Origin of the sequence: Amycolatopsis sp. NPDC006125, assembly GCF_040614195.1 — a bacterium.
Classification (GTDB): Bacteria; Actinomycetota; Actinomycetes; order Mycobacteriales; family Pseudonocardiaceae; genus Amycolatopsis_E; species Amycolatopsis_E tucumanensis.
Window position 1 is genome coordinate 1 of the sequence record NZ_JBEXTZ010000052.1, and the last position, 56,468, is coordinate 56,468.

At 72.3% G+C, this 56,468-nt stretch carries 54 protein-coding genes (1 of these 54 running past the window's edge); 26 read left to right on the forward strand and 28 right to left on the reverse strand.

All coding sequences use genetic code 11. From position 1 onward, the window contains the following. Window positions 1-160 precede the first annotated feature (160 nt). Window positions 161-835 (forward strand): alpha/beta fold hydrolase, encoded by a 675-nt coding sequence (locus tag ABZ193_RS24910; RefSeq protein WP_237338053.1) that lies wholly within the window; start codon window positions 161-163, stop codon window positions 833-835. Between the two features lie 168 nt (window positions 836-1,003). Next, window positions 1,004-2,098: an LCP family protein gene (locus ABZ193_RS24915; RefSeq protein ID WP_237338054.1), complete on the forward strand. Its 1,095-nt coding sequence runs from the start codon at window positions 1,004-1,006 to the stop codon at window positions 2,096-2,098. On the opposite strand, the gene ABZ193_RS24920 is transcribed toward ABZ193_RS24915, so the two are convergent. Further along, window positions 2,095-2,844 (reverse strand): hypothetical protein, encoded by a 750-nt coding sequence (locus tag ABZ193_RS24920; protein WP_354711652.1) that lies wholly within the window; start codon window positions 2,842-2,844, stop codon window positions 2,095-2,097. The two genes, ABZ193_RS24915 and ABZ193_RS24920, sit on opposite strands and share 4 nt — an antisense overlap. Window positions 2,845-2,904: 60 nt before the next feature. Here ABZ193_RS24920 and ABZ193_RS24925 point away from each other — a divergent pair, with 60 nt between their 5' ends. The 3 genes from ABZ193_RS24925 to ABZ193_RS24935 all read left to right on the forward strand — a co-directional run bounded on the left by ABZ193_RS24925 (window position 2,905) and on the right by ABZ193_RS24935 (window position 6,370). Next, entirely contained in the window at window positions 2,905-3,495 is a 591-nt protein-coding gene (locus ABZ193_RS24925) for a GNAT family N-acetyltransferase (protein ID WP_354711653.1), read from the forward strand. Window positions 3,496-4,091: 596 nt separating this feature from the next. Next, on the forward strand, window positions 4,092-5,918 hold the full coding sequence (locus ABZ193_RS24930; RefSeq protein ID WP_354711654.1) for an EAL domain-containing protein: 1,827 nt from the start codon (window positions 4,092-4,094) through the stop codon (window positions 5,916-5,918). Beyond that, window positions 5,915-6,370, forward strand: a complete 456-nt coding sequence (locus tag ABZ193_RS24935) for a peroxiredoxin (protein WP_237338049.1) — start codon at window positions 5,915-5,917, stop codon at window positions 6,368-6,370. The genes ABZ193_RS24930 and ABZ193_RS24935 overlap by 4 nt, the downstream gene beginning before the upstream one ends. Before the next feature lie 508 nt (window positions 6,371-6,878). On the opposite strand, the gene ABZ193_RS24940 is transcribed toward ABZ193_RS24935, so the two are convergent. From ABZ193_RS24940 to ABZ193_RS24950, 3 genes are all read right to left on the reverse strand, one after another. After that, window positions 6,879-8,324 carry a cytochrome P450 gene (locus ABZ193_RS24940; protein WP_354711655.1) on the reverse strand — a complete coding sequence of 482 codons (1,446 nt, stop codon included), beginning with the start codon at window positions 8,322-8,324 and terminating at the stop codon, window positions 6,879-6,881. A gap of 84 nt (window positions 8,325-8,408) precedes the next feature. Further along, window positions 8,409-9,479, reverse strand: coding sequence for a ribonucleotide-diphosphate reductase subunit beta (locus ABZ193_RS24945; protein WP_237338047.1), 1,071 nt, complete (start codon window positions 9,477-9,479; stop codon window positions 8,409-8,411). Next, entirely contained in the window at window positions 9,476-12,274 is a 2,799-nt protein-coding gene (locus tag ABZ193_RS24950) for a ribonucleoside-diphosphate reductase subunit alpha (RefSeq protein ID WP_354711656.1), read from the reverse strand. The genes ABZ193_RS24945 and ABZ193_RS24950 overlap by 4 nt, the downstream gene beginning before the upstream one ends. Before the next feature lie 277 nt (window positions 12,275-12,551). On the opposite strand from ABZ193_RS24950, the gene ABZ193_RS24955 reads away from it, so the two are divergent. The 8 genes from ABZ193_RS24955 (at window position 12,552) to ABZ193_RS24990 (ending at window position 21,849) form a co-directional block, all read left to right on the forward strand. After that, window positions 12,552-13,334 (forward strand): TIGR03084 family metal-binding protein, encoded by a 783-nt coding sequence (locus ABZ193_RS24955; RefSeq protein WP_354711657.1) that lies wholly within the window; start codon window positions 12,552-12,554, stop codon window positions 13,332-13,334. Then, on the forward strand, window positions 13,331-15,025 hold the full coding sequence (locus ABZ193_RS24960) for an acyclic terpene utilization AtuA family protein (RefSeq protein ID WP_354711658.1): 1,695 nt from the start codon (window positions 13,331-13,333) through the stop codon (window positions 15,023-15,025). Before ABZ193_RS24955 ends, ABZ193_RS24960 begins: the two co-directional genes overlap by 4 nt. Then, window positions 15,022-16,170 carry an acyl-CoA dehydrogenase family protein gene (locus tag ABZ193_RS24965; protein ID WP_354711660.1) on the forward strand — a complete coding sequence of 383 codons (1,149 nt, stop codon included), beginning with the start codon at window positions 15,022-15,024 and terminating at the stop codon, window positions 16,168-16,170. Before ABZ193_RS24960 ends, ABZ193_RS24965 begins: the two co-directional genes overlap by 4 nt. Continuing rightward, window positions 16,167-17,765: a carboxyl transferase domain-containing protein gene (locus ABZ193_RS24970; protein ID WP_354711661.1), complete on the forward strand. Its 1,599-nt coding sequence runs from the start codon at window positions 16,167-16,169 to the stop codon at window positions 17,763-17,765. Before ABZ193_RS24965 ends, ABZ193_RS24970 begins: the two co-directional genes overlap by 4 nt. A gap of 5 nt (window positions 17,766-17,770) precedes the next feature. Beyond that, entirely contained in the window at window positions 17,771-19,717 is a 1,947-nt protein-coding gene (locus ABZ193_RS24975; RefSeq protein WP_354711662.1) for a biotin carboxylase N-terminal domain-containing protein, read from the forward strand. After that, window positions 19,714-20,871, forward strand: a complete 1,158-nt coding sequence (locus ABZ193_RS24980) for an acyl-CoA dehydrogenase family protein (protein WP_354711663.1) — start codon at window positions 19,714-19,716, stop codon at window positions 20,869-20,871. The genes ABZ193_RS24975 and ABZ193_RS24980 overlap by 4 nt, the downstream gene beginning before the upstream one ends. An 11-nt stretch (window positions 20,872-20,882) precedes the next feature. Continuing rightward, window positions 20,883-21,497 (forward strand): TetR/AcrR family transcriptional regulator, encoded by a 615-nt coding sequence (locus ABZ193_RS24985; protein ID WP_020416171.1) that lies wholly within the window; start codon window positions 20,883-20,885, stop codon window positions 21,495-21,497. A gap of 127 nt (window positions 21,498-21,624) precedes the next feature. Next, complete coding sequence (locus ABZ193_RS24990; protein ID WP_017982967.1) at window positions 21,625-21,849, forward strand: hypothetical protein; 225 nt, start codon at window positions 21,625-21,627, stop codon at window positions 21,847-21,849. A 99-nt stretch (window positions 21,850-21,948) separates the two neighbouring features. Here the strand turns inward: ABZ193_RS24990 and ABZ193_RS24995 are convergent, their stop codons facing one another. Continuing rightward, window positions 21,949-22,398, reverse strand: coding sequence for a MarR family transcriptional regulator (locus ABZ193_RS24995; protein ID WP_020416170.1), 450 nt, complete (start codon window positions 22,396-22,398; stop codon window positions 21,949-21,951). 107 nt (window positions 22,399-22,505) lie between these two features. Here ABZ193_RS24995 and ABZ193_RS25000 point away from each other — a divergent pair, with 107 nt between their 5' ends. Continuing rightward, complete coding sequence (locus ABZ193_RS25000) at window positions 22,506-23,153, forward strand: nitroreductase family protein (RefSeq protein ID WP_027935566.1); 648 nt, start codon at window positions 22,506-22,508, stop codon at window positions 23,151-23,153. A gap of 3 nt (window positions 23,154-23,156) precedes the next feature. On the opposite strand, the gene ABZ193_RS25005 is transcribed toward ABZ193_RS25000, so the two are convergent. The 5 genes from ABZ193_RS25005 to ABZ193_RS25025 form a co-directional block, all read right to left on the reverse strand. Then, window positions 23,157-24,527 carry a cytosine permease gene (locus tag ABZ193_RS25005; RefSeq protein ID WP_354711664.1) on the reverse strand — a complete coding sequence of 457 codons (1,371 nt, stop codon included), beginning with the start codon at window positions 24,525-24,527 and terminating at the stop codon, window positions 23,157-23,159. Between the two features lie 217 nt (window positions 24,528-24,744). Then, entirely contained in the window at window positions 24,745-25,704 is a 960-nt protein-coding gene (locus ABZ193_RS25010) for a 2-oxoglutarate and iron-dependent oxygenase domain-containing protein (protein ID WP_237338040.1), read from the reverse strand. Window positions 25,705-25,713: 9 nt separating this feature from the next. Next, window positions 25,714-26,172, reverse strand: coding sequence for a nucleoside deaminase (locus ABZ193_RS25015; protein WP_017982963.1), 459 nt, complete (start codon window positions 26,170-26,172; stop codon window positions 25,714-25,716). Window positions 26,173-26,181: 9 nt separating this feature from the next. Further along, window positions 26,182-27,291 carry an epoxide hydrolase family protein gene (locus tag ABZ193_RS25020; RefSeq protein ID WP_237338039.1) on the reverse strand — a complete coding sequence of 370 codons (1,110 nt, stop codon included), beginning with the start codon at window positions 27,289-27,291 and terminating at the stop codon, window positions 26,182-26,184. A gap of 87 nt (window positions 27,292-27,378) precedes the next feature. After that, window positions 27,379-27,990 carry a TetR/AcrR family transcriptional regulator gene (locus ABZ193_RS25025; protein WP_237338038.1) on the reverse strand — a complete coding sequence of 204 codons (612 nt, stop codon included), beginning with the start codon at window positions 27,988-27,990 and terminating at the stop codon, window positions 27,379-27,381. Between the two features lie 110 nt (window positions 27,991-28,100). On the opposite strand from ABZ193_RS25025, the gene ABZ193_RS25030 reads away from it, so the two are divergent. The 3 genes from ABZ193_RS25030 (at window position 28,101) to ABZ193_RS25040 (ending at window position 30,297) form a co-directional block, all read left to right on the forward strand. After that, complete coding sequence (locus ABZ193_RS25030) at window positions 28,101-28,856, forward strand: SDR family oxidoreductase (protein WP_237338037.1); 756 nt, start codon at window positions 28,101-28,103, stop codon at window positions 28,854-28,856. Next, window positions 28,853-29,638, forward strand: coding sequence for an SDR family oxidoreductase (locus ABZ193_RS25035; RefSeq protein WP_020416164.1), 786 nt, complete (start codon window positions 28,853-28,855; stop codon window positions 29,636-29,638). The genes ABZ193_RS25030 and ABZ193_RS25035 overlap by 4 nt, the downstream gene beginning before the upstream one ends. Window positions 29,639-29,721: 83 nt before the next feature. After that, window positions 29,722-30,297 carry a TetR/AcrR family transcriptional regulator gene (locus ABZ193_RS25040; protein ID WP_354711666.1) on the forward strand — a complete coding sequence of 192 codons (576 nt, stop codon included), beginning with the start codon at window positions 29,722-29,724 and terminating at the stop codon, window positions 30,295-30,297. 221 nt (window positions 30,298-30,518) lie between these two features. Here ABZ193_RS25040 and ABZ193_RS25045 read toward each other — a convergent pair whose 3' ends face one another. From ABZ193_RS25045 to ABZ193_RS25075, 7 genes are all read right to left on the reverse strand, one after another. Further along, window positions 30,519-31,619, reverse strand: a complete 1,101-nt coding sequence (locus tag ABZ193_RS25045) for an acyl-CoA dehydrogenase family protein (protein ID WP_020416162.1) — start codon at window positions 31,617-31,619, stop codon at window positions 30,519-30,521. Next, window positions 31,616-32,803, reverse strand: coding sequence for an acyl-CoA dehydrogenase family protein (locus ABZ193_RS25050; protein ID WP_020416161.1), 1,188 nt, complete (start codon window positions 32,801-32,803; stop codon window positions 31,616-31,618). Before ABZ193_RS25050 ends, ABZ193_RS25045 begins: the two co-directional genes overlap by 4 nt. Next, window positions 32,800-34,020 (reverse strand): acyl-CoA dehydrogenase family protein, encoded by a 1,221-nt coding sequence (locus ABZ193_RS25055; RefSeq protein ID WP_354711668.1) that lies wholly within the window; start codon window positions 34,018-34,020, stop codon window positions 32,800-32,802. Before ABZ193_RS25055 ends, ABZ193_RS25050 begins: the two co-directional genes overlap by 4 nt. A gap of 2 nt (window positions 34,021-34,022) precedes the next feature. Beyond that, window positions 34,023-35,042 carry a phosphotransferase family protein gene (locus tag ABZ193_RS25060; protein WP_354711669.1) on the reverse strand — a complete coding sequence of 340 codons (1,020 nt, stop codon included), beginning with the start codon at window positions 35,040-35,042 and terminating at the stop codon, window positions 34,023-34,025. An 84-nt stretch (window positions 35,043-35,126) separates the two neighbouring features. After that, on the reverse strand, window positions 35,127-35,579 hold the full coding sequence (locus tag ABZ193_RS25065) for a MaoC family dehydratase (protein ID WP_017982953.1): 453 nt from the start codon (window positions 35,577-35,579) through the stop codon (window positions 35,127-35,129). Between the two features lie 2 nt (window positions 35,580-35,581). Beyond that, window positions 35,582-36,343 carry a beta-ketoacyl-ACP reductase gene (locus tag ABZ193_RS25070; RefSeq protein WP_123685990.1) on the reverse strand — a complete coding sequence of 254 codons (762 nt, stop codon included), beginning with the start codon at window positions 36,341-36,343 and terminating at the stop codon, window positions 35,582-35,584. A gap of 74 nt (window positions 36,344-36,417) precedes the next feature. Beyond that, the gene (locus ABZ193_RS25075; RefSeq protein ID WP_237338032.1) at window positions 36,418-37,092 is read right to left on the reverse strand and encodes a DUF998 domain-containing protein; all 675 of its coding nucleotides are present in this window, start codon (window positions 37,090-37,092) and stop codon (window positions 36,418-36,420) included. 100 nt (window positions 37,093-37,192) lie between these two features. On the opposite strand from ABZ193_RS25075, the gene ABZ193_RS25080 reads away from it, so the two are divergent. Continuing rightward, on the forward strand, window positions 37,193-38,170 hold the full coding sequence (locus ABZ193_RS25080) for an aldo/keto reductase (RefSeq protein ID WP_027935563.1): 978 nt from the start codon (window positions 37,193-37,195) through the stop codon (window positions 38,168-38,170). Window positions 38,171-38,673: 503 nt separating this feature from the next. Here ABZ193_RS25080 and ABZ193_RS25085 read toward each other — a convergent pair. The 6 genes from ABZ193_RS25085 to ABZ193_RS25110 form a co-directional block, all read right to left on the reverse strand. Next, on the reverse strand, window positions 38,674-41,757 hold the full coding sequence (locus ABZ193_RS25085) for a carboxyl transferase domain-containing protein (RefSeq protein ID WP_354711671.1): 3,084 nt from the start codon (window positions 41,755-41,757) through the stop codon (window positions 38,674-38,676). 4 nt (window positions 41,758-41,761) lie between these two features. After that, window positions 41,762-43,033, reverse strand: a complete 1,272-nt coding sequence (locus tag ABZ193_RS25090) for a glycosyltransferase 87 family protein (RefSeq protein ID WP_354711672.1) — start codon at window positions 43,031-43,033, stop codon at window positions 41,762-41,764. Window positions 43,034-43,127: 94 nt separating this feature from the next. Beyond that, on the reverse strand, window positions 43,128-44,036 hold the full coding sequence (locus ABZ193_RS25095) for a DJ-1/PfpI family protein (RefSeq protein WP_237338028.1): 909 nt from the start codon (window positions 44,034-44,036) through the stop codon (window positions 43,128-43,130). A gap of 7 nt (window positions 44,037-44,043) precedes the next feature. Beyond that, window positions 44,044-44,637 (reverse strand): isochorismatase family protein, encoded by a 594-nt coding sequence (locus tag ABZ193_RS25100; protein ID WP_020416153.1) that lies wholly within the window; start codon window positions 44,635-44,637, stop codon window positions 44,044-44,046. A gap of 69 nt (window positions 44,638-44,706) precedes the next feature. Further along, entirely contained in the window at window positions 44,707-44,895 is a 189-nt protein-coding gene (locus ABZ193_RS25105; RefSeq protein ID WP_020416152.1) for a hypothetical protein, read from the reverse strand. Between the two features lie 61 nt (window positions 44,896-44,956). Next, window positions 44,957-45,748 (reverse strand): acyl-CoA thioesterase domain-containing protein, encoded by a 792-nt coding sequence (locus tag ABZ193_RS25110; RefSeq protein ID WP_237338027.1) that lies wholly within the window; start codon window positions 45,746-45,748, stop codon window positions 44,957-44,959. Window positions 45,749-45,855: 107 nt separating this feature from the next. Between ABZ193_RS25110 and ABZ193_RS25115 the strand changes: the two genes are divergently transcribed. From ABZ193_RS25115 to ABZ193_RS25125, 3 genes are all read left to right on the forward strand, one after another. Next, the gene (locus tag ABZ193_RS25115) at window positions 45,856-46,368 is read left to right on the forward strand and encodes a hypothetical protein (RefSeq protein WP_237338026.1); all 513 of its coding nucleotides are present in this window, start codon (window positions 45,856-45,858) and stop codon (window positions 46,366-46,368) included. 86 nt (window positions 46,369-46,454) lie between these two features. After that, entirely contained in the window at window positions 46,455-47,033 is a 579-nt protein-coding gene (locus tag ABZ193_RS25120) for a hypothetical protein (RefSeq protein ID WP_237338025.1), read from the forward strand. 91 nt (window positions 47,034-47,124) lie between these two features. Beyond that, the gene (locus ABZ193_RS25125) at window positions 47,125-47,571 is read left to right on the forward strand and encodes a DoxX family protein (protein ID WP_237338024.1); all 447 of its coding nucleotides are present in this window, start codon (window positions 47,125-47,127) and stop codon (window positions 47,569-47,571) included. Between the two features lies 1 nt (window position 47,572). On the opposite strand, the gene ABZ193_RS25130 is transcribed toward ABZ193_RS25125, so the two are convergent. The 5 genes from ABZ193_RS25130 to ABZ193_RS25150 all read right to left on the reverse strand — a co-directional run bounded on the left by ABZ193_RS25130 (window position 47,573) and on the right by ABZ193_RS25150 (window position 52,891). Then, on the reverse strand, window positions 47,573-48,439 hold the full coding sequence (locus ABZ193_RS25130) for a DMT family transporter (RefSeq protein ID WP_237338023.1): 867 nt from the start codon (window positions 48,437-48,439) through the stop codon (window positions 47,573-47,575). Between the two features lie 700 nt (window positions 48,440-49,139). Next, a complete protein-coding gene (locus ABZ193_RS25135; protein ID WP_354711673.1) occupies window positions 49,140-49,841 on the reverse strand; it encodes a DUF5684 domain-containing protein in 702 nt (233 codons plus the stop codon). Window positions 49,842-49,929: 88 nt separating this feature from the next. Beyond that, window positions 49,930-50,916, reverse strand: coding sequence for a PHP domain-containing protein (locus ABZ193_RS25140; RefSeq protein WP_237338021.1), 987 nt, complete (start codon window positions 50,914-50,916; stop codon window positions 49,930-49,932). A gap of 37 nt (window positions 50,917-50,953) precedes the next feature. After that, on the reverse strand, window positions 50,954-51,463 hold the full coding sequence (locus tag ABZ193_RS25145; protein WP_020416144.1) for a DinB family protein: 510 nt from the start codon (window positions 51,461-51,463) through the stop codon (window positions 50,954-50,956). Window positions 51,464-51,478: 15 nt separating this feature from the next. Next, window positions 51,479-52,891 carry a GAF domain-containing protein gene (locus ABZ193_RS25150; protein ID WP_237338020.1) on the reverse strand — a complete coding sequence of 471 codons (1,413 nt, stop codon included), beginning with the start codon at window positions 52,889-52,891 and terminating at the stop codon, window positions 51,479-51,481. Window positions 52,892-53,066: 175 nt separating this feature from the next. Here ABZ193_RS25150 and ABZ193_RS25155 point away from each other — a divergent pair, with 175 nt between their 5' ends. The 5 genes from ABZ193_RS25155 to ABZ193_RS25175 form a co-directional block, all read left to right on the forward strand. Beyond that, window positions 53,067-54,080, forward strand: a complete 1,014-nt coding sequence (locus ABZ193_RS25155) for an amidohydrolase family protein (RefSeq protein ID WP_237338019.1) — start codon at window positions 53,067-53,069, stop codon at window positions 54,078-54,080. Further along, a complete protein-coding gene (locus ABZ193_RS25160) occupies window positions 54,080-54,787 on the forward strand; it encodes an iron-sulfur cluster assembly protein (protein WP_027928816.1) in 708 nt (235 codons plus the stop codon). The genes ABZ193_RS25155 and ABZ193_RS25160 overlap by 1 nt, the downstream gene beginning before the upstream one ends. Then, complete coding sequence (locus ABZ193_RS25165) at window positions 54,784-55,809, forward strand: NAD(P)-dependent alcohol dehydrogenase (protein WP_354711674.1); 1,026 nt, start codon at window positions 54,784-54,786, stop codon at window positions 55,807-55,809. Before ABZ193_RS25160 ends, ABZ193_RS25165 begins: the two co-directional genes overlap by 4 nt. Window positions 55,810-55,867: 58 nt before the next feature. Further along, the gene (locus ABZ193_RS25170) at window positions 55,868-56,287 is read left to right on the forward strand and encodes a DUF5709 domain-containing protein (RefSeq protein WP_020416139.1); all 420 of its coding nucleotides are present in this window, start codon (window positions 55,868-55,870) and stop codon (window positions 56,285-56,287) included. Window positions 56,288-56,398: 111 nt separating this feature from the next. Then, on the forward strand, window positions 56,399-56,468 hold the 5' end (the start) of the coding sequence (locus ABZ193_RS25175; protein ID WP_354711675.1) for a DUF5709 domain-containing protein. Its footprint extends 113 nt past the window's final position; the window shows 70 of its 183 coding nt (coding positions 1-70); its start codon is at window positions 56,399-56,401; the stop codon falls past the right edge of the window.

Genomic DNA, 56,468 nt, shown 5'->3' on the forward strand with positions numbered 1-56,468 from the left:
CGCCGCCATCTGGCACAACCGCGCCACCGGCCAACCCACAACCCGATCCCTGATCGCCTACGACCACTAACCAAGATCGGAATTACTCATCTAGGCGGCGGACCACCCCGTGCGGGTGGTCGGCGGAAGAATCACCCCGGGCGTGGTGTTGGCTCCTGGTGTGAGTGATCCGGTGCTGACGACCTGGCGCGCCCGCGGGCCGGTGCGGGCGGTCGTGCTCGTCCTGCACGGGGGCGCCGAGAACGGCCTCAACGTGGTGCGGCCGTGGGGGCTGGCCTACCTGCGGATGGTGCCGTTGGCGCGGCAGATCCTGAGGGCGGGGGCGCCGCACGGGGTGGAGGTGCGGCTGCTGCGCAACCGCGTCCGGGGCTGGAACGACCCCGACCTGCACCCGGTGGCCGACGCGCGGTGGGCGCTGCGGCGGATCCGGGCCGAGCGGCCGGACGTGCCGGTGTTCCTCGCCGGGCACTCGATGGGCGGCCGGGTCGCGCTGCGGATCGCCGACGAGCCGGAAGTCCGGTCGGTGCTGGCGCTGGCGCCGTGGACCCCGATCGGCGAGCCGGTGGAACCGGTGACCGGCAAGACGGTCGTGATCGCCCACGGCACGCGCGACCGCATCACCCGGCCCGCGGAGTCCTTCGCCTACGCCGAGCGCGCCCAGGCAGTCGCCGAGCGTGTGGTGCGGATCGAGGTCATGTCCGAAGGGCACGCCATGCTGTACCGGCCGGGGGTGTGGAACCGGCTGGCCCGCGAGTTCGCCCTGGACGCCGCCGGTGTGGCCCCGCTCACGGTCTGGTCGGTGCGTCCCGACCAGCGGCTTCGCCTGCCCGGGTAGCGTTGCGCAACCCTTTCGGGGTGCTGCACGTCCTGATTCGAGACGTTTGAGGTTCACTAGGGGCGTCCTAGGGCCGGTCGATCGGGGAACGGTGATGGCGTGACGAACCAGGGCGGCTACCCGCCGCGCGTACCACCGCGCGGCCCGCGACAGCACCAGCCCGCGCAGATGATGCCGTTGCCCGGCCGCGAGGGCGCCTACCGCCAGCCGCCGCCGCGCCGCCCCGGACCGCCGCCCACGCGGGCCATGCCGTCCCGCGGCGACGTCCCGCCGCCCCCGCCGCCTGCCGCGCGCCGTCCGCGCCGCCGCCGGTTCGGCCCTGGCAAGGTGCTGCTGACGCTGCTGTCGGTGTTCGTGCTGTTCCTCGCCGGCGTGTGGGTGTACCTGGAGTTCTCGATCAACCGGGTCGCCGCGCTGGAGGACTACGAGGGCCGCCCCGCCGCCGGCGCGGGCACCAACTGGCTCATCGTCGGCTCGGACAGCCGCGAAGGCCTCACCGCCGAGGACGAGCAACGGCTGGTCACCGGCGACGTCAAGGCCGCAGGCGGCGGTCAGCGCACCGACACGATGATGATCGCGCACCTGCCGGACAACGACACCAAGCCGACGCTGGTCAGCCTGCCGCGCGACTCCGAAGTCGCCATCCCCGGCCACGGGACCAGCAAGATCAACGCGGCGTTCTCGATCGGCGGCGCGCCGCTGCTGGTCAAGACCGTCGAGCAGGCCACCGGGCTGCGCATCGACCACTACGCCGAGATCGGGTTCGGCGGGTTCGCCAACATCGTCGACGCGATCGGCGGCGTGGACATGTGCGTCGACAAGGAGATGCACGACACCGTCACCGGCATCACGATCCCGGCCGGCTGCCAGGAACTCGACGGCGCGCACGCGCTCGGGTTCGTGCGCATGCGGCACAGCGACGCGACCCCGCGGTCGGACCTGGACCGGGTGGAGAACCAGCGCAAGTTCATCGGCGCGCTGGTCAGCCAGATCTCCAGCCCCGGCACGCTGCTCAACCCGTTCGACGTGTTCCCGCTGCTGGGCGCCGCGCCGGACGCGCTGACCATGGACGAGGGCGACCACCTGCACAACCTGGTGGCTCTGGCGTGGGCGATGCGGGGCATCTCCTCGGACGGCGTGTTGTCCACGACGGTGCCGGTCACGTCCGGCTCGGCGGAGCACTGGGACAAGACGAAGTCGAAGCAGCTGTGGGAAGCGCTCCGCAACGACACGGTGGTGCCCGACAGCGCGATCATGACCTAGTCGCGCAGGAAGCCGCCGGGATCGGCCTTTCCGGCGGCCGACAGGCTCACCAGGATGTCGCTCAGCGTGAAGGTGCGCTCCAGTGCCTCGTGCAGGATCTTCAGCTGGGCCCGGATCTCCGCCAGCTGCTCGCGGGGCCGGTGCTCGGCCAGGTAGCGGGCGATCTCGGCGCGCGCCCGCGGCGTCAGCGGGTCCCGCAGGTCCAGCGCGCCGGGCGACTCAAGCGCTCCGGGCGACTCCATCGCGCCTTCCGGCCGGGAGAGCAAACCCGCCAGCCGCCCGACGGGATCGGTGACCGGGTCCGGGCCGGGGAAGAGCCCGAGTGCGCGCGGATCGGGCAGCGCCGGGCCGGCGAGGACCATCCGCAGGTGGTCGATGCGGCTGAACTTCTCCCACATCCCGTTCTTGAGCCGTCCGTACGCCTGCGGGTCGAGGGCGGCGAGGCAGCCGCCGAGACGGGTCATCTCGGAGTTCAGGCCACGCAGGTCCGACGCCTGCTGCCGGGCGGCGGCGTGCAGGCGGCGCACCCAGGAGGTCTGCGCGCGGACGTCCTCCTCGCTCATCGTGGCGGTGTTTTCCAGGAACCCCAGCAGGTAGTCGCCGTTGTCGGCGATCCGGTGCGCGCGCAGGTAGAGCACGAACAGTTCGGCGCCGAGCGCGTTCAGCTTGGCGTCCTTGCGGGCGGTCAGCGCCTTGGGCGTGATCGCGAGGACGGCGTCCAGGATCGCCCGGAAGAACTCCAGCATGCGTCGTGCATACCGGAAAAGTCCCGTGCGGGCCACGGCCGCGGCGGGGATGATCGGGGGATGCAGATCCCTGCGGAGACCCTCTCGGACGGGGTGATCCTGCTGCGCCGGTGGTGGGCCGGCGACGCCGAGCTCCTGCACCGCCTGGTCAACGAGTCCCTGGACCACCTCGCGCCGTGGATGCCGTGGGCGGTGGACGGCTACACCGAGCGCGACGCGCGGGAGTTCCTGACGCTCACCCGGGAAAGCTGGCTCGCCGCGGAGACCTTCGACTACGCGATCGTCGCGCCGGACGGGGCGGTCGCCGGCAGCTGCGGGCTGATGGCGCGCATCGGCCGCGGCGGGCTCGAAGTGGGCTACTGGCTGGCCAAGGCCTACACCGGCCGGGGCTGGGCCACCCGCGCGGCGCGCCTGCTGACCGACGAGGCGTTCCGGGTGGGCGCCAACCGCGTGGAGATCGTGCACGACGTCGCCAACCACCGCAGCGGCGCCGTCCCCGCCCGGCTCGGCTTCACCCGGCTCGACGAGCGCCCCACCCGGCTCCCCGGCGGGACGGCCGCCACCGGGCGGGTCGCGGTGTGGCGGAAGACCGCGCCCGGGGGATCGTCGCTGGGTGGTGCTTCGCGTGGGGCGGGGTGGGTGTGGGGTTGATCGCCGCGGGGTGGGTTGCCCTGTGGGGGAAGGCTGCGCCCGGGGGCGGTGTCGCGCGCGCGGCCGGGTGGCTGGTGGGCTGACTGCCGCGGGGTGGGGCATGGTGTGGCGGAAGGCTGCGCCCGGGGGCGTCGCTGGGCGGCGGCCGTGCGGGGGCGGGGTGGATGCGGGACTGCCGCGGGGTGCGGAAGGCTGCGCGGGGCCGAGCGCCGTGGAGCGGTTTGCGGTGTGGCGGCGGGCTGCGCCGGGGGATCGTCGCTGGGCGCCACCCGCGCGGCGCCGGGGTGGATGCGGCGCTGATCGCCACAGGGAGTTGCCTTGCCTGCGGCCGGGCGTCGCGGACGGTGGAGCAGAACCGGAGACCGCGGCGGGACGCGGTAGCCGAAAAACCACGAGCAGTGACGACATCTACACTGATCATCACACGTTCGGCCGGTAGACAAGTCTGTCCGGGCGTGATGGCGTGGCATGACTTCGGGGCGGATCCGGCCCGGAGTGGGCTTGTCGGCGCCCGGACCGGGCCTGACCAGGCCCTTGTCGTTCTCCGGAAGAGGTGGAGCGTGTCGGAACCTGGTGCCGCACCAGGGTTGGCGGACGTGGCCCGGCGCTGGGCCGCGCGGTTGGCTGACACGGACGGAGTATCGCTTCCCCCGGAAGAGCTCGAGCAGCTCCTGCACGACTTCGCGCGCACCGCGGTCGCCGAGGCCGAAGCGGCCCGCGACGCCGCCATGCGCCGCTTCACCACGCTCTACAGCAGCGCTCCCGTCGGCATCGCGATGGCCGACCCGGACGGCGTGATCGTCGAGGTCAACAAGGAGCTCGGCAAGTTCCTCGGGCACAAGCCGGACCGCCTGCGCGGCCGCCGCCTCGCCGAGCTGGGCTTCGACAACCGCGACTGCGAGAAGCTGGCCACCGGCCTGGCCGAGCTCGCCGAAACCGACCTGGACGAGTTCACCGACCGCGTCCGCCTCGCCCACGCCGACGACGCGGGCGTGTGGGCCGACATCGTCCTGACCCGCCTGCCCGGCGACCGGCCCGGCACCCTCTTCCCGGTGCTGATGGCCTCCGACGCCAACGAGGTCCACACGCTGCAGGAAACGCTGCGGCACCAGAGCATCCACGACTCGCTCACCGGCCTGTCCAACGCCTCCCGCTTCCGCACGCTGCTGGAGTCCGCGCTCAGCCCGTCCGCACGCGGTCAGGTCGCGTTGATCTACCTGGACCTCGACGGGTTCAAGGTGGTCAACGACGGGCTCGGCGCTGGTGTCGGCGACGCGGTGCTTCGCGGCGTGGCCACCAAGCTGAACGAAGCCTTCGCAGGCGAAGACGCGCTGGTGGCGCGGCTGTCCGGGGACGGGTTCGCGGTGCTGCTGCGCGGCGAGCTGACCACGTCGGGAGTGATCAGCCTCGTCGAGACCGCGCTGGAGGACCTCGCCGAGCCGATCTACATCGGCGAGCACGGCGTCGGGGTGAGCGCGAGCGCCGGGATCGTGGTGCGCGACGTGCGCGACGGTGGTGTCGAGGACATCGAGCGCGCGGCGGAGATCGCGTTGCACCGCGCCAAGGAGGCCGGCAAGGCGCAGTGGATGCTGTTCGACCCGGAGCTCGACGCGCGCGACCGCGCCCGCTACCGGCTGGGCGCGGAGATCGCCGGCGCGCTGGAGAACGGGCAGTTCGAGCTGATCTACCAGCCCACCGTGAAGCTGGCCAAGCCCGACGAGATCGCCGCGGTCAACGCCGGGTTGCGCTGGCACCACCCGGAGCTGGGTGAGCTGCCCGCCGAGGAGTTCTTCCCGCTGGCCGAGACGACCGGCATGACGATCCCGCTCGGCAAGTGGCTGCTGACCGAGTCGCTGCGGGCGACCGCGCGCTGGCGCGAACGCTACGGCGACGCCGCGCCGGACGTGTGTATCCGCCTGCCGAACAGGCTGGCGATCGAGCCGGACCTGGTGGCGCTGGTCAAGGAACAGCTGGACCGCAACGAGCTGCCGGCCAGGGCGCTGCGGTTGTGCACCGACAGCTCGTCGATCCTGGACCCGCGCGGCGAGGTGCTCGACTCGCTCACCGTGCTGGCCGACCTCGGCGCGAAGCTGGTGCTGACCGTGCAGGGCTCGGCCGATCTGGAGCTGATCCCGCAGCACCAGCTGTCGGTGCAGCACGTGATCCTGTCCGGGCCGGTCGTCGACGCGCTCGCCGACGGTGAGCCGGAGGTCGCGGCGCGGCACCTGGACCAGCTGGTGGCGCGGGCGCGTGAGCTGAAGCTGCGGATCGGCGCGGAGGGCGTGCGCAGCCACGAGCAGGCCGAGCGGCTGCGGCGGCACGGCGTGATCGCGGCCCGCGGGCCGTTCGTGGCGGACACCGCGACCGGCGACGAGGTCGACCAGCTCATCGAGCAGCACACCGACGCGGCGGTGAGCGGGTGAAGCCGGGGGACGTCGTCCCGGACTTCACGCTGCCGGACGAGCGCGGCGAGCCACGGTCGCTGAGCGGTTTCCTGGAGTCGGGGCCGGTGGTGCTGTTCTTCTACCCGGCGGCGATGACGCCGGGCTGCACCGCGGAGAGCTGCCACTTCCGGGACCTGGCGAAGGAGTTCGCCGAGGTCGGCGCGCAGCGGGTGGGGATCAGCCCGGACCCGGTGGCGCGGCAGCAGGAGTTCAGCGCGCGGCACGGCTTCGACTACCCGCTCCTGTCGGACGCCGAGGGCGAGGTCGCGACGCGGTTCGGCGTGCGGCGCTCGTTCGGCCCGCTGCTGACGAAGCGGCACACGTTCGTCATCGACACCGACCGGCGCCTGCTGGAAGTCGTCAAGAGCGAACTGAGGATGGCCGTGCACGCCGACAAGGCGCTGGAAGTGCTGCGGGCGCGCAGCCGCTAGCGGCGGCGGGCCGCGGGGCGGCCGCCGAGGACGGCGCGGCGGTGCGCGCGTGCGGCGGTGGTCCGGGAGGTCGCGGGGCGGCCGCCAAGGGCAGCGGCGGTGGACTGGCAGGCCGCCGGTGTGACCGCTGACCGCGGTCCCGCGCGGTTGTTCCGGGGGCGCCGCGTCGGCGCGACAGCCGGTTGGCGGCCGTGGCAAGGGTGCGCGGCTGCGGTCGGGAGGGCGGCCGCGCCGCGACTGCGGCGGTGGCCCCGGGCGGACCGTGGGGCAGCCGACGAGGGCGGCGCGGTGCCGGTGGCGCGGCAGGATGCCGGAGCGATCTTTGTGACCGCTGACCGCGGTCCCGCGCAGTTGTTTCGGGGCGCCGCGCCAGCGCGACAGTCGGTCGGCGGCCGCCGCAAGGGCGCGCAGCCGCTAGCGGCCCGCGCGCCCCGCGCTCACCGCAGCCGCTGACCACGGCCGCGCGCCCAGCGCTCACCGCAGCCGCTAGCGGCGGCGCGCCCCGCGCTCACCGCAGCCGTTGCAGCCGGACCGTCAACCCGTCCACCGGCACGGGCAGCGACACGTAGTCCCACTTGATGCGGTATCCCTCGGGCACCGACCAGCGGTACGTGCGCAGCATTTCGTGCATCAGGAGCTTCACCTCGTTGTTCCCGAAGTGCATCCCGATGCACTTGTGCGCCCCGCCGCCGAAGGGCATCCACGCGAACCGGTGCGACTTGTCCTCCCGCCTGCCCTCCGCGAACCGCTCGGGGTCGAACGCCCGCGGGTTCGTCCAGTGGTCCGGCGAGTAGTGGTTGGTGTTCGGCGAGACGCTGCACATCGTGCCTGCCGGGATGTAGTGGCCCAGCACCTCCGTGTCCTTCACCGTCTTGCGCGGCAGCGACGGCACCGGCGCCGTCAGCCGCAGCGCCTCCTTGATCACCAGGTCCAGCGTGGTCAGCTTCTCCAGTGCCGCGAGGTCCGGCAGTTCGTCACCCAGCGCCAGCGACTCCTCGCGCGCCCGTTCCTGCCACGAAGGGTGCTTCGCCAGGTGGTAGGCGACCGCGGAACTGGTGATCGTCGCCGTGTCGTGGGCCGCCATCATCAGGAAGATCATGTGGTTCACCACGTCGTCGTCGGTGAACTCGGCCCCGTCGTCGCCGCGCGCGTGACACAGCGCCGAGAACAGGTCCGCGCCCTCGCCGCGCCGCTTCGACGGCAGCTTCTCCGCGAAGTACCGCTCCAGCACCCGCCGCCCGTGCAGGCCCGCCGCCCACCGGCCGCCCGGCACCGGCACCCGCACCAGCGCCGTCGCCGCCCGGACCGTGCCCACGAACGCCCGGTTGATCGCGTCGGCGTCGGCGCCCGGCGGCATGTCCATGAACACCCGCGACGCGACGTCCAGCGTGAGCCGCTTCAGCAGCCAGTACAGCCGTGGCCGGTCGGCGCCAGCCCACGCCGCCACACCGGAGCGCAGGACCGGCGCCGCCTGCCGCATGTAGCCGGCGAGCTTGTGCCGCGTGAACGCCTCCTGCATGATCCGCCGGTGCAGGTGGTGCTCCTCGAAGTCCAGCAGCATCAGCCCGCGGTGGAAGAACCGCTCGATGAAGAACTGCCAGCCCTCCTGCGAGAACGCCTTGTCCTTGTTGACCAGCGCGGTCTGGGTGGCGTCCGGGCCGGCCAGCACGACGATCCGCTGCCCGAACGCCCCCATCCACGACACCGGCCCGTACTTCTCGAACCGGTGCAGGGCGAAGTCCAGCCCGAACCGCATCGACTCGATGGCGTGCCCGACGATCGGCGCCCCCGCGTCACCCACGATCGGGGACAGCCCGCTGCCCGCGGGTGGCGTGGCGAGCTCCCGCACCGGCCACCGCTGGTCCATCAGGCGGCGGTCGACGGCCCGGGGGAGGGGGATGGCGGTCAGGGGTGGAACACGTTCCCGGAACGCCCTGACGACGGCACTGGTCACGATCGCGCCTCCTTGCGACAACACGTGTGATCACACCGTCCCGCACCACCCCCCGCCCCGGCAAGGGTGAAATTTAGCGAGCGCTCAGTCCCAGGCGAGCGACCCGCCCGTCTGGTACTCGGTCACCCGCGTCTCGAAGAAGTTCTTCTCCTTCCGCAGGTCCATCGCCTCCGACATCCACGGGAACGGGTTCTCGTTCTCGCCGAAGATCGGGGCCAGCCCGAGCTGCTGGGCGCGCCGGTCGGTGATGAAGCGCAGGTACTGCTCGCACAGCGCCGCCGAGAGCCCGAGCATCCCGCGCGGCATCGTGTCCCGCGCGTAGGCGACCTCCAGCTCGCACGCCTCGGTGAGCATCTGCCGCACCTCGGCCTGGAACTCCGGCGACCACAGGTGCGGGTTCTCGATCTTGATCTGGTTGATGCAGTCGATGCCGAAGTTCAGGTGGATCGACTCGTCGCGCAGGATGTACTGGAACTGCTCGGCGATCCCCACCATTTTGTTGCGCCGCCCCAGCGACAGGATCTGCGCGAACCCGGTGTAGAACCACATGCCCTCGAACACCACGTAGAACGCCACCAGGTCACGCAGGAAGTCCTGGTCGGCGGCCGCCGTGCCGGTGGCGAAGTCCGGGTTCTCCAGGTTCCGGGTGTACTTCAGCGCCCACGCGTCCTTGTCGGTGATCGACGGGACCTCGCGGTAGGCGTTGAACAGCTCGCCCTCGTCCAGGCCCAGGCTCTCGCAGATGTACTGGAAGGTGTGCGTGTGCACGGCCTCCTCGAACGCCTGGCGCAGCAGGTACTGGCGGCACTCCGGGTTGGTGATCTGCCGGTACACCGCCAGCACCAGGTTGTTCGCCACCAGCGACTCGGCCGTGGCGAAGAACCCGAGGTTGCGCTTGACCATGCGCCGCTCGTCCTCGGTCAGCCCGTCCGGCGACTTCCACAGCGCGATGTCGGCCTGCATCGCCACCTCGGTGGGCATCCAGTGGTTCGTGCAGCCGGCCAGGTACTTCTCCCACGCCCAGTGGTACTTCAGCGGCAGCAACTGGTTGACGTCGGCGCGGGCGTTGATCATCGCCTTGTCGTCGACGCTGACCCGGTCCGCGCCGCGGCTGATCGCGCCCAGCCCGGTCTGGCCGGTTTCGGTGGTGTTCACTGGCAGGCCTCGCAGTCGGGGTCGTCGATCCGGCACGCGGCGAACTCGGGCTCCGGCACGGCAGCAGGCACGGCAGCCGGGACCGCGGCGGGCACGGCGTTGAGCTTGCCGTCCGTGCCGCGCAGGGTGCTCTTCTCCACGCTCGTGGCGGCCTTGGCGCGCAGGTAGTAGGTCGTCTTCAGGCCCTTGTGCCACGCGTACCGGTACAGCTCGTCGAGCTTGCGGCCGCTCGGCGCGGCGATGTAGAGGTTGAGCGACTGGGCCTGGTCGATCCACTTCTGCCGGCGCGACGCCGCGTCCACCAGCCAGCGGCTGTCGATCTCGAACGCGGTCGCGTAGAGCCGCTTCAGGTCCGCGGGCACCCGGTCGATCTGCGCCAGGCTGCCGTCGAAGTACTTCAGGTCGGCCACCATCGCCTCGTCCCACAGCCCGCGCTCCTTCAGCGCCGCGACCAGGTGCGGGTTGACCACGGTGAAGTCGCCGGACATGTTCGACTTGACGTAGAGGTTCTGGAACAGCGGCTCGATCGACTGCCCGACCCCGCAGATGTTGGAGATCGTCGCGGTCGGCGCGATCGCCATCACGTTGGAGTTGCGCATCCCGCCGCGCACCACCTCGCGCAGCGCGTCCCAGTCCAGAGTGGACGACGAGTCGACCTCCAGCGCGTCACCCTGGCGCGCCTCGGCCAGCAGCCGCAGCGAGTCCAGCGGCAGCACGCCCTGGCTCCACAGCGAGCCCTCGAACGTCTCGTAGGCGCCCCGCTCCCGGGCGAGCTGCGCGGACGCCGCGATCGCGTGGTAGCTCAGGTGCTCCATGCTGCGGTCGGCGAACTCCACCGCCTCCGGGCTGTCCACCGGCAGGCCGAGCGTGAACAACGCGTCCTGGTAGCCCATCAGCCCCAGCCCGACCGGGCGGTGCCGCAGGTTGGACCGGCGCGCCTCCGGGATCGTGTAGAAGTTGATGTCCACGACGTTGTCCAGCATCCGCACCGCGGTGCGCACGGTGCGCTCCAGCTTCGCGGTGTCCAGGCCGCCGTCGGTGACGTGGCGGGCCAGGTTGACCGAGCCGAGGTTGCACACCGCCACCTCGTCGGCGCTGGTGTTCAGCGTGATCTCGGTGCACAGGTTGGACGAGTGCACCACGCCCGCGTGCTGCTGCGGCGAGCGCAGGTTGCACGGGTCCTTGAAGGTGATCCACGGGTGCCCGGTCTCGAACAGCATGGTCAGCATCCGCCGCCACAGCTCGACCGCCCGCACCCGGCGGAACACGCGGATCTCGCCGCGGTCGGCCGCGGCCTCGTACTCGCGGTAGCGCTGGGCGAACGCGTTGCCGTAGAGGTCGTGCAGGTCCGGGGTCTCGTCGGGGGAGAACAGCGTCCACTGCGCGTCGGCCTCGACGCGGCGCAGGAACTCGTCGGGCACCCAGTTGGCGGTGTTCATGTCGTGGGTGCGGCGCCGGTCGTCGCCGGTGTTCTTGCGCAGGTCGAGGAACTCCTCGACGTCGATGTGCCAGGTCTCCAGGTACGCGCACGCCGCGCCCTTGCGCTTGCCGCCCTGGTTGACCGCGACCGCCGTGTCGTTGGCGATCTTCAGGAACGGCACCACGCCCTGGGACGTGCCGTTGGTGCCCTTGATGTGGGCGCCCAGGCCGCGCACCGGCGTCCAGTCGTTGCCCAGCCCGCCGGAGTACTTCGCCAGCAGCGCGTTGTTCTTGTAGGACTGGAAGATCGCGTCCAGGCTGTCCTCGACCGTGGTCAGGAAGCACGACGACAGCTGTGCCCGGGTGGTGCCGGAGTTGAACAGCGTCGGCGTGGAGGCCATGAAGTCGAAGCTGGACAGCAGGTCGTAGAACTCCACGGCGCGGGCCTCGCGGTCGTCCTCGCGCAGGGCCAGCCCCATCGCCACCCGCAGGAAGAACGCCTGCGGCAGCTCGAACCGGGTGCCCTGCTCATGCAGGAAGTACCGGTCGTAGAGGGTCTGCAGGCCGAGGAAGCCGAAGTCCAGGTCGCGCTCCGGGCGGATCGCGGCGGTGACCTTGTCCAGGTCGAAGCGGGCCAGTTCCGGGTCCACCAGCTCCAGCTCGATCGCGTGGCGCAGGTAGTCGCGGAAGTAGGCGGGGTAGTCCAGCTCGGCCTGCGACGCCTGGCGCGGCTCGCCCGCGAGGTGGCTCAGCGCCTCGCCGCGCAGCTTGTCCAGCAGCAGGCGGGCGGTGACGGCGGAGTAGTTCGGCTCCCGCTCGACCAGCGTGCGGGCGGCCATGATCAGCGCCAGGGCCAGCTCGTCGGCGCCGATCCCGTCGTAGAGGTTGCGCTCGGCCTCGGCCAGCACCGGCTCGGCCGCGACGTCCGCGATCCCGGCGACGGCCTCGCCGACGACGCGGGCGATGCGCTCGCGGTCCAGCGGGCGCAGCTCGCCGTCCGGGTGCGTGACCCGGATCGCCGCTGGTGGCGGCGTGGTTTCGCGGGCCTTGGCGTGCTCCTCGCGGTAGAGCACGTAGGCGCGGGCGACCTTGTGGTGGCCACCGCGCATCAGCGCCAGCTCCACCAGGTCCTGGATCTGCTCCAGGTGCACGGCGTCACCGGTGGCGTGGCGGCGCAGCGAGGCCTCGACCTGCGCGGTCAGCTCGGCCACGACGTGGTGGATCCGCGACGACGCGGCGGCCCCGTCGCCCTCGGCCGCGAGGAAGGCCTTGGTCAGCGCGACGGAGATCCGGCTCGCGTCGAACGGCGACGCCTCGCCGTCCCGGCGGATCACCCGCAGCGTGGCTGCCGGCGCCGGGGAGGTTTCCACAGACATGCATCACTCCGTTTTCGGGCGCGTTTCATCGGCACACCGGCCTGGGTGCCGGCGTGCTGGGGGTGGGCACGACTCGTACCGGACGGGCCCGCGCTCGCTTCCCCAGCCGTCGGACCCTGCCGGTGATCGAAGACTACATCTTGGGGTCGCTCTGTCCAGTCACCCCAAGATGCGGGCGTGTCGGCGTGGCGTGCTAGCCAAAACAATCAAGCGCGCTTGATTTTTCCGCGGGGTGGTGCCAGGCTCGGCGCGAGACGTGCGCGAGGAGGCGGATGGCGTGGCGGACCCCGGACCGATCCTGCGGGACCTGGCCGACGAGAGCCGGGAGCTCGACGACCTGGTGAGCGAGGCGAGGTGGTCGACCCCGACCCCGGCGAAGGGCTGGACGATCGCGCACCAGATCGCGCACCTGGCGTGGACCGACGCCAAGTCGCTGATCGCGGTGCGCACGCCGGACGAGTTCCCGGCCGAAGTGCAGCGGGCGCTGGCCGCGGGCGACGACTTCGTCGATCAGGGCGCGCGGGAACTGGCCGCGAAACCACGTGACGAACTGCTGGCGATGTGGCGGTCCGGGCGCGAAGAACTGGCCCGCGAACTGGCGCGCGTGCCGGACGGGCAGAAGCTGCCGTGGTACGGGCCGTCGATGAGCGCCGCGTCCATGGCGACCGCGCGGCTGATGGAGACCTGGGCGCACGCGCAGGACGTGTACGACGCGATCGGCCTGCGCCGCGAGCCCACACGGCGGCTGTGGCAGATCGCGCGATTCGGCGTGCGCACCCGGAACTTCGCGTTCTCGGTGCACGGACTCGCGCCGCCCGCCGAGGAGTTCCGCGTCGAGCTGTCCGGTGTGGACGGTGAAGAGTGGACGTTCGGCCCGGCGGACGCGGCGCAGCGCGTCACCGGGTCCGCGCTCGGGTTCTGCCTCGTCGTCACGCAGCGGCGGCACCCGGCCGACACCGACGTCGTCGCCATCGGTCCGGACGCCGAGAAGTGGCTGGAGATCGCGCAGGCCTTCGCCGGGCCGCCCGGCGCGGGCCGGAAGGCAGGGCAGTTCGCATGAGCGACGTGCTGCGCATCGGCAACGCCTCCGGGTTCTACGGCGACCGGTTCTCCGCCGTGCGCGAGATGCTCACCGGCGGCCCGCTGGACGTGCTGACCGGGGACTACCTCGCCGAGCTGACCATGCTGATCCTCGGCCGCGACCGGCTCAAGGACCCCGGCCGCGGCTACGCCAAGACCTTCCTGCGCCAGATGGCGGACAACCTCGCGCTGGCCAAGGAAAACGGCGTCAAGATCGTCACCAACGCGGGCGGCCTCAACCCGGCCGGACTGGCCGCTGCGATCCGCGAGCTGGCCGGGCAGCTGGGCCTGGACATCGCCGTGGCCCACGTCGAGGGCGACGACATGCTGTCCAGAGTGGACGAGCTGGGGCTCGGCAAACCGCTGACCGCCAACGCCTATCTCGGCGCGTGGGGCATCGCCGCGTGCCTGGAGCGCGGCGCGGACGTGGTCGTCACCGGCCGCGTCACCGACGCCTCGCTGGTCGTCGGCCCGGCCGCCGCGCACTTCGGGTGGGCGCGCGACGACTACGACGCACTCGCCGGGGCGGTCGCCGCCGGGCACGTCATCGAGTGCGGCGCCCAGGCCACCGGCGGCAACTACGCGTTCTTCACCGAACACGACACCGGCACCCCCGGCTTCCCGATCGCCGAGATCGCCGCCGACGGTTCCAGCGTGATCACCAAGCACCCGGGCACCGGGGGCGCGGTGACCGCGGGCACCGTCACCGCCCAGCTGCTGTACGAGATCGCCGGCGCCCGCTACGCCGGGCCGGACGTCACCGCGCGGTTCGACACGCTGACCCTGACCGAGGACGGCCCGGACCGGGTGCGCATCTCCGGCACCCGCGGCGAGGCGCCGCCGCCGACGCTCAAGGTCTGCCTGAACACCCTCGGCGGCTTCCGCAACGAGACCACGTTCGTGCTGACCGGACTGGACATCGAGGCCAAGGCGGCGCTGGTGCGCGACCAGCTCGAAGGCGCGCTGAAGGACCGGCCGCCCGCCGAGATCCGCTGGACGCTGGCCCGCACCGACCACGAGGACGCCGACACCGAGCAGCGCGCCAGCGCATTGCTGCACTGCGCGGTCAAGGACGCCGACCCGAAGGTGGCCGGGCGCGCGTTCAGCGGCGCGGCGATCGAACTGGCCCTGGCCAGCTACCCCGGCTTCCACGTCACCGCGCCGCCCTCGGACGCCTCGCCCTACGGCGTCTACACCGCCGCCTTCGTGGCCGCCGCCGAGGTGCCGCACGTGGCCGTGCTGCCGGACGGATCCCGGGTGGACATCGCACCCGCCACCGACACCCTGCCGCTGTCCGAAGTGGACGAGCCCGAGCTACCCGAACCACTGCCGGACGGGCCGGCCCGGCGCGTGCCGCTGGGCACGATCCTCGGCGCCCGCAGCGGCGACAAGGGCGGCGACGCCAACCTCGGCGTGTGGGCGCGCTCGGACGACGCGTGGCGCTGGCTCGCGCACCACCTGACCGTCGAGGAGTTCCAGCGGCTGCTGCCGGAGACCGCGGACCTCACCGTCCGCCGGCACGCGCTGCCCAACCTGCGTGCGCTCAACTTCGTCGTCGAAGGACTGCTCGGCCAGGGCGTCGCGGCGCAGGCCCGGTTCGACCCGCAGGCCAAGGCGCTCGGCGAGTGGCTGCGTGCCCGCCACGCCGACATCCCGGAGGTGCTGCTGTGACCGACCCGTTCGCCACGCCCGAGCGGACCGCGCTGCGCAAGACCGTGCGCCGGTTCGTGGAGGCCGAGGTGCTGCCGCACCTGGACGAGTGGGAGCGCGCCGGCGAGCTGCCGCGCGACCTGCACCGCAAGGCAGGCGAGATCGGCCTGCTCGGGGTGTCGTTCCCGGAGAGCGCGGGCGGCGGTGGCGGCGACTTCCTGGACGCCATGACGGTCACCGAGGAAATCCTCTACGCGGGCGGCTCGGGCGGGCTGATCGCGTCGCTGTTCACCAACGGCATCGCGCTGCCGCACATCGTCACCGCGGGCGATCCCGAGCAGATCGAACGCTGGGTGCGGCCGACCATCGAGGGCCGCCTCATCGGGTCGCTGGCGATCACCGAGCCCGACGGCGGGTCCGACGTCGCCGGCATCCGTACCACCGCTCGCCGGGAGGGCGACCACTACGTCGTCAACGGAGCCAAGACCTACATCACCTCCGGCACCCGCGCCGACTTCGTGACCACCGCGGTGCGCACCGGCGGCCCGGGCGCCCACGGCGTGTCGCTGCTGGTGATCGAGCGGGACACGCCGGGGTTCACGGTCAGCCGCAAGCTGGAGAAGATGGGCTGGCACTGCTCGGACACCGCGGAGTTGTCCTTCGCGGACGCCCGGGTGCCCGCGAAGAACCTGGTCGGTGAGGAGAACACCGGGTTCATCCAGATCGCGACCCACTTCGTCACCGAGCGGCTCTCACTCGCGGTGCAGGGCTACGCGACCGCCCAGCGCGCACTCGACCTCACGCTGGAGTGGTGCCGGCTGCGGGAGACGTTCGGACGTCCGCTGATCTCCCGGCAGCTGGTGCAGCACAAGCTCGTGGACATGGCCCGGCGGATCGACCTCGCCCGCGTCTACACGCGGCACGTCGCGCAGCGGTTCGTCGCCGGGGAAGAGGTCATCGCGGAGGCCTGCTTCGCGAAGAACACCGCGGTCGAGACGGCCGAGTGGGTGGTCAACGAGGCGGTCCAGCTGCACGGCGGCCTCGGCTACCTGCGGGAATCCGAAGTGGAACGGCACTACCGCGATGTCCGCATCCTCGGCATCGGCGGCGGCACCAACGAGATCCTGGCGGGTCTCGCGGCGAAACGATTGGGGTACACGGCTTGAGCGTGATCCGGTCCGGAGTGGACACAGGGAGCGCGGAGTTCGCGGCCAACCGGGAGGCGATGGCGGCCAAGCTCGCCGAACTCGAGGCCGAGCACGCGAAGGCGATCGCGGGCGGCGGCGAGAAGTACGTGGCGCGCCACCGCAAGCGCGGCAAGCTGCTCGCGCGCGAGCGGATCGAGCTGCTGATCGACGAGGACTCCCCGTTCCTCGAACTGTCACCGCTGGCCGCCTGGGGCACCGACTACACCGTGGGTGGCAGCGTGGTCAGCGGCATCGGCGTCGTGGAGGGCGTCGAGTGCATGATCGTCGCCAACGACCCGACCGTGAAGGGCGGCGCGAGCAACCCCGCCACGCTGAAGAAGAGCCTGCGGGCGGCCGAGATCGCGGCGGAGAACCGGCTGCCGACGATCAACCTGGTCGAGTCCGGCGGCGCGGACCTGCCCACCCAGAAGGAGATCTTCATCCCGGGCGGCCGCACCTTCCGCAACCTGACGAACTCCTCGGCCGAGCGCATCCCGACGATCGCGCTGGTGTTCGGCAACTCCACCGCGGGCGGCGCCTACCTGCCCGGCATGTCCGACTACGTGGTGATGGTGAAGGAACGCGCGAAGGTGTTCCTCGGCGGCCCGCCGCTGGTCAAGATGGCGACGGGGGAGGAGTCCGACGACGAGTCGCTGGGCGGCGCGGAGATGCACGCGCGCACCTCGGGCCTGGCCGACTACCTCGCGCACGACGAGCAGGACGCGATCCGCATCGGCCGCAGCATCGTCAAGCGGCTCAACTGGCACAAGCAGGGGCCGTCCCCGAAACCGGACTACGACGAGCCGCTGCTGGACGCCGAGGACCTGCTCGGCATCGTGCCCGCGGACCTGAAGGTTCCGTTCGACCCGCGCGAGGTGATCGCCCGCGTCGTCGACGGCTCCGACTTCGACGAGTTCAAACCGCTCTACGGCACCAGCCTCGTCACCGGATGGGCGAGCCTGCACGGCTACCCCATCGGGATCCTCGCCAACGCCCAGGGCGTGCTGTTCAGCGAGGAGTCGCAGAAGGCCACCCAGTTCATCCAGCTCGCCAACCAGACCGACACGCCACTGCTGTTCCTGCACAACACCACCGGCTACATGGTCGGCAAGGAGTACGAGCAGGGCGGCATCATCAAGCACGGCGCGATGATGATCAACGCGGTGTCCAACTCGAAGGTCCCGCACCTGTCCGTGCTGATGGGCGCGTCCTACGGCGCCGGGCACTACGGCATGTGCGGGCGGGCGTACGGGCCGCGGTTCCTGTTCGCCTGGCCCAGCGCGAAGTCCGCGGTGATGGGGCCGGCGCAGCTGGCCGGGGTGCTGTCGATCGTGGCCCGCCAGGCCGCGGCCGGGCGCGGCCAGCCCTACGACGAGGACGCCGACGCCGCGATGCGCGCGATGGTCGAGCAGCAGATCGAGGCCGAGTCGCTGCCGATGTTCCTGTCCGGCATGCTCTACGACGACGGCATCATCGACCCGCGGGACACCCGCACCGTGCTCGGGCTGTGCCTGTCCGCCATCCACAATGGACCGATCAGGGGCGCCGAGGGCTTCGGCGTCTTCCGGATGTGAGTGACGTGATCGACAACGTTCTGGTCGCCAACCGCGGGGAGATCGCCCGCCGCGTGTTCCGCACCTGCTCGGCGCTGGGGATCGCCCGGACGGCCGTGTTCTCCGACGCCGACGCCGCCTCACCGCACGTCGCCGAGGCGGACGCGGCGGTCCGGCTGCCCGGCAACACACCTTCGGAGACCTACCTGCGCGCGGACCTGCTGGTCGAGGCCGCGCGCTCGGCGGGCGCGGACGCCGTCCACCCCGGCTACGGGTTCCTGTCCGAGAACGCCGCGTTCGCGCGGGCGGTGATCGACGCCGGGCTGACCTGGATCGGCCCACCGCCGTCCGCGATCGAGACCATGGGCTCCAAAGTGGAGTCCAAGCGCCTGATGGACGCCGCCGGGGTCCCGGTGCTGTCCGAACTGGACCCGTCCGCGGTCACCGAGGACGATCTTCCCGTGCTGGTCAAGGCATCCGCCGGTGGCGGCGGACGCGGGATGCGCGTCGTGCGGTCGCTGGGCGAGCTGGCCGAGGCGGTGGCGAGCGCGAGCGCGGAAGCCGCGTCGGCGTTCGGCGACCCGACGGTGTTCTGCGAGCGGTACCTGGAGACCGGGCGGCACATCGAGGTGCAGGTGCTCGCCGACACCCACGGCACGGTGTGGGCGCTGGGGGAGCGGGAGTGCTCGATCCAGCGGCGGCACCAGAAGGTCGTCGAGGAGGCGCCTTCCCCGCTGGTCGACGACGCCATGCGGGCCGAGCTGTTCGACGCCGCGCGCAAAGCCGCGAAGGCGATCGACTACGTCGGCGCGGGCACCGTCGAGTTCCTCGCCACAGACGACGGGCGGTTCTACTTCCTGGAGATGAACACCCGCCTGCAGGTCGAGCACCCGGTCACCGAATGCGTCACCGGCCTGGACCTGGTGGCGCTGCAGATCCGGATCGCCGAGGGCGAGCGGCTGCCCGCCGAGCCGCCCGCGTCGCGGGGGCACGCGATCGAGGTGCGGCTGTACGCCGAAGACCCGGCCGCCGGGTGGCAGCCGCAGAGCGGCACGCTGCACCGGTTCGAGATCCCGGGCGTGGACACCGAGTTCGCCCTCGGCGGCGAGGCCGGGTTGCGGCTGGACGCGGGCGTGGTGGACGGCTCGGTGGTGGGCGTGCACTACGACCCGATGCTCGCCAAGGTGATCGCGTGGGCGCCGACGCGTGCCGAAGCGGCCCGGCGGCTGGCGCGGGCACTGTCCGGTGCCCGGATCCACGGGTTGCGCACCAACCGCGACCTGCTGGTCAACGTGCTGCGGCGCGAGGAGTTCCTGGCCGGCAAGACCGACACCGCTTTCCTGGACCGGCACGGGCTGGACGTCCTGTCCCGGCCCGCCGCGGACGCCGCCGGCGTGCGGTGGTCGGCGACCGCGGCGGCGCTGGCCGAGGCTGCCGCCAACCGGGCGTCGGCGCGAACCCTCGGCAGGCTGCCCGCCGGGTGGCGCAACGTCGCCTCCGCCCCGCTGCGCAAGCGCTACCTCGCCGGGGACACCGAGGTCGAGGTCGCCTACCGCCCCGGGCTGCGGCTGGACGACGCGGAGGTCGTCGAGGCCACCACGGACCGGGTGGTTCTCGACGTCGACGGCGTCCGGCGCGTGTTCCGCGTCGGCCGGTACCCCGGGCTGGTGTGCGTCGACTCCGCGCTCGGGGCCGTCGACCTCGCCCCGGTGCCGCGGTTCACCGACCCGGAGGCCGCGCTGGCCGCGGGGTCGCTGGTCGCGCCGATGCCGGGCACCGTGCTGCGGATCGCCGCCGCGGTCGGGGACACCGTCGCCGCCGGCGACCCCCTGATGTGGCTGGAAGCCATGAAGATGGAACACCGGATCACCGCGCCGGCCGACGGCGAGGTCACCGACCTGCCCGTATCGGTGGGGCAGCAGGTCGAACCCGGGACCGTTCTCGCCGTCGTCACGCCGAAGGAGCAAGCATGAGTTTCGTCGAGTCCGAAGAGCGGATCGCGCTGCGCAAGGCGGTCGGCGACCTGGCCCGCGCCTACGGGCACGAGTACTACGTGAAGGTCGCGCGCAGCGGTGGCCACACCAGCGATCTGTGGAACGAGGCCGGGCGGCTGGGCTACCTCGGTGTGTCGGTGCCCGAGGAGTACGGCGGCGGTGGCGCCGGGATCGGCGACCTCGCCGCGGTGTGCGAGGAGTTCTGCGCCGCGGGCACGCCGATGCTGCTGATGGTGGTGTCCCCGGCGATCTGCGCCACCGTGATCGCCCGATACGGCACCGACGAGCAGAAGCGTTCCTGGCTGCCGCGGTTCGCCACCGGCGAGGTGCGGATGTCCTTCGCCATCACCGAACCCGACGCCGGGTCCAATTCGCACCGTCTCAAGACGACGGCCCGGCGGGACGGCGCCGACTGGATCCTCAACGGGCGCAAAGTGTTCATCTCCGGCGTCGACGAGGCCGACGCGGTGCTCGTCGTCGGCCGCACCGAGGACGCCAAGACCGGCAAGCTCAAGCCCGCCCTGTTCATCGTGCCCACCGGCACGCCCGGGTTCGAGTACAAGCAGATCGAGATGGACCTCGTCTCGGCCGACAAGCAGTTCGGCCTGTTCCTCGACGACGTCCGGCTGCCCGCCGAGGCGCTCGTCGGGTCCGAGGACGCGGCGCTGGCGCAGCTGTTCGCCGGGCTCAACCCGGAGCGGATCATGGGCGCGTCGTTCTCCATCGGCATCGCCCGGTACGCGCTGGACAAGGGTGTGGCGTACGCGAAGGAGCGCAGCGTGTGGGGCGCGCCGATCGGCACCCACCAGGGCATCGCGCACCCGCTGGCGCAGGTCAAGATCGAGCTCGAGCTGGCCAAGCTGATGACCCAGAAGGCCGCCGCGCTGTACGACTCGGGCGACGACTTCGGGGCGGGCGAGGCCGCGAACATGGCCAAGTACGCCGGCGCCGAGGTCGCGATCAAGGCGGTCGACCAGGCGATCCAGACCCACGGCGGCAACGGCATGGCGTCCGAATACGGGCTGGGTACGCTGCTCGGGGCCGTCCGCGTCGGCCGGATCGCCCCGGTCAGCCGCGAGATGGTCCTCAACTTCGTCGCCCAGCACTCCCTCGGCTTGCCGAAGTCGTACTAGGAGGAAGATCCGTGCCGGAGCCCCGCCAGGAGCGCAGCCGGACCACTCGTCGCAAGCTCATCGAGGCAGCCGTGGACTGCATCGGCGAGGTCGGGTGGGCCGGCACCACCGTCGCGCTCATCGCGCAGCGCGCCGGGGTCTCGCGCGGGGCCGCCCAGCACCACTTCCCGACGCGGGAGGACCTGGTCACGGCCGCGGTCGAGTACGTCGGCGAGGTGCAGATCGCCGAGATGCGCCGCGGCGCCGAGGGGCTGCCGTCCGGGCGGTCCCGCATCGAACCGGTCGTCGACATGCTGCTCAACCTCTACACCGGCCCCATGTTCCGCGCCGCGCTGCACCTGTGGGTGGCGGCGTCCAGCGACGAGTCGTTGCGGACGGTGCTGGTGCCGTTGCAGGCCAAGGTCGGCCGGGAGGCGCACCGGCTCGCGGTCGACCTGCTCGGGGTGGACGAGGCGCAGCCGGGGGTGCGGGAGCTGGTGCAGTCGACCCTGGACCTGGCACGCGGGCTGGGCCTGGCGAACCTCCTCGCCGACGACACCTCCCGGCGGCGCCGGATCATCCGCCAATGGGCCCGGGTCCTCGGCCCAGCCCTGCCCGAGCCGGAAGTCACCGCGGTGGGTGGTTGACGGCGTGTCGCGGGACCGGTCGTTAACACTAATGGACCAGTGTGCGATAACAGAGGCAACAGCAGGTGACGACGCAAGGGGGTAGATCCCGGTGTCCGGTACAGGTGAAGAGTTGTCCCATCGGGCGATGGCGATGCTGCGAGCGGTGGCCCAGGGCCGCGCCGTGATGTCGTCGAGCGTCGAACCGGACCTTTTCATCGACGGAGTCGCCTGCTGCGACCAGATGGCCGCGCACGCCCTCGCCCACGGCGGCTACATCCGCCCGGACGGCGACGGGGAGCGCTTGGTGCCCGCGGTGCTCACCGAGGCAGGCCGGGCCGTGCTGGCGCCCGCCGTCGGCCACGTCGCCTGACCCGAGCCACGAGTGAGCGCCGCCGGGGCGCCTTGGTGCGCTCCGGCGGCTCAGCACCGTCGCCGTTCAGCGCCCAGTCGTGCGTGATCGGCGCGGTGGTCAATCCGCGGTCAGCAGCTTCCCGAGCAGCGCCGCGAGCTGATCGCGTTCCCGCGCGGACAACGCCGCGAACGTCCGGTCCAGGAACCCGGGCGTCGCCGCCTCGGCCTGCTCCAGCGCCTCGCGCCCGGCGGGGGTGATCGTCACCGCGTACGCCCGCCGGTCCCGCGGATCCCGCTCCCGCCGGACGTAGCCGGCCTTCTCCAGGTCGTCGGCGATGCCGACCATCACGCTGCGGTCGATCCGCAGCTCCTCGCTCAGCACCTGCTGCGAACACGGCCCCGCCGCCGCGAGCATCTTCAGCACCAGGTGCTGCCCGACCCCCAGCCCCTGCTCGCCCGCGGCCTTCTCCGCCGCCCGGGCAACCGACGCCGACGCCCGGCACAGCGCGATGTCGAGCCGTTCCGCCGCGAGCCGCGGGAAGTAGGACTCCTCTGATCTGGCCGCCACGACGCGGAGACTACCACGAATCGTCTGCTCGCCAATTGTTTGACAGCAGATCAATCGCAACCGTATGGTCGCAAACAATCTGCTTACAGATGATCTGGGAGACGCCGATGACGCTCGATCTGACCGCCGACGAGGTCCTGTCCACCACTCGCGCCGTGCGCAAGCGCCTCGACTTCACCCGGCCCGTGCCGCGGCGCCTCATCGAGGAGTGCGTCGACCTCGCCACCCAGGCCCCGACCGGACGCAACCGCCAGCGCTGGCACTTCCTGGTCGTCACCGGGAAGGCCGAGCGCGCCGCGGTGGCCGGCATCTTCCGGCGCGCGGTCCAGCTGGCGAGCGGGCGGCCGCTCACCGACAAGGATCTGCGCCGCATGACTGCCCATCCCGGGTCGATGCGGCGCATCGGCGAGGGCGCCCAGTACCTCTACGACAACATCCACCGGGTGCCGGCCTTCGTGATCCCGGCCGTCGAGGGCCGCACCGACCACGCGCCGGTGCTGGACCAGGCGATGACGTGGGGCTCGATCCTGCCCGCCGTCTGGAGCTTCATGCTCGCCGCGCGCAACCGCGGCCTCGGAACGGTCTGGACCACCGCGCACGCGCCGCTGGAGAAGGAACTCGCCGCCACCCTCGGCGTGCCGCACGACGAGGTCATGCTGGCCGCGCTCGTGCCGCTCGCCTTCACCCTCGGCACCGAATTCCGGCCCGCGCCGCGCATCGACCGGCGCGAGGTCCTGCACTGGGACCGCTGGTGAGCCTCAGCTCCGCGCCCAGCGGCGCCCCACCACCGCGTACAACGCGGCCGCCAGCGCGAACCCGACGAAGCACGTCACGTCGCCCACCTCCGGCACCGCCCGCGGCACCGGGCCGGCGTACAGCGTCTGGTTCGCGAACAAGCCGATCGACGCCACCGCCGCCACCAGGAACGACACCAGCCCCTGCCAGCCCCACCGCCCGGTGTCCGGCAGCAGGCCCGCCAGCCCGCCCTGCCCGCGCCGCATCAGCTGGTCGGCGAACACCACGCCCAGCCACGGGCTCACCCAGTACGCGATCACCAGCAGGAAGTGCTCGTAGGCCGTCCCCGCGTCGGCGAGCCCGAGCCACGCCAGCACGAACCCGACGACCCCGAACGCGACCGCCACCACCGCCCGCCGCCACGCGAGCGGCAGCTCCACGCCCAGCGTGAGGAACGCGAGCGCTCCGGAGTAGACGTTCAGCGCGTTCGCGGCCACCGCTCCGAGCGCGATCGCCAGCAACGTCAGCGCGGACAACCACCCCGGCATGTGCCCGGTGAACGCCGCCGTCGGGCTGCCGTCCCCGCCGCCCAGCGTGGCCGACGCCGCACCCGTCGCCATCAGCACTGTCGTCGACACGAACAGGCCGCCGCCCGCGGCCCAGCCGACCGCCCGGCCGCTCACCGACTCCGGCAGGTACCGCGTGTAGTCCGCCGCGTAGGGGTTCCAGCCCGCGGTGTACCCGAACGCCGCCCCGACCGTCAGCAGGAACCCGCCCAGCCCGCCGGTCCCGCCGACCGCGCCCGGCGACGCCTGCGCGAACGTGACCACCGCCCCGATCGCGAACACCACCGCCAGCACCCCGAAGATCCAGCGCTCGTAGGCCTGCACCAGGTTGTGCCCGAAGAACGCGATCCCGATCTGCAGCACCACCACGATCACCAGGCACAGCAGCACCGGCATCCCGGTCAGCGTGTTCAGCGCGAACGCCCCGCTGACGCTGTTGACCGCGAACCAGCCGATCCCCGCCGTCACCGACATCAACGCGGCAGGCACCGCGTTGCCGCGGTAGCCGAACGCCAGGCGACTCAACACCATCTGCGGCACCCCGAACCGCGGCCCGCGCGCCGACAGCACGCCGTGCGACACCGCGCCCACCCCGTTGCCGATCGCCACCGCGATCACCGCCTGCGCGAAGCTCAGCCCGAACGCCGACACCGCCAGCACACCGACGAAGATCGTGGCGAACTCCAGGTTGGGCGAGGCCCAGGTCCAGAACAGCTGCCGCGGCCTGCCGTGCCGCTCCGCCGCGGGCACCGGCTCGACACCGCCCGGTTCGACCGCGACGACTTTTTCGCCGTATTCGCCCGTTTTTCGCCCTGTCGTGGTCGCCATGGCAGCACCGTAGGCAGTCGATGTTGCGTCCGTGTTGCACCATCGGGTGAACGGCGGAACTATCCCGGACCGCCCGGCGACCAGGACGGCGAACCACCTCCGAACGGAAGGGACACCACCATGGAGACGCCGGGTAACTGCAACTGCGGCAACTGCTGTGACTGCGGCGGGGAGTACGGCCGCAACTGACGTCGTGGCGCCCCCTGGCCCGCCCGGGTCAGGGGGCCACGGTGATCGCGTCGAGCTTGCCGCGCAGGTACTCCGACGCCACGACCTCCGGGTACGCCGTGCGCCCCAGCGGCGGCGCGAGCGAGGTGATCCGCGCGTCGTGGTCGGTCTCGTAGAAGAAGATGAGCGACACGAGGTCCTCGTCCGGCGCGTCCGCCGACGGCGGCAGCACCCGGTGCCGCGTCGAGCGCCACCGGTCGCCCGTCCAGCGGGCCATCAGGTCCCCGATGTTCACCGTGAACGCCGCCGGGTCGAACGGCGCGTCCACCCACTCGCCGTCACTGGTGCAGACCTGCAGCCCGCCGACCCCGGCCTGGCGGTCCAGCACCGTCACCGTGCCGAAGTCGGTGTGCGGCCCGATCCGGAACTGCCCCGGCTCCGGCGCGCCGACCCGGTTCAGCGCCGGGTACCAGTTGATGTTGAACGTGTACGTCGGGTGCCCGGTGTGCCGGGTGAAGTGGTCCGCGGGCAGGCCGAGCGCCGCCGCGAACACCGTCAGCAGCTCGTCCGACAGCTGCCGCATCCGCGCCATGTACTCGCGTGACGCGGCCGCGAACTCCGGGACCTCCGACGGCCACACGTTGGGCTGGAACCAGAACTCGTCGACCTCCGGCACCCCGACCGCGGCGTCCGCGCCGACCGAGTAGGACTCCTTGAGGTCCGGCGGGGTCTCGGTGCCCTCGGCGTAGCCGTTGGCCTCCACGCCGGGCGGCAGCCAGCCGCGCCCGCCGACCGTCACCGCGTACCGCCGCTTCACCTCGGCGGGCAGCGCGAAGAACTCCCGCGCCCGCGACCGCACCCGCGCGCGCAGCTCGTCCGGCACGCCGTGCCCGGTGATCAGCAGGAAGCCGGACTCCCGCAGGGCGCGGTCCACCTCGGCGGCCACCCGTTCGCGGCCGGTGCCGTCGAACCAGGACGTCAGGTCGATCAGCGGAACGGACGGTGACATGGCAGCTCCTCAGGAGGTTTCGACCCCGATGTCCTCGAACCACAGATCCGGGCGCTCTTCGATGAACTCCGTCATCAGCGTGACGCACGCGGGGTCGTCGAGGATCGTGATGCCGACACCCAGCCCGGCCAGCCAGTCGTGGCCACCGGAGAAGGTGCGGGCTTCGCCGATCACCACGTGGGAGATGCTGAACTGCCGCACCAGGCCGCTGCAATACCAGCAGGGGGAGAGTGTGGTGACCATCACGGTGTCGCGGTAGTGCGGGCGCCTGCCCGCGTTGCGGAAGGCCGCGGTCTCGGCGTGCATCGACGGGTCGTCGTCCTGGACCCGCCGGTTGTGGCCCCGGCCGAGCAGCTCACCGTCCACAGTGAACAACGCCGCGCCGATCGGCACGCCGCCCTCGGACTTGCCGAGCAGGGCCTCTTCGCGGGCGACGGCGAGCAGCCGGCCGGGATCGGGTTTCAGCATGCGCCCACTCTAGAGCGAAGCGAAGAACGCCAGGACGTCTTCGGCGAACAGGTCGGGTTCCTCCATCGCCGCGAAGTGCCCGCCGCGGTCGAACTCCGTCCAGCGCACGATGTTGTGGTCGCGCTCGGCGAGGCGGCGCACGGGGAGCACGATGTCGTGCGGGAACACCGCCACGCCCATCGGCACGTCCACCCCGGGCTGCTTGCCCCAGCTGCGGGCCGATTCGCGGTACAGGCGCGCCGACGACCCGGCCGTGCCGGTCAGCCAGTAGATCATCACGTTGGTCAGCATCAGGTCCCGGTCGACGGCGTCCTCCGGGGTGCCGTCCGAATCGGTCCACTCCTGGAACCGCTCGACGATCCAGGCGAGCTGGCCGACGGGGGAGTCGTGCAACGCGTAGGCCAGGGTCTGCGGGCGCGTCGACTGCAGTTTCATGTAGCCGGACAGCTCGCGCTGGTAGCGCTCGAGCCGTCCCAGCCGCTCCTTGTCGGCCAGGGACAGCTCGTCCAGCTCGGCGGGGTTGCCGGAGGGGGCGGTGCCGAGCATGTTGACGTGCACCCCGGCGACGTGGGCGGCGTCGTCGATCCCCAGCTGGCGCGAGATCGCCGAGCCCCAGTCGCCGCCCTGCGCGCCGTAGCGGTCGTAGCCGAGGCGGCGCATCAGCTCGGCGAAGGCGCGGGCGATCCGCGGCACGTCCCAGCCGGTGTCGGTGGTCGGGCCGGAGAAGCCGTAGCCGGGGATGGCCGGGATGACCAGGTGGTGCCGCGCCGACAGCGCCTCGATCACCGGCAGGAACTCCACCACCGAGCCGGGCCAGCCGTGCGTGAGGATCAGCGGCAGCGCGTCGTCGTCGGCCGCGCGGACGTGCAGGAAGTAGATGCGCTGGCCGTCGATCTCGGTGGTGAACTGGCCGAGCTCGTTGAGCCGCTTCTCGTGCGCGCGCCAGTCGTAGCTCGTGCGCCAGTACCGGGTCAGCTCCTGGACGTAGCCGAGCGGGATGCCGTAACTCCAGCCCACGCCCGGCAGCTCGTCCGGCCAGCGGGTCAGGTCGATGCGCGCGTGCAGGTCGTCGAGCTGGGACTGCGGGACGTCGAGGTGGAACGGCCGGATTTCGCTCATGTCGTGACGGTAGCGCCGATCACGCGGGAACGAGGTTACCGACCGCTTAGTATGTGAGGTACCGTGGCCGTCGTGGCACCGTCGCTGTCAGGGCTGAGCGCCGAGCATGCGCAGGGTGAGATCCGCGTACTCGCGGCCGAGCGCCTTGGGCGTCTTGCCGGTGCGCTCGCTGTACCAGCGCGCCACGTCGACGCCGAGCGACAGGACCGCTCGCGCGGCGGTCTTGACGTCGGCGACCACGAACTGCCCCTGCGCGACGCCGTCCTCGATGACGCCCCGCACCAGGTGCTCGATGCGGCGCCGCAGGTCGGCCACCACCTGGTACTCCTGCTCGGGCAGCGCCTGCAGCTCGTACTGCACGACGCGCGCCACGGTGTGCCGCCGCGCGTGCCAGGCCACGAAGTCGGCGACGATGCGGCGCATCCGCTCCCTCGGCTCGTCGGTGCGCTTGGCGACGTCCTCGACGAGGTCGAGCGTCTGCTGGTGGCCGCTCTTGCTGATGGCGAACAGCAGCGCGGCCTTCGACGGGAAGTGCACGTACAGCGCCGCGGGGCTCATGCCGGCCGCGCTGGCGATGTCGCGTGTCGTGGTCGCGTGGTAGCCGCGGCGGGCGAAGGACTCGACACCGGCCAGCATCAGCCGCCGTGCCGCGTCCGGCTGCACCTCCGGCCAGAGTTCGGCGGACAGCGAGATCGTCATGGCGGAATCCTCCCAGTAGGGAACCGCCTGGCGGGAGACTTGACACGGCGGTCCGGCCGTTCCCATTGTAAGCGAGCGCTTAGTCAAGGTGGACAGGAGACAGGAGCCCGATGGTGAACTCGTTCAAGGACCGCGTCGCGATCGTCACCGGGGCGAGCCGGGGCATCGGCCTCGGCATCGCCCGCGAGCTGGTGCAGCGCGGCGCGCGGGTGTGCATCACCGCCCGCAAGCCCGAACCGCTCGCCGACGCGGTGAACGAGCTGGGCGGGCCGGGCGTGGCGATCGCGGTGCCCGGCAAGGCCGACGACGCGGCGCACCAGGAGGAGGCGGTCGCGAAGACGGTCGAGACCTTCGGGCGGCTGGACATGCTGGTCAACAACACCGGCATCAACCCGGTCTACGGCCCGGTGCTCGACATCGACCCCACGGCCGCCGCGAAGATCCTCGCCGTCAACGTGCTCGCGCCGCTGGCCTGGCTGCGGCACGCGCGCGACGCGTGGATGGGCGAGCACGGCGGTTCGGTCGTCAACGTCGCCTCCATCGCCGGGCTGCGTGCCTCGCCCGGGATCGGCATGTACGGCGTGAGCAAGGCGGCCGTGATCCGGCTGACCCAGGAACTGGCGGTGGAGCTGGGGCCGAAGATCCGGGTCAACGCGGTCGCCCCGGCCGTGGTGAAGACGAAGTTCGCCACCGCGCTGTACGAAGGCCGCGAGGAGGAGGTGTCCGCGGCGTACCCGATGAAGCGGCTGGGCGTGCCGGAGGACATCGCGGGCGCGGTGGCCTTCCTGCTGTCCGACGAGGCCGGGTGGATCACCGGGCAGACCGTGGTCCTCGACGGCGGCGTGACCCTGGGAGGCGGGCTGTGAGCTTCGAACTGGCGGGCGCCGGGGTCGTCATCACCGGCGGTGGCGGCGGGATCGGGGCGGCGCTGGCGCGCCGGTTCGCCGCGGCGGGCGCGCGGATCGTGGTGGCGGACCTGGACGGCCCGGCCGCCGAGGCGGTGGCCGCGGAGGTCGGCGGGATAGCGGTCGCCGGCGACGCGGCCGGGGTCGACGGGGTGGCGGCGCTGATCGAGCGGGCGTCCGACGAGCTGGGCGCGATCGACCTGTTCTGCGCCAACGCCGGGATCGCCCCGCACGGCGGGCCCGAGGTGCCCGAGGAGGTGTGGGCGCGGGCGTGGGACGTCAACGTGATGGCCCACGTCCGGGCGGCTCACCTGCTGTTGCCCGGGTGGCTGGAGCGCGGGCGGGGCCGGTTCCTCGCGACGGTGTCCGCGGCCGGGCTGCTGACCAGCCTGGGGTCCGCGCCGTACTCGGTCACCAAGCACGGCGCGCTGGCGTTCGCCGAGTGGCTGTCGGCGACGTACCGGCACCGCGGCGTCACGGTCCAGGCGATCTGCCCGCAGGGGGTGCGGACGAACATGCTCGCCGCGACGGGTGTCGGCGGGCAGCTGATCATGGGCGCCTCGGCGATCGAGCCGGACCAGGTGGCCGACACGGTGATGGAGGCCTTCGCGGACGACCGGTTCCTGATCCTGCCGCACCCCGAGGTCGCCGAGTACTACGCCACCCGCGCGACGCAGACGGACCGGTGGCTGGGCGGGATGAACAAGCTGCAGCGCAAGGTGGAGTCCGCGCTGGGGGAGTGACCGCCGGCGCCGGTCGCGCATCGCCCGGGGATGTGCGACCGGGGCCGCGGATATGCTGTGCCGGGTCGAGGAAGGACGTGCGGATGACCGAGGAGCCGGTGCCGGCGAGGCTGCTGTCGGCGGCGACGCGGTTGTTCGCCGAGCGGGGGTTCGACCGCACGTCGGTGCAGGAGATCGTGGCCGCGGCCGGCGTCACCAAGGGCGCGATGTACCACTACTTCGGCTCGAAGGACGACCTGCTGCACGAGATCTACGGCCGCGTCCTGCGGTTGCAGACCGAGCAGCTGGAGAAGGTCGCGGCCAGCGGTGAGCCGGTGAGCGCACGCCTGCACGCGGCTGCTGCGGATGTCGTGGTGAGCAGCATCGACAACCTCGACGACACGACGATCTTCTTCCAGTCCATGCACCAGCTCAGCCCCGACAAGCGCAAAGCGGTGCGCGCCGACCGGAGGCGCTACCACGTGCTGTTCCGGTCGCTGATCGAAGAGGGCCAGCGCGAGGGCGTGTTCCGGACGGACAAACCGGCGGACATCGTGGTGGACTTCTTCTTCGGCTCGGTGCACCACCTGGCGGTCTGGTACCGCAGCGACGGGCGGCTGAGTGCGCAGGAGGTCGGCGCCCACTACGCCGACCTGCTGGTCGATTCGCTGCGGCCCTGATCGGGGTTCGTGGGCGAGGTGCGGTGGCCGGGGTGGGCTGCGGCCCCTGGGAGTTGGCGGTTGCGCGGGCGCGAGATGAGCGCAGTCGCTCGTAACCGGGCAACCGGGCTTGTCGCCCGAGCAACCGGGCTCCCCGCGAACTGGCACCAGACAAAAAACGGGGACCGGCGCCACCCGGCACCGGCCCCCGCAAACCCGCAAGCCCACAAACCCCAGGCAACTCACGCAGGCGGCAGATTCACCAACCCCGCCAACGCAGCCCGGTGCCGCCCCGGCGTGCCGAGCGCCAGCTCGCTGCTCTTGGCGCGCTTGAGGTACAGGTGAGCCGGATGCTCCCAGGTCATTCCGATACCACCGTGCAGCTGCACCGACTCCTCGGCGGCGTGCAGCGCGACCGCCGAACACGTCGACTGCGCCACCGCCACCGCGACCGGCACATCGGCATCACCCGTAGCCAGCGTGTCCGCGGCATAGCGCGCCGTCGCGCGGGCGGACACGATCTCCAGGTACAGGTCCGCCAACCGGTGCTTCAGCGCCTGGAACGAACCCACCGGCCGACCGAACTGGTAGCGCTGCTTCAGGTACGCGACCGTCTCATCCAGACACCACTGCGCGACCCCGACCTGCTCCGACGCCAGCAACCCGGCGCCCACCAGCAACGCCTGCCGCAGCGCCGACTCCGCGCCAGGCCCGGAAGCCAGCAGCCGCGACGAAGCGTTGTCGAACGACACGTCCGCCAGCCGCCGCGTCAGGTCCAGCGACACCACCTCGGTCACCGTCGCGCCGGCCTTCTCCACCGCGTACAGCGCCGGGCCGTCCGGACCCACCGCGGGCACGATCAGCACGTCCGCCACCGACGCGTCCGCCACCGTCCGGACCGAACCGCTCAGCGCGCCCTCCGTGTTGGCCGACACGCCGCCAGGGAAACCCGCGTCCGGCGCCGTCGTCAGCGGCACCGCCAGCGCGCCGATCAGCTCACCGCCCGCCAGCCGCGGCAACAGCTCGGTGTCACCGGCTGCCAGCAGCGCCGCCGTCGCCAGCACCGCGCTGCCCAGGAACGGCACCGGCGCCACCGACCGCCCGAGCTCCTCCAGCACGACCGCCACCTCGCGGTACGACGCGCCCTGCCCGCCCAGCTCCTCCGGCACCGCCAGCCCGGCCAGCCCGAGGTCCGCGGCCAGCGTGCGCCACAGCTTCAGGTCGTACGGCTCGGCGCTTTCCGTGCGTGCCAGCACGGACGCGAACCCGGCCCGGTCGGTCAGCAGGTCACGGACACTCGCCCGGAGGTCCTCCTCGACCTCGGAGTACAGCAGATCGCTCACCGCGGCAGGTCCTTCCACGCGACGTCCTTGTCCACCCGCGGCTCGGACGGCAGCCCGAGCACACGTTCGGAGATGATGTTGCGCAGCACCTCGGAGGTGCCGCCCTCGATCGAGTTCCCCTTCGCCCGCAGGTAGCGGTACCCGGGCCCGCGGCCGAGCATGTCGACCTTCTCCGGCCTGCGCAACGTCCAGTCGTCGTACCGCAGACCGTCCTCACCGGACAGTTCGATTTCCAGCCCGGTCAGCGCCTGCTGCAGGTTCGCGAACGCCAGCTTCATCGCCGAGCCCTCCGGCCCCGGCGCGCCCACGGCCAGCTGCTGGCGCAACCGCGTCCCGGCCAGCCGCGCCGCCTCGGCCTGCACCCACAACTTCAGCAACCGGTCGTGCAGCTCCGGCGTGCGCAGCTCCGGACGGTCCCGCCAGGTCTGCGACACCATCCCGATCAGGCCGCCCTCGCGCGGGATCGCGTTGCCGCCGATCGCCACGCGCTCGTTCATCAGCGTCGTCTGCGCGACCTTCCAGCCCTCGCCGACCGCGCCGAGCCGGTTCGCGTCCGGGATCCGGACCCCGGACAGGAACACCTCGTTGAACTCGGCCTCACCGGTGAGCTGCCGCAGCGGCCGCACCTCGACACCGGGATCGGTCATGTCGCAGATGAAGTACGTCATGCCCTGGTGCTTGGGCACGTCCGGATTCGTGCGGGTCACCAGGATCGCGAACCGGGCGATGTGCGCGACCGAGGTCCACACCTTCTGCCCGTTGACCACCCACTCGTCCCCGTCCTGCACGGCGCGGGTGCCCAGCGCGGCGAGGTCCGATCCGGCGCCCGGCTCGCTGAACAGCTGGCACCACACCTCCTCGCCGGTCCACAGTGGACGCAGGTAGCGCTTCTTCTGCTCCTCCGTGCCGAACCGCAGGATGGTCGGCGCCGCCATGCCCAGCCCGATGCCGATGCGGCGCGGGTTGTTGTCCGGCGCGCCGGCCTTCGCCAGCTCGGCTTCGACGACGTTCTGCAGCTCACGCGGCGCGTCCAGGCCGCCGAGGCCGGCCGGGTAGTGCACCCAGGCCAGCCCGGCGTCGAACCGCGCCCGCAGGAACTCCAGCCGGTCCGTGCTCGCCGGCGGGTGGGCGGCGAGCAACTCGCCCACCCGCGCGCGCAGGTCGTCGGCGGTCAGCGTGCTCATCGGGCCTCCGATCGGTACTTCTTCAGCTCGCGGTGGGCGAGCGAGCGCTTGTGGACCTCGTCCGGTCCGTCGGCGAAGCGGAGCGTGCGGATCCCCGCCCACATCTCGGCGAGCGGGTAGTCCTGGGACAGCCCGCCAGCGCCGTGCGCCTGGATCGCCTTGTCCAGGATCCACTCCACGGTCTTCGGGGTGGCGATCTTGATCGCCTGGATCTCGGTGTGCGCGCCGCGGTTGCCGACGGTGTCCATCAGCCACGCGGTCTTGAGCACCAGCAGCCGCAGCTGCTCGACCTTCACGCGGGACTCGGCGATCCAGTCCTGCACCACGCCCTGCTCGGCGATCGGCTTGCCGAACGTGGACCGGCCCAGCGTGCGGCGGCACATCATCTCGATGGCCCGCTCGGCGATGCCGATCGAGCGCATGCAGTGGTGGATCCGGCCGGGCCCGAGGCGGGCCTGCGCGATGGCGAACCCGTCGCCCTCCTCGCCGATCAGGTTGTCCGCGGGCACCCGCGCCTCGTCGAAGACCACCTCGGCGTGCCCGCCGTGCGAGCCGTCGGTGTAGCCGAACACGTTCATGCCGCGCTTGACGTGCACGCCCGGCGTGTCCCGCGGCACCAGGATCTGGCTCTGCTGGCGGTGCGGCTCGGCGTCCGGGTCGGTCTTGCCCATCACGATGAAGATCTTGCAGTTCGGGTTCATCGCGCCGGTGATGTAGAACTTGCGCCCGGTGATCACGTAGGAGTCGCCGTCGCGGCGGATGCTGGTGCCGATGTTGCGCGCGTCCGAGGACGCCACGTCCGGCTCGGTCATCGCGAACGCCGAGCGGATCTCACCGTCCAGCAACGGCTGCAGCCACTGCTTGCGCTGCTGCTCGGTGCCGAACATCGCGAGCACTTCCATGTTCCCGGTGTCCGGCGCCGAGCAGTTCAGCGCGACCGGCGCCAGGTGCGGGCTGCGGCCGGTGATCTCCGCCAGCGGCGCGTACTGCAGGTTCGTGAGCCCCGCGCCGTGCTCGCCGGGCAGGAAGAAGTTCCACAGGCCCCGCTTGCGCGCCTCGGCCTTGAGGTCCTCCACGACCGGCGGGAAGGACCACTCGTTCTCGCGCTCGGCCAGCTGCTCCTCGTAGACCGGCTCGGCGGGGTAGATGTGGGAGTCCATGAACTCGAGAAGCCTCATCCGCAGCTCCTCGGTCTTGGCGTCGAACGTGAAATCCATGATCAGTCCTTGAGGGTGTCGAGGCCGAGGGTGACGAGCGGGACCACCGCGGCGCCGATCTGGTCGAAGCCGGCGCCGACGGTCTTGCCCTGGCTGAACCGGTAGTAGATGCCTTCCAGGATCACCGCGAGCTTGAAGAACGCGAACCCGACGTACCAGTCCAGCGCCGAGACGTCCCGCCCGGACCGGGCCGTGTAGCGGGCGATCATCTCGTCCGTGCCCGGGTAGCCGGGGGCGGTGCTGACGTTGGAGACGATCTCCAGGTTGACCTTGCCGCGCTCGGCGTAGGCCACCAGCAGGGCCAGGTCGGTCAGCGGGTCGCCGAGCGTGGACATCTCCCAGTCCAGCACCGCGGTGATGCGGTCGGTCTCGTCGACCAGCACGTTGTCCAGCCGGTAGTCGCCGTGCACGACGGCCGCCGGCCCGGACGCCGGGATGGCGCGGGCCAGCTGGTCGTGCAGGTCGTCGACGCCCGGCAGGTCCCGGCTGCGCGAGGCGTCCAGTTGCTTCTTCCAGCGGCGCACCTGCCGCTCCAGGAACCCCTCCGGACGGCCGAAGTCGCCCAGCCCCACCGCGGACGGGTCGACCGCGTGCAGGTCCACCAGGGTGTCCATGAGCGACTCGGCGATCGCCTTCGTGCGCTGCGCCCCGAGCGCCTCCAGCTCGCTCGCGGCGCGGTAGGGCGTGCCCGGCACGAACTCCATCACGTAGAACGGCGCGCCGAGCACCTCGTTGTCCTGGCACAGCGTGATCGTCCGCGGCACCGGCACGGGCGTGTCCGCGAGCGCGCTGATCACGCGGTGCTCGCGGGCCATGTCGTGCGCGGTGGGCAGGACGTGGCCCAGCGGCGGCCTGCGGACCACCCAGCGGCTCGTGCCGTCGCCGACGATGTAGGTCAGGTTCGAGCGGCCGCCCTGCACCACCTCACCGGTCAGCGGGCCGCCGACCAGCCCGGGGGAGTGCTCGTCCAGGTAGTCCCGCAGCCGTGCGAGGTCGAGTCCGGGCAGGTCCTGCTGGGTCACTGGGCCTCCTTGTCCAGATAGCTATACCGACCAGTCGGTATGTCCTCACCGTAGCGGAAGCCCGCCCGGAGGCGGGCTCGCGCGTCAGGCGATCAGGCGCGTGACCCACTCGGCCACGCACGCCGGCTTGGCCTCGCCGTCGATCTCGATGGTCCACCGCGTCACGACCTGCTTGCCGCCGGGCACGTCGGTGACCTCGGCCAGCTCGGCGACCCCGCGGATCTTCGAGCCGACCTTGACCGGCTGCGGGAACCGGACCTTGTTCAGGCCGTAGTTGATCCCCATCTTCAGCCCGTCGACGCGGTAGGTGGCTGCCGAGAGCAGCGGCAGGACCGACAGCGTCAGGAACCCGTGCGCGATGGGCGCGCCGAACGGGCCCTGCTTGGCCTTCTCGACGTCGACGTGGATCCACTGGTGGTCGCCGGTGGCGTCGGCGAAGGTGTTGACCTGCTCCTGGGTGACGGTGTGCCAGTCGCTGGCGCCGAGCTGCTCGCCGACCGCGGCGGTGAACTCGTCCAGCCCGTTGAAGACGCGCATGCTCAGTCCTTCGGTCCGCCGGCGACGTAGATGACCTGGCCGGACACGAAGCCCGCACCCTCGCTGACCAGGAACGACACGGTGTTGGCGATGTCCTCGGGCTTGCCGACGCGCTGCACCGGGATCTCCTTGGCGGCGAAGGCCTTGAAGTCCTCGAACGGCACGCCCAGCCGCTCGGCGGTCGCCGCGGTCATGTCGGTCTCGATGAATCCCGGGGCGATCGCGTTGGCGGTGACGCCGAACTTGCCCAGCTCGATGGCCAGCGTCTTGGTGAAGCCCTGCATGCCGGCCTTGGCCGCGGAGTAGTTGACCTGGCCGCGGTTGCCCAGCGCCGAGGTGCTGGACAGGTTCACGATCCGGCCCCAGCGCTGCTCGGTCATGTGCTTCTGGACCGCGCGGGTCATCAGGAACGAGCCCTTGAGGTGCACGTTCATGACCGAGTCCCAGTCCTCGTCGGTCATCTTGAAGATCAGGTTGTCCCGGGTGATGCCGGCGTTGTTGACCAGCACGGTCGGCGCGCCCAGCTCCTCGGCGACGCGGGCGACGGCGGCCTCGACCTGCTCGGTGTTGCTGACGTCGAGCGCGACCCCGATGGCCTTGCCGCCGGCCGCGACGATGTCCTCCGCGCCCTGCTTCACGGACTCCTCGTTGAGGTCCAGCAGTGCGACGGCGAAACCGTCCGAGGCCAGCTTGCGCGCGACCGCGGCGCCGATGCCTCGGCCGGCGCCGGTCACGATGGCGACCCGGGAGTGGGACTCGGTCACGGGAACTCCTCCTCGTCGTTGAGCGCGTCGGTAAGCGAGCGCTTAGAAAGCTACTCGCCTCCGGCCCGGAGCGCCTAAGTGACCTGGGTCACCTCGGCTCGGTTCGATCGTAGTAACGGGACGGCCAGCGTGGCGAGCGCGAGCAGTTCGGTGGCCGCGAGCAGGCGTTCCACCAGGCCCAGCGGGATCGTGCGCCACCACGGGCCGCCGCCGGCCAGCATGTAACCGACCGCGCCGAGGATGAGCCCGAACCACGCCAGCGAGACGATCGCCAGCACCCGCGCCGCCCAGCGCCAGCCCGGCGAGTCCGGGAAGATGCGGCGCGCGGCGAACAGCAGCCCGACCGGCAGGCACACGAACCCGACGACGCTGGCGTAGCGGTGCACGACGCCGCCCAGGCTCGGCCCGACGGACCAGTCGGTCTTGGGGAACGCGACGACCACCAGCAGGCTCACCGTCCACAGTGCACCCAGCACGACCGCGGCGGAGCGCACCGGCAGTGCCCGCATCAGCACGTGCGCGGCGAACAGCACCGCGGAGCCGACCGCGATCAGCAGGACCGCGACGTCGAAGATCCACTTGTTGGCGCTCAGCGCGTACTCGCTGATCGTGCGGCGCACCGGGCTGATCTGGTCGGTGGGCGGGAGGAACTGCAGCAGCAGCACGAGCGCGGCGCCCCCGGCGATCGCGGCGAGGCAGGCCAGGGCGAGGATCCGCGGGGCACGGGCGAGGGCCGGGGTGGTGGTCACCCGGTCCAGTTTAAGTGCGCGGGTGTGGGGGTTTTGTGATCTCACGGGCGGTTTCCGCGCCGTCGCGGGACTGTCGGTGGGTGCGCCTAGTATCGGCGGCATGGAGCAACGGGTACTCGGCCGGACCGGCCGGGCGGTGTCAGTGGTCGGGCTCGGCACGTGGCAGCTGGGCGCGGACTGGGGCGAGGTCGGCGAGGAGCAGGCGCTCGCGGTGCTGTCGGCCGCGGCCGAGGCCGGTGTCACCTTCTTCGACACCGCGGACGTCTACGGCGACGGGCGCAGCGAGCAGATCATCGGGCGGTTCCTGCGGGACCACCCGGACGTGTTCGTGGCGACCAAGATGGGCCGCCGCGCGCCGCTCGACCCGGACGAGTACACGCTGGACAACTTCCGGGCCTGGACCGACCGGTCGCGGGCCAACCTCGGGGTGGACACGCTCGACCTGGTGCAGCTGCACTGCCCGCCGACGCCGGTGTACTCGCGGGACGCGGTGTACGACGCGCTGGACGCGCTGGTGGCGGAGAAGCGCATCGCCGCGTACGGGGTGAGCGTGGAGACCTGCGACGAGGCGCTGACCGCGATCGCCCGGCCGGGCACCGCGAGCGTGCAGATCATCCTCAACCCGTTCCGGCTCAAGCCGCTGGAGCGGGTGCTGCCCGCCGCGGCCGAAGCGGGGGTCGGGATCATCGCGCGGGTGCCGCTGGCGTCCGGCCTGCTGTCCGGCCGGTACACGAAGGAGACGGTGTTCGCCGCGAACGACCACCGCACGTTCAACCGCCACGGCGAGGCGTTCGACCAGGGCGAGACGTTCAGCGGGGTGGACTACGCCACGGGCGTCGAGGCGGCCGCGGAGTTCTCGTCGCTGGCCCCCGCCGGCGCGACGCCGGCCCAGACGGCGCTGCGGTGGATCATCCAGCAGCCGGGGGTGACGTCGGTCATCCCGGGCGCCCGGTCCCCGGAGCAGGCGCGCGCCAACGCCGCGGCGGCCGGGCTGGAGCCGCTGCCGCAGTCGACGCTGGAGGCGGTGCGGGAGCTGTACGACCGGCGGATCCGCGCGCAGGTGCACGACCGCTGGTGAGCCGCCGGCCCGGCCGGCCTACCGGTTCGCGCGCGAGCTGCACCGGCCGCGCAACCTCGCGGAGAGCTTGACCGTGGAGTGAGCGGCCGCGGGTGCGGAACTCGCGGCGCTGAGCGCAGAACTCGCGGCGACGCGGGTTCTGCGCCCGCCGGTGTGGGTTGCGCACTTGGCGGGCGCGGGGCTGGTGTTCGCGGGTGCGGGTTGCGCACTTGGCGGGCGCGGGGCTGGTGTTCGCGGGTGCGGGTTGCGCACTTGGCGGGTGCGGGGCTGGTGTTGGCGGGTGCGGGTTGGGCACTTGGCGGGTGCGGGGCTGGTGTTGGCGGGTGCGGGTTGGGCACTTGGCGGGTGCGGGGCTGGTGTTGGCGGGTGCGGGTTGCACGCTTGGCGGGTGCGGGGCTGGTGTTCGCGGGTGCGGGTTGCGCACTTGGCGGGTGCGGGGCTCGTGTTCGCGGGCGTGAGTTCCACGTTCGCGGGCGCCGCGCGCGTGGTTGCGAGTTCCGGGCTCAGGCCGTGGCGGTGAGGGTGCGGACGATCCGTTCCCGGGTGTCCGCCGGGTCGATCACGTCGTCGATTTCGAACACCATCGCCGTGCTCAGGGCCTTGCCGCGCTCGTAGTACTCGGCCACCAGCTCGGTGTAGCGGGCGTGGCGGGCCTCCGGGTCGGCGATCGACTCCAGCTCCTTGCGGAAACCCAGCCGCACCGCGCCCTCCAGGCCCATGCCGCCGAACTCGCCCGTCGGCCACGCCACGGTCAGCGCGGGCGCGTGCAGGGAGCCGCCGGTCATCGCCATCGCGCCCAGGCCGTAGGCCTTGCGCAGCACGACCGCGACCAGCGGCGCGGCCAGCCGCGCCCCGACGACGAACAGGTCCCCGAACCGCCGCACGGTCGCGGTCTTCTCGGCCTCCGGGCCCACCATGAACCCGGGAGTGTCCACGAAGGACACCACCGGTAGGGAATGGGCGCGGCACAAGTTCACGAACCGCGCGGCCTTGTCGGCGGCGTCGCCGTCGATCGCGCCGCCCAGGTGGCCCGGGTTGTTCGCCAGCACGCCCACCGGGATCCCGCCGATCCGGGCCAGCGCGGTGATCACCCCGGCGCCGAACCCGGACCGCAGTTCGAGCAGGCTGCCCGGATCGGCCACTGTGGACAGAACCGGCCGCACGTCGTAGACGCGGACCCGGTTCTCCGGGACCAGGTGCCGCAACCGGCGCTGGTCGTGCGGCTCGCCCGCCTCGGCCGGGCCGGTGAAATAGGACAGGTAACGCCGCGCGACGTCCACCGCTTCGGCCTCGTCGGCGACCAGCACGTCGACGACGCCGTTGGCGTACTGCACCGGCATCGGCCCGACGTCACCGGGCGCGACGACACCGAGCCCGCCGCCCTCGATCATCGCCGGGCCGCCCATGCCCAGCGAGCTGCCCGCGGTCGCGATCACCACGTCGCACACCCCGGCGAGCGCCGCGTTCCCGGCGAAGCAGTAGCCGGAGACGATCGCGACCGTCGGCACCTCGCCGGCCAGCTGGGCGGCCATCCGGAACGTCGGCACGTCCAGCTGGGCCACCGCGGAGGTGTCGGTGTCACCCGGCCGGCCACCGCCGCCCTCGGCGAACAGCACGACCGGCAGCTTCCGGTCGCGCGCGATCCGCAGCATCCGGTCGGTTTTGCGGTGGTTGTGCACGCCCTGCGTGCCGGCGAGCACGGTGTAGTCGTAGGCCAGCACCACGACCGGACGGCCGCCGACGGTCGCGGTGCCGGTGATCATGCCGTCGGCGGGGGTGCGGCGGATCAGGTCGCCGAGGTCCCGGCGCCGGCGCTGCGCGGCGATCGCGAGTGCGCCGTACTCGGTGAAGCTGCCGGGGTCGCACAGGTCTTCGACGTTCTCGCGCGCGGTCCGCCGCCCGGCGGAGTGGCGCTTGCGCACCGCGTCCGGACGGGCGGCGTCCAGGCCGATCTCGTGCCGCGCCAGCGTTTCCGCGAGGTCCGGCCGCACGTGGTCCAGGTCGGCCTCGGTCACCTCGCCGGCCGTGGTCGTGTCGCCGTTCTCCCGCAGGGTCACCAGCACCGCCCCGGCCGTCACGGTGTCGCCCGGTTTGACCGCGACACCGAGCACGACGCCGCCCCGCTCGGCGGTGATCACGTGCTCCATCTTCATGGCTTCGAGCACGACGAGTTCCGCACCGGCCGTGACGGTCTCGCCCTCGGCCACGCACACCTGCACCACGACACCCTGCTGCGGCGCGGTGACCGTGCCCGGCGCGGCGGCCGGTCCGGTGATCTCGTCCACCAGGTCCGGCAGGCGGCGGTCCACGAACGTGGTGTCGACCGCGTCGAGCGGTTCGGCCAGCAGCGCCCGGAGCAGGGCGAGGTTCGTCGGCGGTCCGGCGACGGCGAACTCGCCGAGCGCGCGGCGGGCCCGTGCGGCGGCCGCGGCGAGGTCGGGTCCGGTCACGATCACCTTGGCCAGCAACGAGTCGTAGCGCGGGTTGCCCGCGTAGCCCGGGTAGCCGTGGGTGTCCACACGAATGCCGCGCCCGGTGGGCGGCTGGAACGCGGTGAGCGCGCCGCCGCCGGGCAACACGGTGCCGTCCGGCCGCACCGTTTCGGTGTTGACGCGGGCCTGGAGCGCCACCCCGCGCGGCTCGGGGACAGTGCGGTCCAGCGACTCGCCCGCGGCGAGGCGAAGACTGATCTCGACCAGGTCGAGCCCGGTGACCTCCTCGGTGACGGTGTGCTCGACCTGGAGCCTCGGGTTCACCTCCAGGAACACGAATTCACCGCCGTCGACCAGGAACTCCACAGTGGCCAGACCGCGGTACACAGTGGACCCGATGAGCACGGTGGCCGCCTGGTGCAAACGCTTTCGCAGGTCCCGGTCAAGCGCGGCGGGCGCGAATTCGACGAGCTTCTGGCGTCGTCGCTGGAGACTGCAGTCCCGGTCGCCGAGCGCGAGCACCGTCTCGCCGTCGGCGGCGATCTGCACCTCGATGTGGCGGGCGCGGGGGAGGAGTCGTTCGAGGTAGACCGAGCCGTCACCGAACGCGGCCGCGGCCTCGGAGGCGCACCGGCGCAGCGCGGCGGGCAGGTCGGCGGCGTCGGTCACCGGCCGCATGCCGCGGCCGCCGCCACCGGCCAGCGCCTTGACCATCACGGCGCCGTGCTCGGCGAAGAACGCCTCGGCCGTGGCCGGGTCGGTGGGGCCGTCGGTGCCCGCGAGGACGGGAATGCCCAGCTCACGGGCGCGTGCGCGGGCTCGGGTCTTGTCGCCGAACAGTTCGAGGGCTTCCGGGGACGGTCCGGCGAAGCGGATTCCGGCCTCGGCGCAGCGGCGGGAGAGTTCGGGGCTCTCGGCGAGGAAACCGTAGCCGGGGTGGAGGAAATCGCAGCCGGTGCGCTGCGCGGCGGCCACGATCGCGGCCGCGTCGAGGTAGGTGCCGTCGAGGCGTTCCGCGTGGTCGGCTCGGGTGACGTGGGCGCACTCGGCGTCGTCCTCGGGGTACACGGCGACGGTGCGGAAGCCCAGTCCGGCGGCGGTTCCCATGATCCGGACGGCGATCTCGCCCCGGTTCGCGACGAGCAGGGACGGCACCGTCTCACCTCACCGTGTTGATCACGTCCTCGGACTCCCCGGACGCTACCGGGCGCGCGGTGCCGGTACCAGGGCCGCCGGTGTCGCCAGATCGGGACGGGCGAAACCGGCGGCCGTCTTGTTCAACGATTCCGGCCGGAGTGGAATTCCCGGCGTATAACGACCTATACAGCGCGACCATGGTCACCAGCACGTAGGACGAGCCGAGCAGGTGCTGCCACCACGTCCAGTGCATCTCGAGGTCGTGGGTCTGCGGCAGCCACGAGTGCGGCCCGACGGCGAAGACCAGCAGGACCGGGGTCCAGCGCGGGGCGCGGACGAGCACGGCCACGGCGGCGGGCAGGACCCAGACCCAGTGGTGCGACCAGCTCACTGGCGACGCGAGGAGCCCGCCGGCGGCGATGGCGAGCAGGGCGGTGACGTCGTCGCGGGCACGGCGCGCGGCGGCCGCGGCCAATGCCATCACCGCGGCGGCGAGCACGGCCCACAGCGGGGTGCTCGCGGGCAGCAGGCGGACCAGGACGGCCTGGATGTTCTGGTTGAAGGCGTAGGAGAGGCCGCCGATGCGTTCCGGGTCGAAGAGGGTGTGCAGCCAGTACTGCGCCGAGTCGCGGGGCGCGAGCAGCAGGGCGGCGAGCCCGCACGTGGCGAAGGACGCGACGGCGGTGGCGGCGGCCCGGTAGCGGCCGCGGAGGAGGAACAGCAGCACGAAGACGGCCGGGGTGAGCTTGATCGCCGCGGCCACGCCGACCAGGAGACCGCGGGGCCAGCGGGTGCGGGGGAGCAGGCAGTCGGCGGCGACCAGAGCCATCAGGATCAGGTTGATCTGCCCGAACCCGATGGTCTGCCGGGCCGGCTCGAACAGGGCCCACAGGACGGCCACCGACATGCCGAGGGCGTCCGCGGCGGCGCGGTCGGCGATCACGCGCCGGGCGGTGATCGTGGTGGTGACCGCGAGGGCGGCCGCGGACGCGAGGCTGATCGCGAACTTGGCCACGTGCCACGGCAGGAGCTCGACGGGCGCGAAGAGGATCGCGGCGAACGGCGGGTAGGTGAAGGGCAGCGGCATGCCCGGCACGAGAGCCGCGAAGCCCGGCTCGTACAGCGCGGTGCCGGTGCGCCAGGCGAAGCCGCCGGTGCGGTAGACGTGCAGGTCGAGGAAGCCCTGGAACAGCAGAACCCAGCCGACCGTGGTGAGGAGGAGGACCGCGGCGGCGGCACGGGTGATCCAGCGCAGGCGGGCGTGGGTGAGTCGTGCGTGGCCGAGCGCCGTCATCGTGTCCCCCAGTCACGACGCGGCCCCCTGCCACGTCCCCCAAGATCGCCATCTTGGCACCGGCACGCCGCCGCGGAGCCGGAGGTCCCCCGGTTCAGCGACCGGTGCGCGCGCGGAGCCGGCGCAGCATGCGGGCGTCCTCGAAACCCACGGCCCGCGCGGCGGCTTCCACCGTCGAGCCGTGGCCGATCAGGTGCTCGGCGCGTTCCAGCCGCAGCATCTGCTGGTACCGCAACGGGGTCAGCCCGGTCGCGCGGGTGAACAGGCGCGTCACCGTGCGCTCGCTGCAGCCCACCGCGGCCGCCAGTTCGGCCAGTTTCAGCGGGCCGGCGAACCGCGCGTCGATGAGGTCCTGGAGGCGGTGGACGGTGTCGTTGACGTGCGACCGGTGCCGCAGCATCGCGCTGGCCTGCTGCTCGTCGCCGTTGCGGCGCGCGTACACCACCATCGATCTGGCCACCCGCGCCGCCACCGCCGGGCCGTGCCGCGCAGCAACGAGGTGCAGGGCCAGGTCGATGCCGCTCGCGATCCCGGCCGACGTCACCACCCGGTCGTCGACCACGAACAACACGTCCCGCACCACCGTCGCCGCCGGGTAGCGCTCCGCGAGTTCGTCCTGCAGCTCGTGGTGCGTCGTGCAGCGGCGGCCGTCCAGCAGGCCCGCCCGGCCCAGCGCGTCGGCGCCCGAGCACACGCTCGCCACCGTGCCGCCCCGCTCGTGGTGCGCCCGCACCCACGCCAGCCCCGCCGCGCTGAGCGGCGCCGCCGTCAGTCGCGGCGACCGCCACCCCGGGACGACCACCAGATCGCCTGCGGACAGGTCCGGCCAGTCCCGCTCCGCCGTCACCGGCACGCCCTGCGCCGTCTCCACCGTCGCGCGCTCACCGAGGTAGGCCAGCACGTAGTCCAGCCCCAGGTCGCGGGCTGTCGAGAACACCTGCGCGGGCCCGGCGAGGTCCAGCAAGTGCAGGCGGGGGAGGAGCACGAAGGCCACACGGGTCACGATCCGGTCAGCCTACGCCCACTCCGGTCAGCTCGGCGACGCCGCGGATCGCGGCGAACCGTCCGGCCAGCGCGTACTCGGTGCGGGCGATGATCTCGTCCGTGCCGAGGGTGCGCGGATCGGCGAGGATCTCCTCCGGCGTGCGCCCGGCAGGGGCGTCCCGGTGCGGGATCGGGTCGGTGGTCGTCGCGTCGGTCACGAAGGTGACGTCGTAGCCCAGATCGGACGCCAGCCGGGCGGTCGTCTCGCAGCACTGCTCGGTGCGGATGCCGCAGACGGTGAGCCGCCGGATTCCACGCGACACCAGGATCTGCTGCAGGTTCGTGGTGGTGAAGGCGTTGTGCGCGGTCTTGGTGAGCAGCGGCTCGCCCTCGGCAGGCGTCAGCCCGTCCATCAGCCGGACGTGGCCGAGCGCGGGGTCGAACACCGTGCCGCTGCCGGGTTCGCTGTGCAGGACCCAGCACACGAGCCCGCCGCGTGCGCGCGTGTGCTCGGCGAGCAGGGCCGCCCGTTCCGCCACCGCGGGGTTCGCGGTGAGCCGCCAGCCCGGCCGCTGCCGGAACGACTCCTGAATGTCCACGACGACGAGTGCTTCGTTCATGCCGTCGAGTCTGCGGTTCCGGCGCCGGCGACGGCAGGCTGGATCAGGCCGGAGTCCGGACCGATCCGGTCACGAGCCGTTGCCGGTCTGGTCCTCCTCCTCGGTGCTCAGCGGCCGGGTGCGGGACGTGCCGCCGAAGCCGGGTGCGAGGTCGGCCGGGTTGGGCGTGTCGTTGTCGGCGTTCGGGCCGCCCTGCGGCGGATCGGACTCCGGGATCCCCGGCGCCGACTCCGGCTGGTTGTTCGCGTTGCCGTTCATGGGAGCCTCCCATCGGTGATCCGGTCGGGATTCCCGACGGTCGGCCGCCCAAACGGGACTGTCAGCCCTTGCGGCCCGGGTTCGCGACCGCCGTGGTGAGGCAGAACCCGATCGGCCCGGCGGTGTCGTGCAGGGTGCAGTGCCCGACGGCGATCCCGTCCTCGCTGAGGTGACCCGAGGACTCCAGTCCGATGGCGTCCGACAGCGGCAAGCGGCTCAGCGACAACGTGTAGTCGGCGTTGATGAAGTCCAGGCTCCCGGCGCTGGCGTGGGCGAGCGGGCTCGCGGTGTCGGCGGCCAGCGCGGCCCGCACGAACGGCGACAGCGCCTCGCCCTCGACCAGTTCCCGCGACTCACGCAGCCACGCCCGCCGCCGCCCGGTTCCGCGGCCCGTGCGCAGCGGCTGGTTGTGCTCGTCGAACCGCCAGATCGCCCAGCCCTGTTCCCGCGGCTCCCACAGTTCCTCGGGCGGCGGCGCGTCCCAGGCCGGGGTGGCCGGGACGGGCGCGGCGGGCTGCTCACCGCTGCGCAGCAACACCGCCGTCGCGCGGGCGACGAGCCCCGTCGCGCCGTGCACCAGGGCATCCGCGACCCGGATGCGGCGCCCGTGGCGCACGAGCGCGGTCTCGACGCGCACCGGGGCGAGCGGCGCGTTGCGGAACAGGTCCACGGTCAGCCTGCTGAAGTGCAGGCCCGGCGCGGCTTGTTCGCGTTCCAGCGCCCGCGCGGCGAGCCCGCCCAGCAGGCGGCCGTGGATCATCTCCGGGTTCCACCAGCTGCGCGCCACCGGAGCCGGGGCCAGCTCGTCGCCGTCGGCGGTGAAGAACGCCTGCTGCTGCTCGGTCTGGGCCACCGGGTGATCTTAGGCGTCGAACTCAGGTCCCGGATCGGTCACTTCCGCCACACCGGGCGGGAACTCCTGCTGTGATCGGAGCGGTCCCCCGCGAGATGGGTCGGCACATGACGTTTCCGCCTCCGCCCCCGTCCGGTCCGTTCCAGCGCCCGCGGCAGCCGCGCGGCGGCACGGCCATCACCGCCGGCGTCCTGGGGTGCCTTGGCGCCCTGTGGGCGATCGCGGCCGCGGTCACGAACCTCGCCGCGATCGACGAGACCGCCACCGGCGTGCAGTGGGTCCTCGGCATGCGCGGCATGGGCTACCTGGTCGAGTTCGTGCTGTTGCTGACCGGGGCGGTGCTGCTGTTCTCCCGGAAGGCCGCCGGGCGGTGGCTGCTGGTGGGCGGCAGCGCGCTGCACGTCGTCCAGACCCTCGTCGCCGGCGTCGGGTACGAGCTGGCCGACCTGGTCTACGTCGACAAGGCCGGGCCGTCCTACGTCCACGGCGACTTCGCGATCGTGTTCCTGCAGATCCTGCCCGCCGTCGTGACGCTGGTGATGGCGCTGGTCCCGGCGACCGCGCGGTGGTGCGCGCCGCGGCCCGGCCCGTACACCTGGGCGCCTCACTCGCAGTGGTGATCCGGGTCGCGAATCGGTCACTTCCGCCACGCGCGGGCGGCTCGTCTGTTTGGATCACGCCGGTCAAGTCCGATCGGAAGGTTCCCATGACGTACCCGCCCCAGCCGGGCCAGTACCCGGCCGCGCCCCCGCCCTACCCGGGCGAGCAGTACTCCGTCCAGCAGCCGCCCAGCGGTGGCACCGCGATCACCGCCGGGGTGCTCGCCGTCCTCGGCGCCCTGTGGGGCGTCGCCATCGGGATCGCCAACTTCGGCGTCCTCGACGACGTGGTCGAGGACCTCAAGTGGCTCGTGATCTTCCAGGGCACGGTGTACCTGATCGAGTTCGCCACCCTGCTGCCCGGCGCGATCCTGCTGTTCCTGCGCAAGTCCGCGGGCCGTTGGCTCGTCGCCGCGGGCAGCGCGCTGCACATCGTGCAGGGCCTCGTCGCGTTGATCGTGCTGTCCTCGGACGACCGGTTCAGCAGCGAATTCGACAGCGCGGCGGCGATCGGTGGCGGCGTCGGCGGTCTGCTGGCCGTGTTGTCGCCCGCGATCGCCACGCTGGTCCTCGCCCTGGTGCCGCTCACCGCGCGCTGGTGCGAGTGGGGCAAGCGCCCGCCGCAGCAGCCCGGCCCCTACCAGGCGCCGCCGCCGGGTTACGGCCCGCCGCCGCAGCAGTGGTGACCTCGCCGGAAAAATAATCGGGGCGAGTTGTCGATCCGGCCCGGGTTCCTTCGACGTGTTGATGACAGCAACTTCGGAGGAAGGATCGATCATGGCTCGCATTCCGGTTTCGCAGACCCAGCTCACCCCCGTCGTCCTGGGCGTCGTCCGCATAGTGGTCGGACTGTTGTTCGCCTTTCATGGCCTGCAGGGGTTCGGCGCGTTCGGCGGGATGGACGGACAGGGCGCCGGCGCGCCGCTCGGGGCGTGGCCGGCCTGGTGGGCGAGCGTCATCGAGCTGGGCGGCGGGGTGCTGGTGATGCTCGGCCTCGGCACCCGGGGCGCGGCGCTGATCTGCTCCGGCGCGATGGCCTACGCCTACTTCACCGTGCACCAGCCGCTGGCCCTGCTGCCGCTGCAGAACATGGGCGAGACCGCGGCGCTGTACGCGTGGGTGTTCCTGCTGATCGCGGTGGCCGGCCCGGGCCGGTTCGCGCTGAGCGGCCTGCTGCGGCGCCGCGCCGCCGAGCGGGTGGAGCGCGTCCCGGCCGGGGTGTGAGTCAGGCGGGCTGCGGGGCCGGGTCCTCGTCGCGCAGCAGCGGCGATCCGGCCAGCAGCACGGTGCACCCGGCCAGGCCGCCGGCGGCCACCAGTTCCAGCGCGATCCACGGCCCGCCGCGGACGTGCTCCCCGAACACCAGCAGGCCCCAGCCCAGCGCGACGAGCGGGTTGGCCAGGACGAGCCCGGGCTGGGCGGCGACGAGCCGCCCGGCCCGGAGTGCTGTCTGCAGCAGGAAGAACCCGGCCGGCCCGGCGACGAGCATCGCGTAGGTCTGCCAGGCTTTGAACAACCCCGGCACGCCGCCCGCCGTGAGCGCCGCGGTCACCCCGGCCATGAGGACCGCGGTGAACCCGAACCACAACCCCGCCGCCGCGCCGAGGAAGGCCGCGCTGTGGGTGGTCTCGTCCCGCTTGCCCGCCACGAACAGCACGGCCACACAGGTGATCGTCACGGCGCAGCCGAGCAGCCACTCCAGCGCCGAGACGCCGCGGGTGTCCCCACCGCCCGGGGCGAGCGCGAACAGCAGCAGCCCGACCGAGACGGCCATCCCGACCGCGGCGACCCAGTCCCGGATGCCGAGGCGGGTGCGGAAGACCAGCCCCGCCAGGACGAGCGTGACCGCCAGCTCGGACACCATGATCGGCTGGATGAGGACGATCGGCCCGGTCGCGAGCGCCGCCGCCTGCAACACGAGCCCGGTGAGCATGACGACGACCCCCGCGACCCACACCGGGGTCCGGACGAGCCCCTTGAGCGCGCCGACGTCCAGGTCGCTGCCCTGCTGCTTCCGCGCCCCGGCCCGCTGGAGAACGGCACCCGCGGCGTTCGCGACGGCGGCGAGCACGGCCAGCAGCACGGTCAGCACATCATCACGGTGACACGCGCGCGGATGACGCGCACGGCAGCGGGTGCGGGCAGGTGAGCTGCGCAGAGGGGCCGGGGATGGCTTGGGCGGGGGAGGCCGCCACAGGCGGCGGGCCGGGGGAGCGCGGAGGGGCGAGGGGTGGTGGGTTGGGATGGGTGGTGCTGTGGAGGCGGGGAGGGCGGAGGGGCAAGGGGCGGTGCCGCGGAGGCCGGCCGGGGGCGGTGGGCCGCGGGGCTGGATGGCGCGGGCGTGGAGGCGCCGGGCGCCGATGGTGGGTCGGGGCGGGGCGATAGGGGCGGAGCCGCTGGAGACGGTGGGCCGCGAGAGCGCAGATGGCAAGGGGCCGTGGGCCGAAGGGTGCGTTGGGCCGAGGGGCCGGAGGCCGAGGGCGCGGAGGCGCCAGGCGCTGATGGTGAGGGGGGTCATGGGGCGGTGCCGCGGAGGCCGCCGGAGGCGGCGGGCCGCGGAGGGCGTGCAGGGGAGCGTGAGGGTGCGGCGAGCCGCGCGAGCGCGGCGGGCCGAAGGGGCGGAGGCGAGGGGCCGGAAGGGGCGTGTGGCGTGCGCGGGCGGATGGGATAGCACCGGAGGAGGGTGGGGTGCGCGCGGGCGGATGGGATGGCGCCGGAGGAGCGTGTGGTGCGCGCGGGCGGATGGGACGACGCCGCAAGGGGGGCGAAGTCCGCGAGGCTGTGGGGCCGGGCTACCGCGGCGGCTGCTGCCCCGGGGACTGCGGGCCTGGGTACGGCTGCCCGGGATGCTGCTGACCCGGGTACTGCTGGCCGGAATGTTGCTGCCCGGGGTACTGGGGGCCGGGATGCTGCGGGCCGGAGTACTGCTGCCCGGAGTACTGCTGCCCGGGGTGCGGCTGCCCGGGGTACTGCTGCGGCGCGTACGGCTGCTGTCCCGGATACGGCCCCGCCGCTCCGGGGTACTGCTGCCCGGGACTCTGCTGGCCCGGGTAAGGCTGGCCGGGATACGCCTGTGGCCCGCGCGGACCGCCCGGCTGCGGACCCCCGGGATGCGGCTGCCCGCCCGCCGGGCCGAGGTAGCGCGCGCTGCCGAACCCCAGGATGGGCAGGAGGATGAACGGGAAGAACACCATCAGCACCCCGAACCCGGTGCCGCGGCCGAACGAGCGCGCCAGGTCGATGTAGACGATGAATAGCAGCACGACGTTGACCAGCGGGATCAGCATCAGCAGGATCCACCACCACGGCCGCCCGGCGACGCGCAGCAGCACGATCGTGTTGTAGATCGGGACGATCGCCGCCCAGCCGGGCTGGCCCGCCTTGCTGAACACGCGCCAGATGGCGGCGACCATCAGCACCGCGAACGCCAGGCTGCCCAGCGAGACCCCGATCGCGGCGCCGACGCTGAGTCCGCCCGTGTCGTAGCTGTTCACGTCAGGTTCCTCCCCATCGAATCCGCGCTCAGGGTAGCGGTTCCGATCACCGAACAGGCGTGAAAACGCCGGACGCGACCAGCGTCCGTCAGCCGCCCAGTTGCGCGGCGCTCAGCGTGTTCAGCACGCGCTCCGGCCCGATGCCCACGGCCTCCGCGCGCACCGTCCCGTTCCCCAGCCAGTCCAGCTGCCCGGGGGCGTGCGCGTCCGTGTCGATGGTGAACACGCACCCGATCCCGGCGGCCATCGCGAGCAGGTCGTCGGGCGGGTCCATGCGCTCCGGGCGGCAGTTGATCTCCACCGCGGTCCCGTTCTCGCGACACGCCTCGAACACCCGCTCGGCGTCGAACTCCGACTGGGGGCGCCCGCGGCCCATCACCATCCGCCCCGTGCAGTGCCCCAGCACATCCACCAGCGGGTTCCGCACCGCCGCCAGCATCCGCTCGGTCATCGGCTCCGACGGCATCCGCAGCTTCGAATGGACACTCGCCACCACCACGTCCAGCCGCTCCAGCAGGTCGTCCCGCTGGTCGAGCGAACCGTCCTCGAGGATGTCGACCTCGATGCCGGTCAGGATCCGGAACGGCGCGAGCTTCTCGTTCAGCTCCGCGACCACGTCGAGCTGCCGCAGCAACCGCTCGGCCGACAACCCGTTCGCCACCGTCAGCCGCGGGGAATGATCCGTCAGCGCGATCCACTCGTGCCCCAGCGCGCGCGCCGCCTCGGCCATCTCCTCGATCGGGCTGCCACCGTCCGACCAGTCCGAATGGGTGTGGCAGTCGCCCTTCAACGCGCCCCGCAACCCCGACCGGTCCGGCTCCGGGGCCTCCGCGAGCAGTTTCGCCAGGTAGTCCGGCTGCTCACCGGCGCACGCCTGCTCCACCACCTGCGCCGTCGCCGGACCGATGCCCGGCAGCGCCTTCAACGTGCCGAGCCGGACCCGCTCGGCCAGCTCGTCCGGCGGCAACCCAGCCACCACGGCCGCCGCGCGCCGGAACGCCCGCACCCGGTAGGTCGGCGCGCCCGCGCGCTCCAGCTCGAACGCGATCTGCCGCAATGCCTGTGCCGGGTCCACGACACCACACCTACCGCGCCGCGGCGCGGTTCGCACGTCAGGCGCCGGTGACCCCGTCGACGCCCTCGCGCAGGAAGTCCGCGTGCCCGTTGTGCCGGGCGTACTCGTGGATCATGTGCAGCATCACCGCGCGCAGCGACACGTCGGCGCCCCAGCGCGGCGAGTGCACGACCAGGTCGAGCGACCCGGCCGCCGCCTCGATGCGCCGCGCGTGCTCGACCTCGGCCTGCCACGCCGCGAACGCCTCCGACCGCGTCGACTCCCGCGCGTCGTAGGCCACCTGGAAGTCGCCCTCGTCCGACCACACCAGCGGCAGCTCGGTCTCCCCGTTGATCGTCCGCCGGAACCACGCGCGCTCGACCTCGGCCATGTGCCGCACCAGCCCGAGCAGCGACAGCGTCGACGGCGGCATCGACTGCTTGCGCAGGTCCGCATCGGACAGTCCGTCGCACTTCCAGGCCAGCGTGGCGCGGTGGTATTCGAGGTGGGCGCGCAGCAGTTCGCGTTCACCGCCGACGGTCGGGATCTCGGGACGTTCGGTGGGCATGACGCGGGAGCGTACCTACCGGCGCGGCACCTTGATCCCGTACTGGGCGATCTTGCGGTACACCGTGGCGCGGCTCATGCCCAGCATCGACGCCACCTGCGCGGCCGTCGTGCCCGGTTTGGTCAGGCAGCGCACGATTTCGTCGCGCTCCACGGCCTCCATCCGCGTCAGGCGGCGGCCGGGGCTGGTGAACACCTCCGGCGGCAGGTGCCGGGTGTCCACGACGTCGGCCCGCGCCACCGCCTCGCGCACCACCTGCCGCAGCTGCCGGACGTTGCCCGGCCACGGGTAGGCGGTCAGCGCCCGCGACGCGGCCGGGGTGAAGGTGACCGGGCGGCCGCGGCTCTCCCGCGCGAAGTGCCCGGCCAGCGGGAGGACGTCGTCCGGCCGGTACCGCAGCGCCGGCACCTCGACCACCGCGTCGACCAGGGCCCGCAGCGCGTCCGGCACGCCCGCGTGGTCCGCGGCCGTCATCACGAACCCGCCGCGCGCCCCGGCGAACAGCGCGGCCAGCTCCTCCGCCGCGTAGGCGGGCAGCGCGTCGGCGCCGGAGAGGATCACGCACGTGTCGGCCTTGCCCACCTCCGGCGTCCACAGCGCCAGCCACGACGCCGCGTCCTGCGGCGCGGGCGGCCGGGCGTTGAGGACGCGTTCCCGCGGGCGCACCGACCGGCGGGCCATCGACGCCAGCGCGGCCTTCCCGCTGCCCGGCTCGCCGGTCACGCACACCACGCGGCCGTGCTCCATTGCCGCGCGGGCCTCGGCGAGCGCGTCGGACCATACGGTCGACAGGTTCGCCGCGACGTCGGGCAGCCGGTCGGAGTAGACGCGGAACACCTCGCCACGCGGGCCCGGCGGCGCGAGGTGGCCGTGCGACCGGGCGAGCATCAGCGCCGCCGTGTTGCCAGCCGCGGCCTGGGCCAGCGCGAGCAGCAGCTCCTTCGACGACTTCGACCACGTGGTCAGGTTGACGCTGCCGATGAGCCGGTTCGTGCCCGGCTCCAGCACCGGCGCGGCGGCGCACGTGTAGCCCCACAGGCCCGTGCAGTAGTGCTCCTCGGCGGACACCAGCGACGGGGCGCGGTCGGCCAGCGCGAGGCCGAGCCCGTTGGTGCCGGCGTCGCGCTCCGCGTAGGAGAAGCCCGGCGCCAGGTGGACGCGGTCCAGCGAACGGAGGATGGTGCTGTCGTCGCACAGCCGGCTCAGCACCAGGCCGTCACTGTCGGTGAGCATCAGGCTGACCGGTTCGTTGGCCAGGGTGGTGTGCAGGCCGGAGAGCACCTCCTGGCCGCACTCGAAGAACAGCGAATCGTGGTCGACGGTGCCGGTGAACGCCGGCCGCACCGTCTCCGGTGACACCCCGTACTGCCTGCTGCGCTGCCAGGACGCGGCCAGCCGGGGCGGCAGGACCGCCCGCTGATCCACCATCGGCGACCTCCCGTCCGCATCGTTGCGTCTTCCGGCGAGGCTACCGCGCCGCGCCGGACAGGCAGGTCGTCCGACTGTCTCATATTGAGACGCCACGCGGGCCCGCCGCGGCGCCCGGCTACCTACCGTCACCGGTGCACGTGCCACGGTCGCCACGTCGGAAGGACCCGGACTGATGTACACCAAGGACGGCGAGAACTACTTCATCGTCGACGCCCACATCGCGCTGTGGGACGCCCGCCCGGAGAACCAGCGCAACATCCACGGCAAGCAGTTCATCGACTGCTTCTACGACTACCACCGCAACCTCAGCCCGGAGTCCGAGGTGTGGCCCTACGAGGACTACCTCTACCAGGGCGGCGCGCGGCTGATGAAGGACCTGTTCGAAGACGGCTACGTCGACCACGCCATCTTCCAGCCCGCCCACCTGGGCGCCTTCTACGAGCGCGGCTTCGGCCAGACCGAGGAGGCCTTCGCGCTCGCCCAGGCCCACCCGGACAAGCTGACCTACAACCACTTCTGGGACCCGCGCTTCGAGCAGGCCGGGCTGGACCAGCTGCGCCGCGACACGGAACGGTTCGGCCTCAAGGGCGTCAAGCTCTACACCGCCGAATGGCAGGGCGATTCCCGCGGATACAAACTGGACGATCCCTGGTCCTACAAGTACCTGGAAGCCGCGCAGGAACTGGGCATCCGCAACATCCACGTCCACAAGGGACCGACGATCCGGCCGCTGGACCGGGACGCCTTCGACGTCGCCGACATCGACAAGGTCGCCACCGACTTCCCCGACCTGAACTTCGTCGTCGAGCACTGCGGCCTGCCGCGGCTGGAGGACTTCTGCTGGATCGCCACGCAGGAGCCCAACGTCCACGCCGGACTCGCCGTCGCGATCCCGTTCATCCACACCCGGCCGCGGTACTTCGCGCAGATCATCGGCGAACTGCTGTACTGGCTGGACGAGAACCGCATCCAGTTCTCCAGCGACTACGCGCTCTGGACGCCGCGGTGGCTGGTCGAGCGGTTCGTCGACTTCCAGATCCCGGAGGACATGACCGAGTACGCACCGCTGACCACCGCGCAGAAGAAGAAGATCCTCGGGCTCAACGCGGCCGCGATGTACGACATCCCGGTCCCCGCCGAGCTGCAGCTCCCGCGTGAGGAGCCGCAGGCCGTGGCGGTGGCGTGATGGTCACCGAAGCACAGGCCCGCCGCGCGCTGGACACCGTGATCGACCCCGAGCTGGACGAACCCATCACCGACCTCGGGTTCGTGCGGTCCCTGGAGGTGTCCGGATCCGCCGTGACCGTGCACCTGCGGCTCCCGACGTCGTTCTGCTCGCCGAACTTCGCCTACCTGATGGCCTCCGACGCCAAGGACGCGTTGTCCGCGCTGCCGGGTGCCGGCGAGGTCGCGGTGTTCCTCGACGACCACCACGACTCGGACCTGATCAACCGCGGGCTGGCCGCCGATGCCGGCTACCGCGGCACCTTCGGGCACGAGGCCGAGGAGAGCCTGGCGGAGCTGCGCGCCACGTTCCGCCGCAAGGCGCACACCGCGGCGATGGAACGCGTGCTCACCGCGATGTTGCGGGCGGGCCTGCCCGAGGACGGGCTGCACGACGTCGTCCTCGGCGATCTGCCGCCCGGCCCGGCGACGACCGCGCTGCTGCGCCGCCGCGAGGCGCTCGGCCTGAGCACCGAGCCGTCGGCGTTCGCGCTCGTCGACGACGACGGCAACCGCTACCCGCGCGAGGAAGTGCCGCTGCGGCTGCGGTTCGCGCGGTCCATCCGCATTTCGATCGACGGCAACGCCCATTTCTGCCGCGGCCTGCTCCGGACGCGTTACCCGGAGTCGGCGGCGGACCAGTCACCCGTGAAGGAGAAGGTGTCGTGAAGGCAGTACAGGTCGTGGGCTACCACGAGAACCTGCGGATGACCGAGGTGCCGGAGCCGGAGGTCACCGGGCCCTGGGACGTCGTCGTGAAGATCGGCGGCGCCGGGGTGTGCCGCACCGACATCCACATCCTGGAAGGGCAGTGGGCGGAGAAGTCCGGCGTCACCCTGCCCTACACGATCGGCCACGAGAACGCCGGCTGGGTGCACGCCGTCGGCAGCGCGGTCACCAACGTCGCGGAGGGCGACAAGGTCATCGTGCACCCGCTGATCACCTGCGGGCTGTGCGCCGCGTGCCGGGAGGGCGACGACGTGCACTGCTCGGCGAGCGCGTTCCCGGGCATCGACACGCACGGCGGATACGCCGAGTACCTGAAGACCTCGGCACGCAGCGTGGTGCGCATCGACGACTCGCTGGAGCCGGCCGACGTCGCCGCGCTGGCCGACGCCGGGCTCACCGCCTACCACGCGGCGGCCAAGGCGGCGCGGCGGTTGCGGCCGGGGAACCGGTGCGTGGTGATCGGCGCGGGCGGGCTCGGGCACATCGGCATCCAGGTGCTCAAGGCGCTCACCGCGGCCGAGCTGATCGTGGTCGACCGCAACCCGGACGCGGTGAAGCTGGCCGTGTCGATCGGCGCGGACCACGGGGTCGTCGCCGAGGGGCGGCAGGTGGAGGAGGTGCTGGACCTGACCGGCGGCGCCGGGGCCGAGGTGGTGCTGGACTTCGTCGGCGAGGGCGGCGCGACGCGCGACGGGGTCGGGATGCTGCGCCGGGCAGGCGACTACCACGTGGTCGGGTACGGCGAGAACATCGACGTGCCGACGATCGACATCATCTCCACGGAGATCAACTTCATCGGCAACCTGGTCGGTTCCTACACCGACCTGTGCGAGCTGATGGTGCTCGCGGCGCAGGGCAAGGTGCGGCTGCACACCACGAAGTACCCGCTGGAGCGGTTCCAGGACGCGATCGACGACCTCGACGCGGGTCGCATCCGGGGCCGCGCGATCCTGACGCCCTGATGCCCGCGCTCCCGTTCGTGCGATGCTGTGCGCAGGCTTGCACGAACGGGAGCGCACCATGGACCGCGACGAGATCGACGACGACGTCTACGAGCAACTGGACGCGTCGGACACATTGGACACCAGGGGGCCGGACGACCCGCTGGACGAGGGCTACTCGGCGGCGGAACGGCCGTGGGCCTCGCAGGGCTGGGGCACGACGGCGCGCGAGGAGGCGACGGGCGAGGGGCTGTCCGAGCGCCTGGCGCGCGAGGTGGCCGAGTCCGAATCCGATGAGGGTGACGGCCTCGGCGACACGTACGACACGGACGGCGAACTGCTGGACGACGAGGTCGGCGACGCGCGGACCGGCCGGTTGATCGCGCTGGCCGACGGTGAGGCGGAGGTGGACCTCTACGCGCGCGACATCGGCGTCGACGGAGCCGGCGCGTCGGCCGAGGAGGCCGCGATGCACACGATCCGGATCGACGAGCGCTGAGCGACGCTTCGCCTGGGAGTCTGACCGGCACACGGGTTCTCCGGTCGGCCGGTCCAGGCGGGCAGTGGTCAGGCTGACGCAGGTGCGCGGCTCCGGCCGCGGTCGGAGCCCCTGGCAGGGCGCTCGACGCAGTCCGGCGACGGCAAGCGCGGTTCTACTCGGACCGGCCGGTTGATCGCGC

What these genes read in the sequence shown, in the direction of transcription:
- ABZ193_RS25020 (WP_237338039.1), bottom strand. Translation starts at nt 27,291, where the DNA reads ATGAGCGAAATCCGGCCGTTCCACCTCGACGTCCCGCAGTCCCAGCTC.
- ABZ193_RS24960 (WP_354711658.1), top strand. Translation starts at nt 13,331, where the DNA reads ATGAGCGACGTGCTGCGCATCGGCAACGCCTCCGGGTTCTACGGCGAC.
- ABZ193_RS25010 (WP_237338040.1), bottom strand. Translation starts at nt 25,704, where the DNA reads ATGTCACCGTCCGTTCCGCTGATCGACCTGACGTCCTGGTTCGACGGC.
- ABZ193_RS25125 (WP_237338024.1), top strand. Translation starts at nt 47,125, where the DNA reads ATGGCTCGCATTCCGGTTTCGCAGACCCAGCTCACCCCCGTCGTCCTG.
- ABZ193_RS25015 (WP_017982963.1), bottom strand. Translation starts at nt 26,172, where the DNA reads ATGCTGAAACCCGATCCCGGCCGGCTGCTCGCCGTCGCCCGCGAAGAG.
- ABZ193_RS25025 (WP_237338038.1), bottom strand. Translation starts at nt 27,990, where the DNA reads ATGACGATCTCGCTGTCCGCCGAACTCTGGCCGGAGGTGCAGCCGGAC.
- ABZ193_RS25150 (WP_237338020.1), bottom strand. Translation starts at nt 52,891, where the DNA reads ATGGTGGATCAGCGGGCGGTCCTGCCGCCCCGGCTGGCCGCGTCCTGG.
- ABZ193_RS24925 (WP_354711653.1), top strand. Translation starts at nt 2,905, where the DNA reads ATGCAGATCCCTGCGGAGACCCTCTCGGACGGGGTGATCCTGCTGCGC.
- ABZ193_RS25170 (WP_020416139.1), top strand. Translation starts at nt 55,868, where the DNA reads ATGGACCGCGACGAGATCGACGACGACGTCTACGAGCAACTGGACGCG.
- ABZ193_RS24915 (WP_237338054.1), top strand. Translation starts at nt 1,004, where the DNA reads ATGATGCCGTTGCCCGGCCGCGAGGGCGCCTACCGCCAGCCGCCGCCG.
- ABZ193_RS25090 (WP_354711672.1), bottom strand. Translation starts at nt 43,033, where the DNA reads ATGACGGCGCTCGGCCACGCACGACTCACCCACGCCCGCCTGCGCTGG.
- ABZ193_RS24950 (WP_354711656.1), bottom strand. Translation starts at nt 12,274, where the DNA reads ATGTCTGTGGAAACCTCCCCGGCGCCGGCAGCCACGCTGCGGGTGATC.
- ABZ193_RS25065 (WP_017982953.1), bottom strand. Translation starts at nt 35,579, where the DNA reads ATGCGCGTCTTCAACGGGCTGGACGAGTTCACCGCCGCGGTCGGCGAG.
- ABZ193_RS25050 (WP_020416161.1), bottom strand. Translation starts at nt 32,803, where the DNA reads ATGAGCACGCTGACCGCCGACGACCTGCGCGCGCGGGTGGGCGAGTTG.
- ABZ193_RS25160 (WP_027928816.1), top strand. Translation starts at nt 54,080, where the DNA reads ATGGTCACCGAAGCACAGGCCCGCCGCGCGCTGGACACCGTGATCGAC.
- ABZ193_RS25105 (WP_020416152.1), bottom strand. Translation starts at nt 44,895, where the DNA reads ATGAACGGCAACGCGAACAACCAGCCGGAGTCGGCGCCGGGGATCCCG.
- ABZ193_RS25030 (WP_237338037.1), top strand. Translation starts at nt 28,101, where the DNA reads ATGGTGAACTCGTTCAAGGACCGCGTCGCGATCGTCACCGGGGCGAGC.
- ABZ193_RS25115 (WP_237338026.1), top strand. Translation starts at nt 45,856, where the DNA reads ATGACGTTTCCGCCTCCGCCCCCGTCCGGTCCGTTCCAGCGCCCGCGG.
- ABZ193_RS24990 (WP_017982967.1), top strand. Translation starts at nt 21,625, where the DNA reads ATGGCGATGCTGCGAGCGGTGGCCCAGGGCCGCGCCGTGATGTCGTCG.
- ABZ193_RS25005 (WP_354711664.1), bottom strand. Translation starts at nt 24,527, where the DNA reads ATGGCGACCACGACAGGGCGAAAAACGGGCGAATACGGCGAAAAAGTC.
- ABZ193_RS25145 (WP_020416144.1), bottom strand. Translation starts at nt 51,463, where the DNA reads ATGCCCACCGAACGTCCCGAGATCCCGACCGTCGGCGGTGAACGCGAA.
- ABZ193_RS25040 (WP_354711666.1), top strand. Translation starts at nt 29,722, where the DNA reads ATGACCGAGGAGCCGGTGCCGGCGAGGCTGCTGTCGGCGGCGACGCGG.
- ABZ193_RS24920 (WP_354711652.1), bottom strand. Translation starts at nt 2,844, where the DNA reads ATGCTGGAGTTCTTCCGGGCGATCCTGGACGCCGTCCTCGCGATCACG.
- ABZ193_RS25100 (WP_020416153.1), bottom strand. Translation starts at nt 44,637, where the DNA reads ATGAACGAAGCACTCGTCGTCGTGGACATTCAGGAGTCGTTCCGGCAG.
- ABZ193_RS25080 (WP_027935563.1), top strand. Translation starts at nt 37,193, where the DNA reads ATGGAGCAACGGGTACTCGGCCGGACCGGCCGGGCGGTGTCAGTGGTC.
- ABZ193_RS25120 (WP_237338025.1), top strand. Translation starts at nt 46,455, where the DNA reads ATGACGTACCCGCCCCAGCCGGGCCAGTACCCGGCCGCGCCCCCGCCC.
- ABZ193_RS25000 (WP_027935566.1), top strand. Translation starts at nt 22,506, where the DNA reads ATGACGCTCGATCTGACCGCCGACGAGGTCCTGTCCACCACTCGCGCC.
- ABZ193_RS25055 (WP_354711668.1), bottom strand. Translation starts at nt 34,020, where the DNA reads ATGGATTTCACGTTCGACGCCAAGACCGAGGAGCTGCGGATGAGGCTT.
- ABZ193_RS25155 (WP_237338019.1), top strand. Translation starts at nt 53,067, where the DNA reads ATGTACACCAAGGACGGCGAGAACTACTTCATCGTCGACGCCCACATC.
- ABZ193_RS24980 (WP_354711663.1), top strand. Translation starts at nt 19,714, where the DNA reads ATGAGTTTCGTCGAGTCCGAAGAGCGGATCGCGCTGCGCAAGGCGGTC.